Here is a 50,190-nt window from a genome sequence, read left to right on the forward strand (position 1 = left end):
AGCATCGTCACCGGAAGGATCGTTCAGCGCGGGAGGAGCTCCAACTGGAGGTTCGACATTATTGAATCCCCCAACCTGCTCCATGGGGGGCGCCGTATCGGGGCCACTCGCCGGGGGCGGTCCCTCAATCCCACCGGGCGGCGGCGCGAAGCCATCGGGCGGCGGCGCCATATTCGGAGCGCCAGCCGGCGGCGGCGCTTCGACGAAATTAGCGGCATCCATGGGCGCTTGTTCCTGCGGCACATCTCCAGACCCGCCAACGACCTGATCCAGGTCCTTGTCCGAAATTTCCGTCCCCATTGGCTTGCTCGACATTTTGCCTCTCCAAAGACTAGGGTGTTTCCCGTATCCTGTTTGTTCCTGTAACTCTAATATTGCGGCGCAATTGAAGCGTTGCGCGATATAGTAAAAAATCTCGTTGCGCTTGCCCACCGAGGCATAAGCTGTAAGTATGTTTGCACAAGGACACATATCGTTACAAACTCAAATTTGATAAATTTTTGATAACGTTATGGGGCTCGGGCATGTCGACCAATCAGTCTATCTTTCGGCAGGTAGCGCTGGAGCGACTCTCCACGCCGGAACAACTGGATCAGGTCATGCGGGTAACCTCGCCCCTGTCCTGGCTGATGGCCGGCTCGGTCGCCGTCCTGATCGTCACGGCGCTCATCTGGAGCCTGGTGGCAACAATTCCCGTCAAGGTTTCCGCCCAGGGGATCCTGATCAGCCCCGGCGGCGTGCTGACCGTCTCGTCCGAGCATGGCGGCCGGATCACCGAATTGCTTGTGCGCTCGGGGCAACGAGTTTCGGTCGGACAATTGGTCGCCCGGTTGGAGCAGCCCGACGTGCGGCAGGATCTGGACACAGCCAAGGCCGAACTGGGTGAATTGCACCGCCAGCGCCAACAGATCATCGAGTTCCAGGGCCGCGACAACAAGGTACAGATCGCCCTGCTGGCCCAGAAGAAGAAGGATATCCAGGAGACCTTGCGCCACCTGGGTGACCGCATCCACTGGCTGAGCGAGCGCGAGCGCAACGAGGCCGGACTTCTGGCCAAGCAGTACATCGATCGCAACCGCTACATCAACACCAAGATCGAATTGAACAGCGCCGTCGAGGCCCGCTCCAAGGCCGCCAACGAGTTGAAGCAGGTGGAACGCGACGAGACCACCCTGTCCATCGGCAAGGAGCGCGAATTGCTCGACAAGGAAATGCTGATCGGAGCCGCCAGCCGCAAGATCGAGGCGCTGGAAGAGCGTCTGGCCCGGCAATCGACGGTGATCAGCCCTTATTCCGGCGATATCGTCGAGTTCAAGGTCAACCAGGGCGAGGTGGTCGACAAAGGCAAGGCGCTGTTCAGCCTGTTGCCCGCCCGCAGCGAGAGCGCCGCCCAGGCCAAGGGGGGCGACCTCATCGCGGTGGTCTACGTCAATCCCAACGACGGCAAGAAGGTCCGTCCCGGCATGCCGGTGCAGGTGGCGCCCAGCACGGTCAAGCGCGAGGAATACGGCTTCATCATGGGCCACGTAAAGGCGGTGGCCGAGATTCCCTCCACCTCCGAGGGCATGATGCGCATCCTGAAGAACCAGCAGTTGGTAACATCGCTGTCGGGCGGCGGCGCCCCCTTCGAGGTGGTGGTGGAACTGGAGCGCGATCCGGCCACGCCCACCGGCTTCAAGTGGTCGTCATCCCGTGGCCCCGAGGCGGAAATCAACACCAGCACCCTGGCGGATTCGACGATCACGGTGCGCAGCATCCACCTCATCAGCCTCGCCATTCCCCCGCTGGAGGCCTTGCTCGACCGATGAACGCCACCTTGCGCCAGGCACTGAATGGTGTGCGCCGGCTGTGGCGCAAGGAGGAGGGAACGCGCGTGCGCACCCCCACCGTCCTGCAGATGGAGGTGGTGGAGTGCGGGGCCGCCTGCCTGGCCATGGTGCTGGGCTACCATGGGCGCTTCGTCCCGCTGGAGGAACTGCGCTACGCCTGCGGCGTGACCCGCGACGGGTCCAAGGCCAGCAACATCGTCAAGGCGGCACGCAATTTCGGATTGAAAGGCAAGGGCTTCAAGATGGAGCCCGAAGGCTTGCGCAAGCTGCCTTTGCCCCTGGTGGTATTCTGGAACTTCAACCACTTCATCGTGGTCGAGGGATTCGGCGAAGGCCGGGTTTTCCTCAACGACCCCGCCACCGGTCCCCGCGTGGTCTCGGACGTGGAATTCGACGAAAGCTTCACCGGCGTCGCCCTGGCCTTCGAGCCCGGCCCCGACTTCGCCCCCGGCGGCAGCCGCCCCGGCGCGGTGGGCAGCCTCAAATCCCGCCTGCCGGGGGTGCGCGCCGCCCTGGCCTATATCATCCTGATCAGCCTGGGCCTGTCGATCCCGTCACTGCTGATGCCGTCCTTTTCGCGGGTGTTCATCGACTACTACCTGATCCAGAAGCTGGAAACCTGGCTATGGCCGCTGCTGGGCGCCATGGTGGCCACCGCGCTTTTGCGCATGGCCATCACCTGGATTCAGCAGGAGCATCTGCTGAAGCTCCAAACCAAGCTGTCGGTGGAGGGCTCATCCCGGTTCATGTGGCATGTGCTGCGCCTGCCGGTGGGCTTCTTCGCCCAGCGCTTCGGCGGTGAGATCGGCACCCGCGTACAGATGAACGACCGGGTGGCCCAGCTGATTTCCGGCGATCTGGCCACGTCAGTGCTCAACATGCTGACCATGGTGATCTTCGCCCTGCTGATGTTTCAGTACAGCATCGTCCTGACCCTTCTGGGCATCGCCTTCGCCGTCGGCAATCTGGCGGCGCTGGCCCTGGTGTCGCGGCGCCTGTCCGACGCCAACCAGAAGCTGATGCTGGATCGCGGCAAGCTGACCGGCATCACCACCCAGAACATCGGCATCATCGACAGTTTCAAGGCGGCGGGGATGGAGGGGCTGTTCTTCTCGCGCATCGCCGCCTACCACGCCAAGGTGGTCACCGCCGAACAGGAACTGGCCCGGGCCCGGCTGTTCCTGTCCACGGTGCCGCTGCTGCTGGGCGGCATCGGCTCGGCCGCCATCCTGACGGTGGGCGGCATGGAGGTGATGGACGGCGCCTTGTCCATCGGCATGCTGATCGCCTTCCAGATGCTGATGGCCAATTTCCAGGCGCCGGTGACAAGCCTGGTGGCCCTGGGCGGCAGCCTGCAGGAGGCCGAGGGCAACATCAACCGCTTGGACGACGTTCTGCGCCATCGCCGCGATGCCGAATTCGACGGGAACGCGGATGCCGCCACCATGGATGGGGAAACGCGCCTGTCCGGCCGCATTGAGATTCGCGATCTGGTGTTCGGCTTCTCACCGCTCGACCCGCCGCTGGTGGAAGGCTTTTCCCTGACGCTGGAACCCGGCTCCCGCCTTGCCCTGGTCGGCGGGTCTGGATCAGGCAAGTCCACGGTGGGCAAGCTGCTGTCGGGGCTTTACCAGCCCTGGTCTGGCGAGATCCTGTTCGACGGACGGCAGCCCCAGGGCATCCCCCGCGACATCTTCCGCTCCTCCGTCGCCATCGTCGATCAGGACATCGCCCTATTCGAAGGCTCCATCCGCGACAATCTGTCCTTGTGGGACGAGACCATTCCCGACGAGCGCCTGGTGCGCGCCGCCAAGGATGCCGCCATCCACGACGTCATCGCGGCCCGGCCCAAGGGCTATGATTCCCATGTCTCGGAAGGGGGGCGGAACTTCTCCGGCGGCCAGCGGCAAAGGGTGGAGATCGCCCGCGCTTTGGCCGCGCTGCCGTCCGTCCTGATCCTGGACGAGGCCACCAGCGCGCTGGATGCCGCCACCGAGTTGGAAGTGGTGGAGAACCTGCGACGGCGGGGCTGCACCTGCATCATCATTGCCCACCGCCTGTCCACCATCCGCGACTGCGACGAGATCCTGGTCCTCGATCGCGGACGGATCGTCCAGCGCGGCACCCATGACCAGATGATCGGGACCGATGGCCCCTACAAGAAACTGATTGAAAGTTGATGGACGTGAACGTCGCCCCCAACGCACGCTCGGCCTGGAATGACGCCATGGCGATTCTGACGTCCATGGGACGGCGCGAGTCCCTGGTCTGCAACGGCATACTACCGCTGACCCTGGAGACGCGGCTATGGCTGGTGGAGGCGGGAACCATCGATGTCTTTGCCGTCGAGAAGGGCGAAGGCGACCGACTGGGGCGCCGCCATCATCTGCACACGGTCACGGGGCCAGGATTGCTGGCGGGGCTGGGCCAGGCCTCGGCCCATGCCGACGTGGAAATCCTGGCCGTCAGCCGGGGCGCGACGGCCACCGTCCTGGATGGCAGCACGTTGGCAGCCGCGCCGGCCTCGGCGGCGACCCAGCTGCCTCTGGCCTGGCTGCTGGATCGCTGGATCGAGGGCATGGGAACGGGACTGGTCCGCAATTTCGCCCCCCGCTCGGCCCACCCCCTTCCCTTGATCGCCGGAGCGAACGTGACGCCGACGGAAGGCTCGGTGGTGGCCGGACACAAGGGCGTGACCTGGGCTCATCTGGCGGCGGGAAGCGGGCGCTACATGGGGATCGCTGACATGGCGGCGGACGGAATCTCCATGATCCCGCTGTCGCCGGAGACCTGGCTGGCCCCGGTGGACGGATTGGCCGTGGCGGGCTATGGCAGCCCTGGCCTGCTCAGCACGTCGAACTGGTGGCGCCACGTCCAGACGTTCCATGACGCCTATCTGCTTTGCCTCGGCCTCAGCCTGGACAACCAGCGCAAGATGGAAGGCTGGCGGCTGGAAAAGCGGGCGGACAAGATCGCCGATGCCTTGGGCACCACCTTCGGCCGTTTCGCCCGCCTGGTGGGCGTCTCGACCGACACGACGGGCGGCGCTGGCCCCGACAATGCTCTGGCTTCGGCCTGTGCCATTGCCTGCCGCCCGCTCGGCATCACCATCGAGCAATCGCCGCAACTGATCCGCCGCCGGGGCGATGACCGGCCTTTGACGGTGGAGGAAGTGGCGCGGGCCGCCCGTATCCGTGCCCGGCATGTGGCCTTGCGCGGCGAGTGGTGGCGCGAGGATCTGGGGCCGCTGGTGGCCTTTTCCGGAGATGACGGCCGCCCCCTGGCCGTGGTCCCCGATCCCAAGAGCGGATATCGCCTGCATGATCCCGCCCAGGCCACGGAGGCCGATCTGGACGAGGCCACAGCCGTGTCCCTTTCCCCCATGGCCTGGACCTTCTACGCCCCGTTGCCAGACGGCCCGCTTTCGGCCATGGATCTGCTGCGACTCGGTCTCCGGCACCAGAAACGCGATGTCGCCGTGGCCCTTGCCGCCGGTGCCTTGGGCGGCTTCATGGGCATGATGCTGCCCATCGCCACCTCGTCGGTGTTCCAGACCATCATTCCCGGCCACCACACCAGCCAACTCATCCAGGTGGGACTTGCCCTGGTCATGGCGGCGGCAGCCTCCACCATCTTCAAGATCACCGGCGATGTCGCCCTGCTGCGCATCGAGGGACGCATCGCCGGCCATCTCCAGGCGGGGATCATCGACCGGCTGTTGCGCCTGCCGTCCAGCTTCTTCGCCGCCTATTCCACCGGCGACCTGGCCCAGCGGACGCTGACCGTGGAAATGGTCCGCAAGGCCATGACGGGCCTTGTCCTGTCGTCCTTCCTGGCGGGTGTGTTCTCCATCTTCAGCCTGGGCCTGCTGTTCTACTACCAGCCCATGACGGCGCTGGTGGCACTGCTGCTGTTGCTGCTCATGCTGGGCTTCTCGGTCTGGGTCGGCGCCCGGCAGCTGGCCACCCTGTTCGAGGGCGAAGCCCTGTCGGGCAACATCGTCAGTTTGGTGCTGCAGCTGATCTCCAGCATCCAGAAGCTGCGGGTGGCGGGTGCCGAGGACCGGGCCTTCGTGCTGTGGGGAAGGAATTTCGCCGAGCTTCGCACCCGCACCGCCAAGAGCCGCCGCATCGCCAACCTGCACGCCACGGTGATGGCGGGATGGGACATCCTGTCGCTCGCCGTGGTCTTCCTGGTGGTGAGCATCGCGGCGGGGGCCAAGCTGGAAACAGGGCAGTTCCTGGCCTTCATCGCCGCCTTCACCCTGTTCATGGGCTCGCTCACCCAGGTCTCGCGGGCGGTGATCCAGTGCTTCAACGTCAAGCCGATGATCGACCGCACCAAGCCTTTGCTGGAAGCGGTGCCGGAAGTAGATGCCACCAAGGAGGACCCGGGCCGTCTGTCCGGTGACATCGAGGTCAACAACGTCTATTTCCGCTATGACCACGAAAGCCCCCGGGTGCTCAACGGCCTGACCCTGCAAGTGCGTCCCGGCGAGTTCATCGCCCTGGTTGGGCCGTCGGGCTGCGGCAAATCCACCTTGATGAAGCTGCTGCTGGGTTTCGAACGACCCGAAGCCGGCGGCATCTTCCTCGACGGCCACGATTTGCGCACCCTGGACGTCCAGGCGGTGCGCCGACAGGTGGGCGTCGTGCTGCAAGCGGGCCGGGTAATGCCCGGCTCCATCTACGAGAACATCAAGGGCGCCGCCGACGCCACCGTGGACGATTGCTGGGAAGCGGCCCGCATGGCCGGGTTGGAGGACGATATCCGCGCCATGCCCATGGGCATGCACACCATGCTGACCGAAGGCTCCGCCGCCCTGTCGGGCGGACAGGTGCAGCGCATGCTGATCGCCCGCGCCGTGGTGTCCAAGCCGCGCCTACTGCTCTTCGACGAGGCGACCAGCGCGCTGGACAACCGCACCCAGGCCATCGTCACCGAAAGCCTGTCCAAGCTGTCGGTGACCCGCATCGCCATCGCCCATCGCCTCAGCACGGTGAAGGACGCCGACCGCATCTACGTGCTGAAGGACGGCCGGGTGATCGAGGCCGGCAATTACGACGATCTGATGGCGAAGAATGGATTATTCAGCGAACTGGCCCGCCGCCAACTGACCTGAGACACGAGGGGAGATGCGTCATGCGCAAGGTTCTGTTCATTCTGGGCCAACTCAGCGACGACGATGTGGAATGGCTGTCCAAGACCGGCAGCCGCGACCGAATCCAGAGGGGCAAGGTGCTGATCGAGGAGGGGCATTCCATCGATTCCATGTACATCCTGCTGGACGGCAAGATGACGGTGTCGCTGAAAGGCATCGGCAACGTGGCCACCTTGTCCTCGGGCGAGATCATGGGCGAGATGTCGCTGGTGGACTCGCGCCCCCCATCGGCCTCGATCACGGCCGAAAGCGACTGCCTGGTGCTGCGCATTCCCCGGAGTACCCTGACCGCGCGGTTGGAAAGCGACGTCGGCTTCGCCGCTCGCTTCTACAAAGCCATCGCCACCTTCCTGTCCGACCGCCTGCGCGGCACCGTCCAGCGCCTGGGCTACGGCGACACCGGCGCCAGCCTGGACGAGGACACCGAACTGGACGGTGAACTCGACCTCAACGTGCTGGACAACGTCCACCTGGCCGGTGCCCGGTTCGAGCGGATGCTCAAGACATTGCTGGGGAAGTGAGGGGTGCCGGGCGGTCGAACGACGGTGCGGATTCCCGACATTTCCGACCGCCCCGAATTTCCACCAACCCATTGAATTCACGCCACAATACAGAACAGACCCGCGCCGCCATGGTCTGCACGGTGCATTGACGGCAACGCATTGATTTCATTTAATAAAATTGCAAACGCCGAAAACTCGTCCAATAAGCGGGCGTCACCGAGGGCGAATTTCGATCCATTCGAACCCGCCCATCGAGGGCGAGGCCGGCCGGGTCTTCAAGGGGAATGCGCGGGCTGGAGGATCGGCCCGGCGGCCCGGTGCTCCGCCGCAATGCAATTCCGGCCTTCGCTCTTTGCCCGGTAAAGCTGGGCGTCGACCATGGACAGCAGTTCCTTGGCGGTGTGGCCCAGGCGACACTTGACGGTCAGAACTCCCAGGCTGACGGTCACGTGGTCGGCGGCCGAGGAGGCGCGGTGCGGGATGCGAAGGCCGGTCACGCCGACGCGGATACGTTCGGCCAGCGCCATGGCGCCGAGGTGGTCGGTTTCGGGCAGGACGATGCAGAATTCCTCTCCGCCATAGCGGGCGGCGTGGTCGGACGAGCGGTTGACGATCCCCCGGATGGCGCTGCCGATCTGCCGCAGGCAATCGTCGCCGGCGACATGGCCATAGGTGTCGTTGAAGGCCTTGAAATGGTCGACATCCAGCAGGATCAGCGACAGCAGGCCCTGCGACCGGCGCAGCCGCCGCAATTCGGTGTCGAGCACCTCGTCCAGCCGCCGGCGGTTCTCGAGCCCGGTGAGGCTGTCGACCTCGGCCAGGATGGTCAGGCCGTCGCGGGCCTTCTTCAACTCGATCTGATTGCGGATGCGCATCCGGATGATCGGCGCCGAAATGGGCTTGGAGACATAATCGGCGGCTCCAGCCTCCAATCCCCGTCTCTCGGCATCCTCATCGCCCAGGGAGGTGATGAAGATCACCGGAACATGGGCGGTGGCGATGTTGGCCTTGAGATGGGCGCAGACCTCGTAGCCGTCCATTCCCGGCATCATGATGTCGAGCAGGATCAGGTCGGGATTGGCGCTGCGGGCCAGCTCAAGCGCCCTGGCGCCGTCCGGGGCCACGACGGTCTCGTACTCCGCCCCGAGAATCTCGCGCAGCATCAGGACGTTCAGGGGATCGTCATCGATGATGAGGATCGTGGTGTCCCGGGCGCCGGCATTGACGGGCGCCGGGCATCGCTCGGCTTCCGCCGCGACGACCGAGGCAGCGCTGGCCAGGGCGGGCCGCAAGGCCGCCTCAAGGCCGGCGATTTCCTCGTCCACGTCGCGGCAACCGGGATGAATGGCCGCTTCCAGCTCCCCGGCGGCGGCGGCGAGCGCCGGTGCCTCCAGCGCGCCGGCCACGCCGCGAAGCGAGTGGGCCAGGCGCCGCGCCTCGTCGCGGCGTCCACTGCCGAGCAGGCGGCGGATCTCGGTCGCCGCCTGGGAGTGGTGCCGGTGAAAGCCGACGATCATGTCCCGTAGCAGCGCCCGGTTGCCATCGACGCGCCGGAGCGCCGCGGACAGGTCAAACGGCGGCAGCTCGGCGGGCAGATCCGGGCCACCCGCCGGCGGAACCGGCCGGCTGGTGGTCGACGGCGAGACCCGCAGACGGGATTTCAAAACCTCGTGGAGGGCAAAGGCGTCGATCGGCTTGGTGATGACCTCGTCCATGCCGGATTCCCGGCATGCCCTGGCATCCTCGTCGCCTGTCAGGGCGGTCAGCCCGATGATCGGCAAATAATCGCCACCGATCCCTTTTCGGATCAGGCGGGTGGCCTCCAGGCCGCCCATCTCGGGCATGTCGACGTCCATCAGGATCGCGTCGAAGTTCTTCTCCCCGCCCAGGACGGCCGCCACCGCCAGCCGGCCGTTCCCGGCGACGGCGACGCTGAGGCCCATGGCCCGCAGCAGCGTGTCGGCCACCTTCTGATTGATGGGATCGTCCTCGACCACCAGGATATGGGCCGGCACCATGTCGAGATCGGGAGACCCGGCGGCGGGCGGAACGGGGGCCGCCTCCGAGGCTTGGCCGGGATATTCGAAGGGCGCCTCGAACCAGAAGACGCTGCCCTCGCCCTCGTGGCTGTCCATGCCGATCCGCCCGCCCATGGCGTCGGCGATCTTCTTGCAGATGGCCAGGCCGAGCCCGGTCCCGCCGAACCGGCGGGTGATGGAGGCGTCCGCCTGGGCATAGGCGGTGAACAGGCTGGGCCTGGCCTCGGCCGGAACACCGATTCCCGTGTCGGCGACCGAGAAGTGGAGAAGGACGTCGTCGGCGTTCCGCCGCACGACGGTGACCGTCACGCTGATGCTGCCGTGCTCGGTGAACTTGATGGCGTTGCCGACCAGATTGAGCAGAACCTGACGCAGCCGGGTCGGGTCTCCCTTCAGGCGGCGCGGCACGGTCTCGCCGGCCTGTATGGACAGGGTCAGGCCCTTTTCCTCGGCGCGCGACGCCATCAGCGAGGTGATGCTCGAGCCCAGGCGCCAGAGGTCGAATTCCACCCGCTCAAGCTCCAGCCGCCCCGAATCCAGTTTGGAGAAGCTGAGAGTGTCGTCGACGATGGTCAGCAACGCCTGACTGGAATAGTGGATGGTCTCGACCCAATCGCTCTGGTCGGCGTCGAGGTGGCTGCGCCGCAGCGGCTGCAGCATGCCGATGATCCCGTTGAGCGGCGTGCGGATCTCGTGACTCATCATGGCCAGCAATTCGGACTTTGCGCGCGCGTTCTGCTCCGCCTCGACCTTGGCCTGCCTCAGGGCGTCATCGACCCGGCGGCGTTCGGTGATGTCGCGGATGATCCCGATAAACAGCCGCCCCTGCGGGCCGGACCATGTGGATACGGTCAGTTCGATGGGAAATTCGCTGCCGTCGGCGCGCAAGGCGTACAATTCCCGGGTCTTGCCCCCGAACGGCGATTCGCTGCCCCGGCACAGCCGGGCGACGCCGGCATCGTGACCCGTCCGGTATCGTTCGGGGATGATCGTGTGCAGCGGCCGCCCGATCATCGACGCCTCGTCATGGCCGAAAATAGCCTCGGCTCCCCGGTTCCAAGACAGGATCATGCTGTTCTGGTCGATGGTCACCACGGCATCGGCCGCCACGGCGGTCAGGGAGGCGAAGCGGGCCCCCCCGTTATCGCCCCGCCGGCGCGAGCGCAGCCACAGGACCATGACCCCTCCGGCGGCGAGCAGGGCCGACAGCAGGGCGGTGATCATGATCTCGCCCGGGCCACCCATGGCTAGCCTCCGATCCCGGTGGGGGGATGCTCGGCGCTTCCCTGGTTGGCCAGCAATCCGAACGCCTGCGGCCCGGCCAGGGCCGGAGCGATGGCATATCCCTGGATGATGTCGCACCCGGCCAATTCCAGGGCCTCGACCTGCTCGACGTTTTCCACGCCTTCGGCGACGACGGTCATGCCCAGGCCGTGGCCCAGCCGGATGATGGCGTCGACCAGGATGCAGCTGTCGAGGGCCGCCGGCATGTCGTCGATGAAGCTTTTGTCGATCTTGACGGTGGAGGCGCTGAACCGCTTCAGATAGGCCAGGGACGAATAGCCGGTTCCGAAGTCGTCGATGGCGATGCCGATCCCCATGGCGGTCAGGGCGTCGATCACCCCCCGGAGCGTCGGCTCCATCATCACGCTTTCGGTGATTTCCAGCTCCAGCCGGGCGGGCGGCAATCCGGTCTCCGCCAGAACCCCGGACACCATCCCGACGAAATCGCCCCCGAGGCTCAATTGATGCGGAGAGACGTTGACGGCGATGGAGGCGGCATGGCCGCCGGCGGCCCAGCCGACGGCCGCGCGGCATGAGGCGGCCAGCATGGCCTCGCCCAGGGCCAGGATGAGGCCGGCCTCCTCGGCGGCCGGAATGAAGCGGATGGGGGCGATCATCCCCCAATCGGGGTCCGGCCAGCGGGCCAGGGCTTCGAACCCGGTGATCCGCTTGCGGAAAATGTCGAATTTCGGCTGAAAGAACGGAACGATGCGGCCGTCCTCGATGGCCCGGGGCAGCGCCCGGGCCAGTTGATCGTCGCCGGGAACCGGCCAGTCGTCCCCATCCGCCCGGAACGGCCCGAACTGGGCCGCGGGAGAACAGGCGGTCGCCTCGAAGGAAGGGTAGAGGTCGAGATCCTCGCTGCTGATCCGCTGCCCCAGGGCCCCCAGAACCGAAAGGGTCTCGGCGACGAAACGGCCGGGATCGGCGCTGATGGCCTGGGGGCCGGGCCAGGTCCGGCGATAGGTGTCGAATTCGGCCTTCATGCCCCCCATTTCGCTCTGGAAGCGATCGGCGACGGCCTGAAGGTGGGGCACCGGCCAGCCGCGCAGCTTGGGATAAAGCAGGCGGTCTTCCAGCGCCAGGTGGATGGAAAACTTGCCGAACAGTTCACGCAGGATGGTGGCCACCGCTCCCGGATCACGCTCGACCCGCGTCACCTCCAGCATTCCGTGGATCCGCTCCATCATCTCCCGCATCTGGTGATGATGACGCCGGAAGCTGTCGGTGGCGGCGGGAGTGGAACGGGATAGGGGCATCGAGGGGCCGACTCCAGGAAACGAACCGGGGATCACCGGCCGGCAAGTAAGCGGTCAACGGACTGAGTGCCGAGGCAGGCGATGATCGACACCCGGGCTTCATGGTGTCGAACACCCTTCTTCCTGACATTGACGTTGGTTAGCCGACTAAAGTACTTGGGTAATTTTCCCACCTGCGACAGCCGATCCAGCCCATATGCCTTTGTATAAAAAACTCAACAAACGGCATTATAAAATCTAATGCTATATTTTAATAGGTCTGCGATACGTATTAATATCGATGTTTTTCAATCAGATAGATAAAAGCCCCCTGGCCTTTCGCAGCAATTCCCTACGATCAACATGGTTGACTTCCGCGCTCTGGTTTGGTTCGCTACAAACATGCATACGCCATGCATCTATAGAGATCTACGAATGGAGGGCTAAATGTCTAAGCTTCATACTCTGCTTTTGTCGGCTGTCGCTGTCATCGGCCTCGCCGCTCCCACCATGGCAACCCAGAAATCGCCGCAATCCCTGTCGGTGAGCACGTCGACCATGGCAATCGGCAATCCCCACCCCGCTTCCGAGGCTCACGCCGCCAATAACGCCCGCATCGAGGAACGGCGCCGCGCGGACGTGGCCGACTGGCAGACCCTGCTCGGCAGCCAGCAGCCGTTCCCGGCCATGGGAGTGGGCGGACATCCCCGCTGAGGCTGGCCGGGGGGCGCCTCTTTCGCCGAGAAACACGCAATTTGGTACCGATTTACCTGACTAGGAGCGCAAAATGGTTCAGCACGTTGCCTGGGTGATCACCCTGATCGCCATGGGGGCGGTTGCCCTCAGCTTCCTTTGGGTCGCGGCCAGAGCGGGCGAGTTCGCCGAATATCCCGGCATCGTCGAAAGAGCCTATCGCCTCCGTAAGGTGCTGTTCGTGGTCTTGCTGGTGGTATCGGGCGGTGTCAGCGTCCTCACGCTGGGGGAACTGCCCTATGCCACCGCCTCCTACGGGACGCCCCACGAGGGAACGTTCCGGCCGGCCCAGGTGGTCGAGGCGGTGGGAAGCCGCTGGCAATGGGAGCTTTCACCCGGACAGATCGTCGCCGGCCGACCGGTCCAGTTCCGGGTCACGTCCACCGACGTGACCCACGGCTTCGGCATCTACGACGACGCGATGCATCTGCTGGCCCAGACCCAGGCCATGCCGGGATACACCAACGTCCTGACCTACACCTTCCAGCGGCCGGGAACCTATCACCTGCTCTGCCTCGAATATTGCGGCGTCGCCCATCACGGAATGATGGGCGAATTCACCGTCACCAGCCACTGAAGGAAACCGGCGATGATCATCCAATCGAATCTTGTTCCGACCCGGGGCGCCCGGCAGGCGGTCGCCGCCTATCTGGTGGTGTTCGGCGCGGTGCTCCTGCTGATGATGGTGCTGGGACTGCTCATGCGCCTCAACCAGGGCGGGCTGGTGACCCTGCCCGCCGAGTTCTTCTACCAGAGCATGACCGTGCACGGCACCGGCATGGTCGGGGTCGCCGGCGTCGGAGGTGCCGCCGTGCTGTGGTATTTCCTCGGCCGCCATGTCCGCCTGACCACCTGGGTGTTCGTCCTTAACCTGCTCACCTTCGTGGTCGGGGCGGGCATGATCATGGCCGCCGACTTCATCGGTGGCTTCGCCGCCGCCTGGACCTTCCTGTTCCCCCTGCCGGCCAAGGCCGGAGGGCAGTGGGAGCCGTGGGCCGCGGCGGTCCATCTGGGCGGCCTGCTGCTGATCGGCACCGGCTTCCTGCTGTTCCATCTGGACACCGTGCGGGCCATTCTCGGCCGCTACGGCAGCCTGACCCGGGCGCTCGGCTGGCCCAGCCTGTTCGGCAGCGATCCCGAGCCGCCGCCGCCGACCGTGGTGGCCAGCACCATGGTGGCCATCGCCAATACCCTGGGACTGGTGTTCGGCGCCTCGGTGCTGGTGATCAGCCTGGTGAACCTGATGGTGCCGCAATTCGCCATCGACGCCATGGTCGCCAAGAACATGATCTACTTCTTCGGCCACGTGTTCATCAACGCCACCATCTATATGGCGGTGATCGCCGTGTATGAGCTGCTGCCGGAATATACCGGGCGGCCGTGGAAGCCCAACCGGCCGTTCCTGGCGGCCTGGACCATGTCCACCATCCTGGTGCTGGCGGCCTATCCCCACCACCTGCTGATGGATTTCGGCATGCCGCGCTGGCTGCTGATCCTCGGGCAGATCCTCTCCTATGTCAGCGGCCTGCCGATCCTGGTGGTCACCGCCTTCGGAGCCCTGATGATCGTCTACCGTTCGGGGCTGCGCTGGGACCTGCCGGCGGGCTTGCTGTTCATCGGCGTCTTCGGCTGGGCGGCCGGGGTGATTCCCGCCATCATCGACGCCACCATCATCGTCAACTCGGTGATGCACAACACCCTGTGGGTTCCCGGACATTTCCACAGCTACCTGCTGCTGGGGCAGGTGGGCATGCTGCTGGGCTTCGCCTCCTGGCTGGGCCGGGCCGCCGGGGCGCGGATGCCGAGCCGCTTCGGCATCGCCGCCTTCTGGATCTTCGTGGCGGGAGGCATCGGCCTGACCCAGTCGTTCCTGTATTCCGGCCATGCCAGCGTGCCGCGCCGCTTCGCCGAGTACCTGCCGGAATGGATCGGCCAGGCCCGCATCGGCGCCCTGTCGGCGGCGCTGGTGATCCTGGGGACCACCATGCTGATGGCTCGGCTGGTGGCCGGAAGCGGCCCGGCCGGCGGGGCCCGCTGACATGGCCCGCAGCCTGGCGGCCGCCATGGCGGTGATCATCGTCGCCGTGGCGGCGTTCTGGTCGGCGACCGAGGGCTTCCGGGTCTTCACCACCGAGGGGGCTCGGCGTCTGGACGTGGCGCGATCGCCGCGCCCCCTTCCGGCGGTCGTCCTGGAGGATCAGGACGGCCGCCGGGTCGGCCCCGAATGGCTGCGGGGCCGGGTGGTGCTGGTCGAGTTCGTCTACACCCGCTGCCCCACCCTGTGCTCGACCCTGGGCGAGGTGTTCGGCCGCCTGTCCCAGGCCCTGCCCGGCGTGGCGCTGCTCAGCATCAGCTTCGACATGGAGCACGACGGGCGGGCCGAGCTGAAGGACTACGCCCTTCGTCACGGCGCCGACGGCGACCGCTGGCGGGTGGTCCGCCCGACCAGCGGCGGCGACCTGCGGGAATTGCTGGATACCGCCGGTGTGGTGGTGATCCCCGATTCATGGGGTGGCTATCAGCACAATGCCGCGGTCCATCTGGTGGATGACCGGGGGCGGCTGGTCCGCGTCCTCGATTTCGAGCCGCTGTCCGCCCTGATCGACGAGGTGACGCCATGGCTGGCCTCCTGACGCCGTCCACCCGCCGGAGCCGGATCGTCCTGGGGGCGGGATTGCTGGGCCTGCTGGCCCTGCCGCCCCTGCGCGAGGCCATGGAGAGCGATATGGCCCGGCACATGCTGGTGCAGATTCCCCTGCTGGCCCTGTGCGGCTGGTTGTGCGCCCCCTCCCCCGCCACCGGCCGAAACCTAGCGGGGGCCTGGGACCGTCACGGCATCGTCGGCATCCTGACCGCCAATCTGGTGGCGGCCTATTGGATGCTGCCGCGCACCCTGGACAACACCATCGCCTCGGCCGCCTTCGAAGCCGCCAAGTTCATCTCGCTGCCCTTGCTGGTGGGAGTGCCGCTCCGCCGCTGCTGGTCCCGCCTGCCCATGCTCGGCCAGGGCTTCGTCGTCGCCAACGCCGTCTCCATGCTGGGCATCGTCGGCTGGCTGTACCTGGCCGCTCCCGTCCGGGTTTGCGTCTACTACCTGGTCGATCAGCAGGAAGTCGTCGGGCGCGCCCTGCTCTATCTGGCCGGCGCCATCACCCTGGCGGTGTTGGTGCGGGCCTTTGTCGGCACCGCCCAATCATCGGTCCCGTTCCATCATATGGCGTCGCCGCAGCGACACCCGCACTTCGATCATCAAGGCAGGGGGAGCCGCCAATGACCAAATCCGCGCCCATCGCCAGCACCCTGGCGCAGGCTATCCGATGCCAGCAATCCGGACGGCTGTCCGAGGCCGAACGGCTTTACCGCGCCATCCTCCGGGTCAGGCCCGATCATCCCGAGGCCAACCACAATCTCGGATTGCTGTCGCTGGGGGCCGGGCGGCCGGAACAGGCGCTGCCCTATCTGCGCGCCGCCCTCGAGGCGCAGCCTTCCGATCCCCGGTTCCTGGCGCTGGTCGCCTGGGCAGACGCCAGCATGCGAGGCGGTGCGGCATATGCCGCCGCCGTCGCCCTGCACGCCGCCGGACGGCTGGAAGAGGCCGTCGCGGAATACCGCCGGACCTTGGATCTCAATCCCGATCTGGAGGATGCCCTCGCCAACCAGGGCGTGGCCCTCTACGGCCTCGGCCGGCTGGAGCAGGCGGGAGACTGTTATTGCCGGCTGCTGGAGATCCGCCCTGGCAACGCCATGGCGGCCAACAATCTCGGCAATATCCTGCGTCAATCGGGGCGGCTGGACGAGGCGGAGACCGTCTGCCGCCACGCCGTGGAGATCATGCCCGACCTCGCGGCGGGGCATTACAACCTGGGACTGGTCCTGGCCGGATTGGGGCGCCTGCCGGAAGCCATGGCCAGTCATCGCCGGGCGGCAAAGGCCGCCCCGGACCTCGCCGAAGCCCACTACGCCCTCGCCGACACGCTTTACAAGCTGGGCCGGCGGGAGGAGGCCGTCGAGGCGTGGCGCCGGGTCCTCGAGCTCAAGCCGGGCCTTGCCGAGGCCCACCTCAATCTCGGCATCACGCTTCTGGAACTGGGCCGTGCGGCCGAGGCTTTGGGGTGCTGCCTGTCCGCCATGGCCGCCGACGAGACCCGGGCATCCCGGATGCTGTTCGTCAATTGCATCAGGGGCCTTCGTCCGACCCGCGACGACGGCCGGGTTCGGGCTCTCCTGGTGCGCGCCCTGTCCGAGCCATGGGGCATGCCGGCCGAGCTGATCCCCGTCGCCGTCGCCATGATCCGGCTGGCCCCCGGAATCGAGGATTGCATCCTCGGCGCGAGGAAAGCCCGGTCCCGCCGGCCATCCCTGTCGGAATTGCTCCCTCCCTCCGCTATCGCGGCGGCGTCCTGTGATGCTCTCCTGCACGCGGCCCTGGTGACGGCGCCGATCCAGGACCTGGACTTCGAGCGCTTCCTGACCTCGGCCCGCCACGCCCTGCTGGCCGCCGTCGAGGGAACCGCCCCGGAGCGAAAGCAGGCCGGCGACCTCCTGGCCTTCCACTGTGCCCTGGCCCAGCAATGCTTCATCACCGAATACATCCACGATTGTGCCGTGGATGAGCTCGAGGCGGCCGCCGCCCTGCGCGGCCGGCTGGTGGCGGCGCTGGACAACGATGCCGCCATTCCGGTGCAGTGGCTGCCGGCCGTGGCGAGCTATTTCCCGCTCCACACGCTGCCGGACGCCCAGCGCCTGCTGGACAGGACATGGCCCGGGGAGGCGCGGGCGATGCTGGTCTCCCAGGTGGAGGAGCCACTGGCCGAATTCGGATACCGCCCGACCATTTCCCGCCTGACGCCCATCGACGACGAGGTGTCGTTGCAGGTGGCGGCGCTGTACGAGGCCAATCCCTATCCCCGCTGGGTCAAGGTCTCGGTGATCGACGAACCCCGCTCCATCGACGACGTGCTGCGCCGGACCTTTCCCCTGGCGCGGTTCGATCCCCTGGACACGGGGGACGGCGTCGATGTCCTGGTGGCCGGCTGCGGCACCGGACAGCACCCCATCTGTACGGCCCAGACCTATCCGGCGGCCCGGTTGCTGGCCATCGACCTCAGCGTGTCCAGCCTTTGCTATGCCAAGCGGAAGGCCGCCGAACTCGGCCTGGACGCCATCGAGTTCGCCCAGGCCGACATCACCCGGCTGTCGGGTCTCGACCGGCGGTTCGACGTGATCGAGGCGGTGGGAGTGCTGCACCATCTGGCCGATCCCATGGAGGGATGGCGGACGTTGCTGGGGTTGTTGCGGCCGGGCGGCGCGATGCGGATCGGCCTGTACAGCGAGCTGGCCCGTCGGGACGTGGTGCGGGCGCGCGACTTCATCGCCGCCGGAGGATACGGATCAAGCCCGGAGGAAATCCGGCGTTGCCGCCAAGACTTGATCGAGGCCGGCGACGGCGCCGATTTCGCGTCCCTCGCGGGCTTCAGCGATTTCTTCGGCACCAGTCCCTGCCGGGACCTTCTGTTTCATGTTCAGGAACACCGCCTGACCCTGGAGGCCATCAAACGCTTTCTCGACGCCAACGGCCTGCGCTTCATGGGCTTCGTCGTGGAAAGGCCGGTGCTCGACAGCTACCGCCGGCGCTTTCCCGATGATCCGGCGGCCACCGACCTGCGGCAATGGCAGGTTCTCGAGATCGAGAATCCCGACATCTTCCGCAGCATGTACCAGTTCTGGGTTCAGAGAATCGGGACCTGAGCAGGCAACCCTGCCCGGCATGACGCCGGGAAGGGCTGTTTGGCCTAGGTTCTGTACCCATAAACAGGATTCCCATTGAGGCCGGGTTGTGATTCAAACTCCCAAACGGAAGGGAGTTTGTTCATGGCCCGCTTCGATCTTTCGGACAAGGAATGGGACCTCATCTTGCCGCTGCTGCCCAACAAGCCGCGCGGCGTTGCCCGGACGGATGACCGTCGTGTCTTGAACGGCATCTTTTACATTCTGCGAACTGGCTCGCCATGGCGTGATCTTCCCGAGCGTTATGGCCCGTACACGACGGCGTATAGGGGCCGTCCCAATTCCTTGGTGCGGCGCAGCTCATCCAGCACGGCGCGCTTGTTGGCCTTGTTGCTGTGCAATTCCAGGCAAACGGCGCCCAGTCCGATGGCGTCGAGGCGACGCTTCACCACGTCCAGCGCCGCCATCTTCTCCGCGACGAACAGCACCTTGCGCCCGCCGGCCACCGCACCGGCGATCAGATTGGCGATGGTCTGGGACTTGCCGGTGCCGGGCGGCCCCTGGATCACCAGATTGCGCCCGCGGCGCACCTCCTCGATGGCCAGGGTCTGGGAGCTGTCGGCATCCATGACGTGGATTTGGGCCGAGGGCGGCACATGAGGATCGATCTTGTCGTCCTCGCCGATCAGCCCCTCCTCGGGCTCGAAGGATAGCGGCAAGGCCGACGGATATCAATAAGGCGGGAATTTCAGATGGGCACTACGCCCTTAATAAGGGCTTTTCGGCAAAAGCCATCTCCCAGACCCGTCCAAAACCATCCGATTTTATTGAAGCGAAAAACGCTATTTCCTAACGTTTCCGGCTGCTACAAATTTTCGCCACCTCATTGGCTTCACGAAAGAATCCCCCAGTCTCCCGCACCGCCATGGTCTGCACGGTGCATTGAAGTCAATGCGCTGATTTCATTGGATAAAACTATAAACGTCTAAAACTTATCCAAAACTCGTCCAATAAGCGGGCGTCATACTCATGCCACTCTGGACCCTCGCCGTCGGCAGTTTCGTGCGTCAGGCTGACATAGAGATATTCGAGCCCGACCGGCGGCATCAGAAGGCTTCCTCCCAGTTCCGTGACAGGCGCATCGCGCAATTGATCAACCCGACCATGGAATAGGTCTGAGGGAAGTTGCCCCACAACTCGCCATTGCGAGGGTCAATGTCCTCGGACAGAAGCCCTAGCGGATTGCGACGCCCCAGAACGGTCTCGAACAGGGCGCGGGCCTCGTCCCGCCGTCCCAGCGCGGCCAGTGCGTCGATGTACCAGAAGACACAGATGAGAAAGGCGGTGGCCGGACGGCCGAAGTCGTCCTCGGCCACATAGCGATAGAGGAAGTCGCCGGTCCGCAGATTGGCCGCGACGGCATCGACCGTGGCTGCGAAGCGCGGATCGTCGGTGGCCAGGAAATCCACTTCATGGAGCAGCAGCAAGGTCGCGTCCAACTCGTCGCCACCGAAGGTCGAGACGAAGCAGCCCCGTTTATCGCTCCAGGCTCGCTCGCAAATTATGGCGTGTAGGCGATCTGCCTCCCGGCGCCAATAGATGGCACGGTCGGTCTGGCCGATCTGGCGCGCGATCTTGGCCAGACGGTCGCAGGCGGCCCAGCACATCACGGACGAGAAGGTGTGAACCGACGCGATGGTGCGCAGTTCCCACGGCCCGGCATCGGGCTTGTCGAACACGGCGACGGCCCGATTGCCCAGGCGCTCCAACTGCTCGAACAGGGCCATATTGCCGGGATGGGCGAGGCGTCGGTCGAAGAAGGCATGGGTCGAGGCCAGGACCACGCTGCCATAGACGTCATTCTGAATCTGCACATGCGCCTGATTGCCCACCCGGACCGGGCCGAAGCCGCGATACCCCATCAGATGGGGAATGGCGACCTCGTCGATGGAGGTGTCGCGGGTGATGCCGTAGACCGGCCGCAACTCACCGTCCTGGGCTTCCTCGACGATGTCGTTGATGAAGCGCAGATAGTCCTCCATGGTCCGGGTGACGCCCAGACGGTTCAGGGCGTGAATGACGAAATAGGCGTCGCGCAGCCAGCAGAAGCGGTAATCCCAATTCCGCTCGGTCTCCGGGGCTTCCGGAATAGAGGTGGTGAGCGCCGCGACGATGGCTCCGGTTTCTTCGAAATTACACAGCTTCAGAGTGATGGCGGCGCGGATCACCGCGTCTTGCCACTCGAACGGAATCGACAGCGAGCGGACCCAGCTGCGCCAATGGTCGAGTGTTCGCTCGAACAGATCGCGCGCCGTGGTTTCAACACCGGCCTGAAGGCTTTCGTCGCTGCCCAGCAGCAGGTCGATGGGGCGATCCAGGACGAAGGGCCGCTCCTCGGTGATGTAGGAGACCGGGGCGTTGGTGGTCAGGCGAAGGGTCTGGGCCGGCGAGACATAGCGAAGATGGTTGCTGCCCCTGGTCAGTTGCGGCTTCAGTCCGCCGTTCTCAAAACCGGGCCGCAGCCGCACCAGCACGCGCGGGCGGCCTTGAACCGCCTTGATCCGCCGAATGATCATCGGCGGGCGGAAGATGCGCTCGTAGAGGGCGAAGCGGGGCGCGAAATCCACCACCTCGGCTATGCCGCCATGATGGTCGTAGAGGGTGGTGCGCAGGATGGCCGAATTGGGCAGATAGGCCTGCTCCGAATGAAGCTGGTCGACCAGCTCGACGGAGAACTTGCCCTGTGACGCCGTGTCGTTGAGCAGGGCGTGGAATACCGCGTCGCCGTCAATGCGGGGGAAGCACCCCCAGACGATAGCCGCTTGGGCGTCCACCAGGGCCGCGATATTGCAATTGCCAATGACGCCGAGATCAAGGGTGCTCATGGTCTTGGTCTCCTCCCAATGCGTTATTGAGCCCGTATAGCCAATGGCGCATGGCCAAGGGATCGGGAAAGCAGAAATGGGCCTTGCTCACGGGGCTGTCGCCCACATGAATGGAATGCCCGCCCATCCCGTTGACGGCCGTGAAGCCGCTTTCATCGGTCACATCGTCGCCGGCAAAGACCGGCCGCCGGCCGGCATAGGGCGGGACCCGCATGAAGCGTTCAATGGCCGAGCCTTTGCTGTTTCCGGCGGGAATGATCTCCATCACTGATTTTCCCTCCAGCAGGCCGAAGCGGCGCGGGTCCGTTGCGACGGCAGCTTCGGCCAGGGCGCGGACGGCGGCCCCCTGCTCGGGAGCGGCACGGAAATGCAGGGCAAGGGACACGCTTTTGCGCTCCAGCACGACGCCGGGAAGCCTGCGCCTGGCGGCCTCGATCCCGGCGACCAGGCCATCGGACCAGGACGGCTGAGGGGTGAATGTCTGGCCGCCAAGGCGCCATTCCGTGCCGTGGCAGCCCACGGCATCCCATAGGCCGGGAAAGAGTCTGTCGATACTATCGAGAGAACGGCCGCTGACCAGGGCCAGAGCCCCCCCCAAGGCGCGGGCCAGGGAGTCCAGCAATTGCGGCAAGCCCTTGGGGATGATCACCCCATCGGGGGTCGGCGCCAAGTCGAGCAAGGTGCCGTCGATATCCATGAACAAGGCCCAGTTGGTCCGGTCAGCCAAGGGAGGGGAACCCGTGCGCATCATGAATCCCCCGCCTTGATGGCGCTTCGGGTCATCGCCTCGATGCTATATTCGATGTTGCGGCGCTTGCGCATGCGGGCGGCATCCAACAGCATCCGCCCGGCCCAGAAGTAGATGTTGTGCTCGCTGACCATCTCGCGCATCAGGCGCATGCGTTCGCGGCGCTGCTCGGCGGGCATGGAAAGCCCCATATGCAGAGCCTCCCCCATGGACCTGATGTCATAGGGATTGACGATCAAGGCTTCCTGTAACTCGCGGGAGGCCCCCGCGAAAGTGGACAGCACCAGGACTCCGTCCTCGTCGTCGCGAGAGGCGACGAATTCCTTGGCCACCAGATTCATGCCGTCATGCAGGCTGGACACCAGGCAGACATCGGCGGCGCGGAACAGGGTGAACACGTCCTCGGGCTCGTGATGCTTGGGCACCAGGATGATGGGGACCCAACCGTTGCGGCCGAAGCGTTCGTTGACGGCGGCCGCGGCCGTTTCCGCCTCGACCTGGGTCTCGCGGTAGGCCGCAAGGCGTGAACGGGTGGGCGCGGCGACCTGAAGCAGCGTGAAGCGCCCGATCCATTCGGGATGAGCCTCCAGCAAGCTTCCCACCGCATGGAAACGGTCGGCGATGCCCTTGGTGTAATCGAACCGCTCGACACCCACGGCCAATTTCGTGCCGATCGGTATGCCGTATTTCCGCCGCACGCTCTCGCAGCATTCATCGGCTGGCGGTTGACTTGCCAGGGCGGTGGGCGGCCATTCGATGGAAATGGGATAGGGCCGCACCAGCGTGGTACTGTTTCCGGCGCGAACGGTACTGTGCTCGCGGTCGATATGGCTTTCCAGGAAACGATCCACCGAATCCAGGAAGTTGATACAGTGGAACTGGGTGTGGAAACCCAGGATGGACGATCCAAGCAGTCCCGACAGGATCTCTTCCTTCCAGGGACAGATGCTGAAGACCTCGGGATTGGGCCAGGGGATATGCCAGAAGGTGATGATGGTCGCCTCGGGCAGACGCTCGCGCACCATCTTGGGCAACAGAGCGAAGTGGTAATCCTGGACCAGGACCACCGGATTGGGGGTACGGGCTTCGGCGATGATGGCGTCGGCGAATTTCCGGTTGACCGCCACGTACTGCTCCCAGTCCGAAGCCCGGAACGTGGGGCGGACGAAGGCGATGTGGCACAGAGGCCACATCCCTTCATTGGCGAACCCGTAGTAATAGCCGTCCTGCTCCTCGTCCGATAGCCACAGGCGGCGAAGCGTGTAGGCGGGAGCCTCCGGCGGCACCTGGAGATGGTCGTTCTCGTCCACCATGGACTGATCGGCCGAGCCGCTGCCATGGGCGATCCAGGTGCCGCCGCAGGCCCGCATGATCGGCTCCAGCGCCGTCACCAGTCCGCTGGCCGGGCGCTGCAGCATCACCTTGCCGTCCTCGAGGTTATGGATGTAGGGCTCGCGGTTGGAAATAACCATGACCTCGGCCCCAGGCAGTTCGTCGCGCAAGACGCTGCGTAGGCTGTCGGGCCCCCAATCCAACCGGATGGCTTCCGCCAGGACGCGCGGCGCATCGAGATTCCGCAGGATCTTGCGCATCTCGCGCACCAGCGGTTCCACGTCGGGAGAAAGTGCGGAATCGTCCCTGCCGTCGCTTCCCCCCGCCAGTCCCTTGCGCACTGCCTTGATCCAGCCGCGCAGGGTCAGGCGGGCGACCACCACGGTCACCCCCGCCGCTCCCAATCCCAGCAAGGCGAGAAAGCCCGCGAGATAGAGCTCGGCGCTGTCGCTGCGGCGTTCGATGAAGCGCAGGTCGTGGAGAATGACCAGACGACCGAGATAGGTATTGTCGGCGGCCAGGGCGAAGGTGGCGACCAGAACCGGTCCGCCGTCGATGTGCTGGACGGTGAAGGCGTGGTCCAAGGCGGGCGCCGGAGGACAGGCCAGGGCTTTCGGCCATGCCGTGGACCGCTGGGTCAAGTGCCCGTCGGGCGTGCACAGGCCCAGGGCCAGCAGGCGCTCGTCCTGGGTGATGTGCTTGAACAGGGCGTCGATCTTGCGGTCGGCCTTGGCCAGAACCAGCCCCGTCACAGATTCCTGAATTGAGTTGAACACCAGCTGCGAGCGCATCTCCACATCGGTCCGGAACCAGCGTTCCACCAGCGAACCAACCAGTGGGGCGCCCCCCCAGGCGATGCCACCCAGAACCAGCAAGAGCGGGAGGACGAACCGGATTGCCATTCGCATGGATGTTCTCCTCTATGGTCCGGCGGCAGGGCATGTTTCCGCAGAACAGGGGGTTACATCGGTCACTGCGACCAGTTCCCACAGGCTGCCTTGGGTCTTGTTCAATCTCTCCCGGCTCATCGCGGCAAAGGTCAGCATGCCGGAAAGGCGAACCCGCTCGCCCACCAATGCGACAGGCGCCCCGTCCGCGTCCATTCGACCTTCCACCAGTCTGGCTGGCACCGTCGCCACGACAGCGTGACGAAAGCTGAAGCGCCCCTTTAGGGACGTCGGCTTCTTGGGAAGCAATCGGAGCCGGTAGCTGCGCTCGACCCGGGCTCCGCATCGCGATACCGTCGGACGGACCGAAATTGCGCGGATGAGATATCCCTCGGTCACGATGACGGAGCCCTCAACCTTCGGGTTGGGCTTGTTCGCCAGCGCCTGAATATCCTTCAACGCCATGGCGCGGGGTTGAACATTCGCTTGGGGGGCCGTCGAAGGAGGGCAGGCCGCTTCTTTCGCCGACGCTCCACCGGTCGCCATCATCACCGAGACGGCCAGGACGCTCATAGCGATGCGCCTTGCAACCCGGCGATCTCCCACTCGGTCTCTCTGCCACATCGTCATGAATTCCAGCCACATGGCGCCCTCCGCTACCGCTGGGGTATGACGAAAATCCGACCGGAACGGCTCACGTCGGGGTGCCGAGCTAACGGGGAGGCGGCAGGGGCTACTTCGTCGGCCCGTGCCCTCTCAGTATTCCGATGGCTTTCCGGATGGTCCTGGCAGCTCAAATGCATGCCTGCCTCCTTCTATCAATCTTTCTGAACGCTGTTATTTGAAAGATCGATTGTGGCGAGATGATGGTGATCCCCGGCAGACGGGATGGGCTGGAGGTCTTGATAGACTCCCATAAATTCTCCCTCCCCCCGTAACCTTTGCACAGCCGTCGGCGAAACCGGGACAGACGCCCCCTTGGACAAGCGATCCCTGTCCTCGGGAAACTCGGGGAGAGCCGCCGTGCCGCCGATGTCGATTGAAAAATCCCGGTTGATGATGGCTGCCGCCACTCTTTTCGCCCTGCCCTTGGCAGTCGAAGCCAGGCACTCCTACGACGCCAAGGCCTTCACCGACATGGTGAGCAAGGGGCTATGAATGCCGCCAACCTCTCTTTCGGCGTCGAGGCCGGTTCGCTGTCGCGCTGCGTGCTCCCGCTGCGGCCCATCCCGCTGGGCGGCCTTCTGATCCATTCCGGACTCGACAAGGTGGTTGAGACCCGGCTCGCCGACACCATGCCGCCTTGGCTGGTGAACCTGACCGCGCGGTTCTAACGCGTTTGGTCTTTAATCATGGAGACTCGCATGCTCACGTCTATTCGAACCCTCGCCTTCACCGTCGCCGTCGGCAGCTTCGTGGCCCTGGGCAGCGCCGGGGCCTATGCCCAGGCCGCGAACCCTTGCGCAGCCAAGAAGGCCATGGACGACAAGGCCATGATGGACAAGAAACCCGCCAACCCTTGCGCCGCCAAGCCTGCCAACCCTTGTGCCGCCAAGAAGATGTAGGTTTGGGTCGCTGGCCGGCCGGGCCTTGTCCTGGCCGACCGGCTTTCGCCCGAGGAGGCGATCTTGAGCGCAATATCCTCCAAGCGATGGATGGTGGTCCTGGCCGGTCTGGCCTTGGCCGTCGTTGCCATTCCGCCCAGCCGGGGCGCCGGTCACCGGGTTAAGCTGACCGGCGAGGTGATCGATTCCTGGTGCCAGACCACCGGCATCATGGTTGCCCTGGGCACCGCCCACCACCAATGCGCCATTTGGTGCGCCGTCGGCGGTATTCCCGTGGGCCTGCGGACCAGTGATGGAACCCTCTACACCATCCTCAGGGTCGACAAGGACAAGGCGAACGTGGCCAACCCGCGCCTTCTCCGGCTTCAGACCCATGAGGTTTCGGTGGAAGGCGATCTTATCGAGCGTGACGGCCTGCGCTATCTGCTGATCGACCAGGTGATGGACGATCACGGCATCATCAATCAGACCCATGCCGATAGCGGTATCCAGCCGTTCGGGGAGTAACTCCCATGCGCAAGCTCTTGCTCATTCTTCCCCTGCTGATCGCCAGCCCCGGCTGGGCGGCGGAATCCTGGGGCCTCCCGGGTGAGGAGGCGGCCAGCTTCGACGGCAAGGTGGTCGATGTCCAATGCGTGCTGACCAAGGATTGCCCCAAGGATTGCGGCGCCGGCCGTCGCCAGCTTGGCCTGCTGAAAAAGGATGGCGCCCTGATCCTGGCCATGAAGAATGCCGATCCCTTCGCCGGTGCCACCCGCGACCTGCTGCCCTTCTGCGGTAAGTCGATCACGGTGGATGGGCTATTCACAAGCAATGAGGGGGTGCGCGCCTTTGCCCTGCAGCGGGTCAAGCCCCCCGGCGGTGAGTGGATCGCCGCCAACGGTTTCGTCCGCGATTGGGCCAAGGCCCATAAGCTCAAGCCCGATTCCCCGCAAGCCGAAGAATGGTTCCGCCACGATCAAACCGTCGCAGGGCGCATCAAGGCCGAAGGCAAGCTCGGCCTGGGGCCGGGTCAATGAAGGATGTTCGCGGCTGGGTCACGGTATTCTGCACTCTTTTGCTCACCTTTGGCGCCCAAGCCGAGGAGTACTGGTCGCGGCCGCTCAAGCCTCAAGGCAAGGCTCCGGCGGCGTGGTCCGAACTGGAATCGTCATTGGACCCGCAATCCTGCGGCGCCTGCCACCCCGACAAGTTGGCGGAATGGAGCGGATCGCTGCACGCCAAGGCCTTCTCCCCCGGTCTGGTCGGCCAGTTGCTGACCTTCTCGAGGGAAGACACCCAAGAATGCCTCAACTGCCATGCGCCCCTGGCCGAGCAGGCGGCGGCCTTCGAGGCCGCCCGCAAGAAGGGCAAGGGCCATCTGCCCGAGGCCCAGGGGCTGGCGGCGGCAGGCAATTCCTGCGGAGGCTGCCACCTGCGCGGTCATCAACGCTTCGGCCCACCGCAGCGGGGGACCGGGGCGGTGGGCCGCATCGCTGGAGACCTGCCCCATGGCGGCTTTACCGGCAGCACCTCTTTCCAGAGTCCTGAATTCTGTGCCGCCTGCCACCAGTTCCCTGCCGATCAGGCCATCAACGGCAAGCCGCTGGAAAACACCGTCGAGGAATGGCGGTCCAGCCCCCAGGCCGCCGCGGGCCAGACCTGCCAGTCCTGCCACATGCCCGACCGCAAACATCTGTGGCGCGGCATCCACGACCCCGCCACCACCGCAGCCGGATTGACGCCCAGAATCTCCGCCGACCGTGATAAGGCCCGCTTCGCCGTGACTTCGACGGGCGTGGGACATGCCTTTCCCACCTACGTGACACCCAAGGTCATCCTGCACGCCATCTTGCTCGATGAGGCGGGCAAGCCGAAGCAAGGCTCGGAAGTGACCTACGTCATCCAGCGCCGGGTCGAGCACGACGGGGCCGATTGGCACGAAATTTCCGACACCCGATTGCTGCCGGGACAGACCGCATCGGTGGAAATTACCTGGAAGGACGCCGAGCGGGCGCGTGTCTGGCTGGAGGTGCGGCCGGACGAGTTCTACCACGCGGTCACCTATGCCCAACTGCGCCGCGACCTGCCGCAAGGCGGCGCGGCGGCCCGGTTGATCGCCGAGGCCGATACCCGCACCCGATCCACCGTCTACAGCCTGTTCACCAGCGAAATCGGGCGCCCTACCGCGTCAGGAGATCACCCATGAACAGGCCTCCCAGGAAATCGCCCGCAGCGTCGATCAGGCCGCCCAGCGGACCGGCGATGTGTCGGAAAACATTGAAACGGTGCGCGACGCCAACGGACTTGCCCGGCAGACATGGGAAGTGAAGACCAAGGTGGAGGCGTTCCTCGCCGCCATGCGGCAAGCCTAGCGCAGGGGGATCGTCGCGGCGCCCAGAATCCGTCCCAGGCCCGGCCCCTGGACCAGCACGGCGACAGTGCTGGCGCTGTCCGGAAGCGCCGACAGATCGAAGCGGATGGCCTTGGGCGTTCCGTCCCAACGCCCCAGGGGATGAACAGCGCGGACGATGGAGGTGTCCTTCAGAATCCGACCGGCATTCTCGCCCCGCGTCACCCTGGTCTCAGTCTCGCCGCTATAAGCGACCAGGGAGACCTCGGCCGGCGCCCCCGCCCCCAGTTCGATGGTCAGGGTACCGTCGGCCCGCGACAGGTGGACGGGCATTCCGTCGCGCGTGGCGTCCAGCGCCGCCAGCACGGCGGGGCGGTCGAAGCCCACCACGTCGGTGGTACCGTTGATCACCATCTGGGGGGTATAGAGGGTCTTGAGGCCCATGGCCGCCACATAGGCGTTCTGACGTGCCGTGGCGGACTTCAGGCTGAACGGATCCTTCCAGCCGAGACGGTCCCAATAGTCGATGTGATAGGCCAGAGTGATGATTCCCGGCCGTTTGGCCAATTCACCCAGCAGGCGATCGGCCGGCGGGCAGGAACTGCACCCTTGCGAGGTGAAAAGCTCGACCACTACCGGCATGGGCTCCGCCCCGGCGGCGGCGCCCAGCAGCAGCGGGCCGGCAAGGCCAAGCGCCACGCCAATGATGTGCGCATTCCGTCCCATGGCGCCCTCCCGATCAGCTTGTGCTGATCCCTATTCGTCGGGAGAGGGGAAAAGGTTTCCCGCTGCCTCCGACAGTCGCGGGCCGAGCCGCGGCCGGGAAGCGCAGCGAGCGGGAAAGGGACTGTAACCTGTGCCCCCTTCGCGGCGAATTCCCATCAGGCTCCCGCTGAATACAAAGGCCTGTTCCGCCATGGATATTGCGGCCAATCCCCCATTCGAGGCATTGTCGGGTTTGATTGAAAGCAAGGGTGGCCAAGCCGTGACCAGCGGCGAGCAGAGGGAGCCCGGCACCGCTTGGGGTGCCCTGATGGCGGCCGCCCAGGATGGCGACGGTGCCGCCTATGGCCGCTTGCTGGCCGAAATCACCCCGATGCTGCGTCGGATTGTTCGGCGCCGGTGGGGCGATACGGATTGCGAGGATATCGTTCAGGAGGTTCTGATCTCGCTTCATCGCGTCCGTCATACCTATGACCCGCAACGGCCATTCATGCCCTGGTTGATGGCCATCGCCCAGTTCCGTGTCGCCGATGCCGCCCGCAAATCAGCGCGCCGGAACATCCACGAGCGGCCGGAATGGAGCTTCGAGTTCGGGCTGCCCGATGTGGCGGCCGATGAACCCGACGAGCCACAGGGCGACCCTCAGCTCCTGCGCCGCGCCATCGCCAACCTGCCCGAAGGCCAGCGTCGCGCCGTCGAACTGCTGAAGTTGGAGGAACGCTCGTTGAAGGAGGCGGCGGTAGAAACCGGCATGAGTGTCGGCGCGTTGAAGGTGGCGGTTCATCGTGGGCTCAAGGCCCTGCGCGCCGCCATGACAGGAAAGGAGCGATGATGCGGACCGACGACCTGATCCTTTCCCTGAGCCAAGACGCGCGGCCGGTCCGGCGTTTGCCCCCGCCAACCCGGCGGGCGCTGGGTTGGTTCGCCCTGGCGGTTCCGGTGGTAGCGGCCATCGCCTTGACCTTGGGATTGCGGGCCGATCTGGGATTGCGCATGGCCGAACCGGCCTTCGTGATCCAGCTGATCGCCTGTGGCCTGACCGCATTCTGCGCCGCCATCGCCGGCCTCGCGCTGACCGTTCCGGGAACGCCCAAGGTCTGGGCGCTGCTGCCGATCCCGCCCATGCTGGTGTGGCTGGGCGGATTCGGCCGCCAATGCTTCCTGGAATGGCTGTCCCCGCAATCGGGGGAACTGCTGAACGGCCCCCACCTCCACTGCCTGCCGGACATCGCGGTGATCACCGCCATTCCCACGGTGGTCCTGCTGTTGATGCTGCGGCGCGGTGCCTGCTTCGAGCCCCGGCTGCCGGTGATGCTGGGCGGGCTGGCGGCGGCGGCCCTGGCCCATGGCGGGCTGTCGCTGGCCCATCCCGAGGATTCCGGATTGCTGGTCCTGATCTTTCAGTTCATTGCCGTCGGGCTTCTGGCGCTGGTGGTTGGAACAAAGCCGATGGGTATGACGCGTGGGTCGGAATAAATCGGGTGGAATGGCTCTTTTCCGGCCTCCCCTGCCGCGCCTCGACTTTTTGTCCGATGAATGTTCCAGAGCAGGTCAAACGACCAGCGGCTCCTTTGTAAAATTACCCGCTAACTATTTAATTCCATTGGCGCAGATCGCTACGTTTCGCACCGTCTCTACAGCCTGCCCATTGGATCCAACCAATTGATTTTCCAGTTGAAATCCTGGCGCATCCCAGGCTCCATGGTCTGCACGGTGCATTGACGGCAACCATCTGACTTCATTGAATAAAATTATAACCGTCCAAAACTTATCCAAGACTCGTCCAATAAGCGGGCGTTACCCGAGGCGAATTTCGATCCATTCGGACCCGCGAACATCGCGGTAGGGCGGCGTCTTGCCCGCCGGCCAAGTCAAGCATCGCCATCGTCAGGGGCCGGCGGCGCGGTCCATCCAATGCCTGAAATCGTCGGCGGCCAGCGGTCGGCTGAAGAAAAAGCCTTGGCAGGAATCGCAGCCCCTGCCGGTCAGGAAATCCAATTGCTCCGGGGTTTCGACACCTTCGGCCAGAACGGAAAGCTTCAGGTTCTTGGCCATGGCGATAATCGTCGACGTAATTTCGGCGGCGCCCTCGTCGTGGGGGATGTCTCGGACAAAACTTTGGTCGATCTTCAGCTTATCCAGGGGAAAACGGCGAAGATAGGCGAGTGAGGAATACCCGGTTCCAAAATCGTCGATCGACAAATGCACGCCTTGGTCCTTGAGGGCCGCCATTTGAATTCCGGCCTCATCCCCGCGCGCCATGATGGTTGTTTCGGTCAGTTCCAGCTCAAGACGGCATGGCGGCAGCCCACTTTCGCTCAGGATGTCGCGAATGCGCTCTTGCAGGTAGGAAAGTCGGAATTGCTGCGCGGAGAGATTGACCGCCACCTTGTCCAGGCGCAGCCCAAGATCAAGCCAGGATTTCATCTGGGTGCAGGCCTCCTGCAGCACCCAGTCGCCCAAGGCGACGATAAGCCCCGTCTCCTCGGCCAGGGGGATGAAGTGATAGGGAGAAATAATCTCCCGTCCCGGCGGCTGCCACCTCACCAGGGCCTCGACCCCTTCCACCCGGCCGCCGGTCAACGAGATCAGCGGTTGGTAGTGCAATACGAATTCGCGCAGGTCCAGCGCCCGTCTCAGACCGGCCTCCATCTCCAGACGCCGGTTGGCCTTCTCGGTCAGGGACCGGGTGTAGAAGCGATAGCCGTTACGGCCTTCCTGTTTCGCCTGATGCACCGCCGTATCCGCATTCTGGATCAGTTGGTCGGCGCCCTCGCCATCATCGGGAAAGAGGCTGACGCCGACACTGGCCCTGAGGCTGACCTCGTGACTATCGTTCAGGCGATAAGGGGTGCCGACGACGTCGATCATCGCCTGGGCGATACTGGCGGCATCCTCCGCCTGCGCAACGGTCTCCACCACCATCACGAACTCGTCTCCCCCCAAACGGGCCAGGGTATCGGCCTCTCCCATCTGGTCCCGCAGCCGGTGGCCGATCACCTGCAGCACCTCGTCGCCGGCATCATGGCCCAGGCTGTCGTTGACCACCTTGAAGTGATCCAGGTCGAGAAACAGCACCGCGCACCGGCGGCCGTCCCGCCGCGACCGGTCAAGGGCATGTTCCAGTCGCAATTGCAGCAGAACCCGGTTGGGAAGACCGGTCAGGGGGTCGTGATGGGCGAGATGCTGCAGCTTGGCTTCGGAATGCTTGAGCCGGGAAAGATCGGTGAAGACCCCCACATAATTGATCGGTTCTCCCTTCTCGTCGCCGACCGAGGTGATGCCCAGCCAGGCGGGGAAGGCATCCCCTCCCCGGCGCCGGAACGATACTTCGCCCTGCCAGGCTCCATTTTCCCGGACTGCCTGCCATATGGCCTGATGAAAGGCCCGATCGTCCTGGTTCGCCAGCAGGAAATCCATCCCCCGCGACAGGACTTCGCCCTCGGGGTATTCCGAAATGGTGGAGAAGGCCGGGTTAACGGCAAGAATGCCCCCGCCGAGGCCGATCACGAAGACCGCCTCCAGGGTCGAGGTGAAAACCGCCGCCGCCTGACGCAGGCTGGTCTCGGCTTCCTTGGCCTCGGTAATGTCGATATGCGTGCCGACCAGTCGTTCGGGCCGTCCCTGCGCATCCCGGGTCAGAAAGGCCGGGGCCCGGATGTAACGGTCGCCGCCGCCCTTGTGGCGCATCCGGAATTGGAGTTCGATCCGGTCATCCCCGCCCTTGAGGAATTCGCCCATCCGCGCCTGGGTCGGCAGGCGGTCGTCGGGGTGGAGCAGGTTGACCCAGGTGAAGGGAGAGGCCTCCAATTCGCCCTCCCCGTAGCCGAGCATGCCTTTCCAGCGGGGAGAGAAATAGACCTGGTTGGATTTCAGGTTCCAGTCCCATAGCCCATCATTGGCACCGCGCATGGCCAGTTGGAAGCGCTCCTCGCTGAGGCGCAGGCCTTCCTCGGCAAGACGCAGGGCCTCGCGCTCGGCGGCTTCGGCCAAGGCCCGGCGGACCGAAGGCACCAGCCGGGTCAGATTGTCCTTCAAAACGAAATCCCAGGTGCCGATCTTGAGGAGTTCGACCGCCTCCTCCTCGCCGACGCTTCCCGAAACGAGGAGAACCGGCAGGTTGGGAAAGCGGCCCCGGATATGGGCCAGGTTCTCGTGAAAATCGAGCCCGGGAACATTGTAGTCGGAGAGGACAAGGTCCCACTTTCCCCGCTCCAGGGCGGCGGCGATCTCGACGGCATTGACCGCCCAGCTGCATCGGGCCGCAAGCCCGTTACGGTGCAGATGGCGCTCCACCATCAGGAAGTCGGCCCTCACATCCTCGATAATCAAAATATTGATCGACGTTTCCATGGGATCGTCACTTCACAGGAGGTTCGTTGGTCAGCAACCAGTACACGCCGAGACGGGCTGCGGTTTCGGCGAATTCGGTGAAATCCAGGGGCTTGCGAACGAAGCTGTTGGCTCCCTCCTCATAACCGGTCAGCCGATCCTTCTCCTCGTCCGACGAAGTCAGCAGCACGATCGGCAGCAGACCGGTGCGACTGTCGGCGCGCAATCGCCTGAGAACGTCCAGCCCGTTGATCCGCGGCAGGTTGATGTCGAGCAGAATCACGGCGGGATCGCTTGCCGGGCGCCCGGCGAATTCAGCCTCGCGGAAAAGATAGTCGAGGGCCTGCTGCCCATCCCGGACGACATCGACCGTGTTGGCCAGATTGATCTTGCGCAGGGCCCGCATGATCAACATCTCGTCCTGGCGGTTGTCCTCAACCAGGAGAATCGACTTGCCGACCATTCCAATCTCCTTCGCTGTCGTCCCCATCCGGCCCGGCCTCGGGCAAGGTGAAGCGGAAGACCGCCCCCTTCCCCGGCGACGCAACGGCCTGAATGGTTCCGCCATGACGGCGGATGATCCGCTGGACGGTGGCCAGCCCGATTCCGATGCCGGGGAATTCATCCTGGCGGTGCAGGCGGGAAAACGGCTTGAACAGCTTTTCGGCATGCTTGGGATCAAAGCCGGCCCCGTTGTCGGCGACGCAGAACACCGGACCGGTGCCGTCATTCTCGACATAGAGCGAAATTACCGCCTCTTCGGTGTTGGACGTGTATTTCCAGGCATTGCCCAGCAGATTGCGCATGACGACGTCGATCATCCTGGAATCCCCCCGGGTGGCCAGCCCACCAGCGATCCGCCACGTCACCCGGCGTCTGTATCTTGGCTTGGCGCGGGAATGTTCGTCCCGGATGGCCCGCGCCAGCGCGGACAGGTCCACACGATCACGCCGCAATTCACCACGGGTGCTTCGGGCCAGTTGAAGCAGGCCATCGATCAGTTCGGCCATGTGCTTGCCGCCCCGGACGATCTCGTCGAGGTAATTGCGGGCCTCACCCTCCAGCGAATCGCCGAAATCCTCCACCAGGGCCTGGCTGAACCCGGTCATGGCACGCAAGGGGGCGCGAAGATCGTGGGATACGGCGTAGGAAAAGCTTTCCAGTTCCTCATTGGCGGCCTGTAACTGGCTGGTTCGCTCACGGACCCGCTGCTCCAGGCCGGCGTTGAGGCGCAGAACGTCGTTTTCAGCCTCCTTGCGACGCTGAATGTCTTCGACCACCACGATGAAATAATAGGGAGCGCCGAGCGCATTGCGGACCAATGACACGGTCAGGCTGAGCCATATGATCCGCGCCCCGTTTCCCATACCGCGCTTCTCGACGGTGTAGGTCTGGATATGCCCCTCAATCAGGGAGCGGGCCTCGGCCACATCCAAATCCACGTCGTCGGGATGAGTGACATCACGGAGGGCGCACGACAGCAGGTCCAGTTGGTCGAGGCCAAGAATGGAGCAAAGCCTGGCGTTGACCCGCAGGAAATGGCCATTGGGAGCAAGGAGGGCGATGCCGACCGCCGCCTGCTCGAATGTCGCCCGGAATCGAACTTCATTTTCGCGCAGCACCGCCAACTTCTTCCAGCGCTCATCGATTAGCCGCCCGGCCCGGGCGAGAAGTTCCTCCAGCAAGAATGGCTTGTAAACGTAATCCTGCACGGCGTCGCGCAGCAGCTTGATCCGCAATTCATCATCGGCCTTGGCGGTCAGCATGATGATGGGAACGTCCTCCATGCCAGGTTGGGCACGCAGGGCCACGACCATTTCATCACCGTTCATCCGCGGCATCATGACGTCGCTGATGACGAGGTCCGGGCGCACCTCCAGGGCCATCTCCAACCCGTCCTGGCCGTCGCAGGCCACGGCAACCCGGTAATGGGATGCCAGGGCCTCGGCCAGGAAGACCCGCATGTCGGGATTGTCTTCGACAACCAGGACCAGGGGCGCACCGATCAGGACCTTGGAATGCGGCGCCGCCGGTTGCGGTTGAAGGTCCACCGCCTGGGGAAGGAGGTTGGGGTCCATGGGCACGGAGGCGGAGGAAACGACCTCCGCTCCGGCTGGAGCCATAAGCGGCAGGGTGACCGTGAACAGGGCCCCACCGCCAGGGGAATCGGAAACGACGACACTTCCGCCGTGAAGACGGCAGAATTCCAGGACAATCGCCAGCCCCAATCCGGTGCCGCCGGACCGGCGCTCACCCTGCCGGAAGCGTTCAAAGATGGTATCGTGCAGTGCCGCTGGAACGCCGGGGCCGTTGTCTTGAACCTGGATGACGGCACACCCCGACCGTTCCTGCAGCGAAACGGCGACGCTGCCGCCATCGGGAGTATGGCGGAAGGCATTGGCCAACAGATTGAGCAGGATACGCTCAACCATCTCCTGGTCGACCTGGGCCGGCAATTCGCTTAGCCCCCGAACCCCGTACTGAATACGCCGCCCCTCGGCCAGCGATTCGAAATGAGAAGCGATCAGGCGGATTTCCCGGGCCAGATCAACCTGGACGTAATGGATCAGCATCCGTCCCGCTTCGAGCTTGGAAATATCCAGCAGGTTGCTGACATGGCGGTAAAGCAGGCGGGCGTTGCGATGGATACCGTCCAGGTCTCGCCGCGCGGGATCGGCAAGGTTGGGATCGGCCGTTCTCCGGGCAACCAGGCCGAGGATCAAGGCCAGCGGGGTGCGCAATTCGTGACTGACATTGGCGAAGAACTGGGATTTCAACTCGTCCAGTTCCCTGGTTTTTTCATAAAGCCGGGCCAGTTCCCCATTGGCTTGCTTGAGCTTGAAATTGATGTCGGCCACTTCCCGGGCACGGGCATAAATCTCGGCCTCCATCTGCCCCGAACGTTCGCGAAGGCTCTCGGCGAGTTTCGTCCGTTCGGCCTCGCGCTGCTGGAGTTGGACGAAGTCCGTCACATCCTCGACACGGTGAATGATATGCGTCAGGGTCCCACCCGGCTCCACGATAGGTGAGTTGATCGGGCTCCAGTAGCGGACTTCGAAGCCTCCCCCCTCCGCCTCGGGTTTGCGGATATCGTATTTCTGGACCGCCATCGTATCGACAGCCCGCGTCTCCAGGACCCGCTCCAGCGAGGCTTTCAGATTGCGGACGCCATCGGCATTGGCATCATCCGGATTATCCGGAAAGATATCGAAAATCTTGCGGCCGACGATATCCTGGCGCCTGGTCATGGTGGCCAGGGCATAGGCATCACTGACCGCCACGATACGAAGGTCGGGATCAAGGGCGAGATACAGGCCGGGGATCGCTTCGAACAGGGCGCGGAAATCCGGTCCCTGTCCGGCGGGCGGCGCCCTGTCTGACGCTGACGGAGGTGATGGTTTGGTCGCCACCCCAACCCCCAAAATAGAGATGCCCCAAGGGGGCAACCCGACTTCCGGTGAATCCTCCAACCATCATGACTCAATCGCAGCACAACCGAAAAGAATAAAATTTATACGACACTATACCTAGTGTATTTACCCTGCGCTGTCTAATCTCACCCTTAATGATCAAGGATGAGCCTCCATGACACCTTCCCGCTCAGACACCAAATGCCGCACGCGCAATCTCCGTTGGAAGGAATGTCCGCCCACTCATCGGAAAGGAAGGATTCGATCCAGCGCTGGCGCCACGACATTCCCACGCCAGGAGGGCCCGGCTTTTCGACATTTCCAGCCGCAGCAGATTTCCGGCACTACATTGAATTAGCGGAAAAGTTCGTGATTTTCCCACATCTCCATGGCCTGCAGGGCATATTGACGGCAGGGCGTTGACCGGTTCCGATTACAGGAACATGCCATCAAGATCGTCCTCGGCATCCTTGGCCTTCGATTGCATCGCCTTTGCCGCCGAATCGTCCTTGGCGAAGGCCTGATGGATGAAGCGTTCGGCGTCCATGGTGTAACAGGGCTGCATCAGGCGGTGGATGTCCTTGTGGAGCGCCTCGTCGAGGTCGGTTTCGGCGGCGAGGCCGGCGGCGATCGCCGATAATCGGGCCACGCCATCCTTGGCGACCGCTCCCACCCGATGATGAATTTCAATTCCGGCTGCGGTCTCGGTCAGGGCCGTTGAAACGCCGCCGGCATCGGCCCGCAACTCCGCCAGGGCGTCGGACATGGACACGCCCACGCGCGACAGCGCCGCCATGGACTCGGCCATGACCGCCACGGGATCGCCCGCCTCGCCGCCGTCGCCCTCGGCCGCGGCGACGGCCAGATCGTCGGCAAGGCCGAGGACCACCTTCAGCAGTTCGGCGATGGAGTGCGAACAATCCTCTGTCCGCTTGCTGCAGGCGCGCAACTCGTGGGCCACGACGCCCAGCGCCCGCCCGTCATTGCCGAGGCGGCCGCATTTCAAGGTGGCGTTGAGCCCCATCACCCGCATGTCGGCGTCGATGGACTGGATGGCGGCGAGATCGGCGGCCATGGCGCGAAAGCCGCTGGAAACCGCCCCGACCACCGACCCGGCCCGGCTGCGGGCCTCGGCATAGGCGGTGAGCAGTTCGCTGGCCCGCCGGATGTCGCTTTCGATCTCGGCCACGAACAATCCCCCGCCGCCGCCGCCGCCGAAGGCGTCTTCCGCCTCGGCGAGGATTTCCGCGGCCTCCCCGGCCAGGGCGGACAGGTTGCGGGCCAATCCCTCGACCTCGCCCCGGTAATCGCCGGCCCCGCCGTCCAACTGGGCCGCCTGGAGGTGAAGAACCCCACCGACCATCAGCGCCCGGCGTTCCTCCCCGATTTCATCGCCCAGCCACTGGCAACCGGGTTCGGTGACGGGCTCGCCGGCCGCCAAGGAGACCATGGCCCGCAGCGCGGTGCGCACGTGTTCGATTCGCTGGCAGACGCTGTCGTTGATCTGAAGCTCTGCCACCGTCGCGCCGATCCGCTGGGCGATACGCCTGGACTTGTCCGCCACCGAATCGGCGGTGTGGGCGACGCGATGGCGGCGCTCGGCCAGAACGGAAAGGCTGGCATCGATGCGGGCACGCACCGCCTCCAGTTCCTTGGCCTCGTTACGCTCGAAATCGGCCTCGGCCTGCCGTGCCGAGGCCACCGCGCCCCGAACCGTGCCGAGACGGCCCCCGGCCTGCTCGATGGATGTGGCGGCCAGGTTTCCCAACCGGCCGATCTCCTTGGTGAAGACCGAGAAATCAACCCCCGCCGCCGTCACCAGGGCAGCCTGGATCTTGCCGTTGATGGCCAGCGCCCCCACTTCGCCGATGATCCGCTGCAACTGGTCGAGCCGCGTGGCCACCTCGGTGGCGCCCTCCTCCAGCTGGAGCAGGATCGAACCGGACCGGTTCGCCTCTCCTCCCGACATCCGGCTGATGCCCTGGACGGCCCGTTCCAGGCCGGAGACGGCATCATGCGCCTCCGGGCTGTGCAGTTGCTCCGCCAATCCGGCAAGATTGCCGCCCAGCCGGGCGAACACCTCCACCGCATGCCCCAGACTGTTGCCGAGCCGCAGGAAATCCTGGTCGGCCGACCCGGTCAGGCGGCCGAGGGCCGCATCCAGATCGGCCAGGGCGGCGCGGATGCGCTGCGCCTCGGCGGGAGCGACGGCGCCGGGAGGGGTCAGCATGGTTCACCCGAGGTCTGTGGCGCACGGTCCGGCATGGCGATCAGGGCGGTTTCGTCGCCGCTGAACAGGTAGCCGATATCGAGGACGATGACGAAGGCGTCGCCACGCCGCCCGACCGCCTTGATGAACTGCGAGTTCCAGCGGATGCCGATATTGGGCGCCGCCTCCATGGGATGATCGGCGAGGCCGGTGACCTCGTAGACCCGATCCGCCACCAGGCCCATGACCACGTTCCGCCCCCCGGTCGCCACATCGAGAACGATGATGCGGGTGCTGGGCGTGGGCGGGGCCGCCGGCAAGCCCAGCTTCACCCGCAGATCGACCACCGGCACGGTGCAGCGGCGGACATCGATCATCCCCATCAGGTAGGGCGGCGCGTTGGGAATGCGGGAGATGGGGCAGAGGTCGAGGATTTCATGCACCCTCTCGACCTCCACCGCGAAGATCTCCTTGTCGATGCCGAGGGTGACGTACTGGGCGGCCCTGTCCGATGTGGCGATTTGGCTCATGGTCCGGTCCTTCCTGTCGAAGCCCTTGCCTCAGTAGCGCTGAAACTCGGCATCCTCGGCATCCATTTCGATGATCGTGCCGCTGCCCGCCCCTTTCTTGGCGGCCGGCTCGGTCTTGGCGGCGGGGCGCGCCGCCGGTTTGGCCTTGCCGGCCGGCATATGGGCGATCTGGGCATGCCGGGCGACGGGCTTGGCCGCCGCCGGCTTGGCCGTGCTCTGGGTGGTCCGGAAATAGTCGATGGTGTTCTGGAGCTGCTCGGCCTGGGAGGCCAGTTCCACCGAGGTCGAGGACATTTCCTCGGCGCCGGCGGCGTTCTGCTGGGTTACCTTGTCCAATTGCTGGATGGCCAGATTGACCTGATTGGCGCCCACATCCTGTTCGCGGCAGGCCGCCGTGATCTCCTCCACCAATTCGGCGGTCCGCTTGATGTCCGGCACCAGCTTGCTCAGCATCTGGCCGGCGTCCTGGGCGACCTTGACCGTTTCGGTGGATAGGGCGTTGATCTCGCCGGCCGCCGCCTGGCTGCGCTCGGCCAGCTTGCGGACCTCGGAGGCCACCACGGCGAAACCACGGCCGTGCTCGCCGGCCCGGGCCGCCTCCACCGCCGCGTTCAACGCCAGAAGGTCGGTCTGGCGGGCGATTTCCTGGACGATGCCGATCTTCTCGGCGATGGTCTGCATGGCGCTGACCGCCCGCCCCACCGCCTCGCCCGAGGCCTGGGCGTCCTTGGCCGACTGACGGGCGATCTTCTCGGTCTGGCTGGCATTGTCGGCGGTCTGCTTGATGTTGGCCGCCATCTCCTCCATGGACGAGGCGGCCTGTTCGGTGGCCGAGGCCTGCTCGGTGGCGCCCTGGCTCAGTTCCTCGGCGCCCGAGGACAATTGCTCGCTGCCGGCCGCCACGTTCTGGACGGCGTTGACGGTTTCGCCCACCACGCTGCTCAGCTTTTCGACCATGGTCTTCAAGGCGATGCCCAGGGCGTCCTCGTCGCATAGGGGGGTGACCGTGACGGTCAGGTCCCCCCCGGCCAACTGATCGGCGATGCCGGCGATGTCGCGCTGGTTCTCGTTGACGGTGTGCAGCGCGCGGGCCATCTCGCCGATCTCGTCCTTGCGGGTCTGCCCTTCGATGACGGTGCTCATGCGCCGCTCGGCGACCGCCCCCAGGGCCTTGACCATGGTGGCGATGGAAACGGTGATGGAGCGCACGATCATCACCGCCAGGGCGATGGCGGCCAGCAGGCCGATGGCCACGGCGGAGAGATTCTGGATGCGGGTGCTGGTGAAGGTTTCGCCGCCCTTCTCGTACTCGGACTTGGCCACCCGCTCCTGCAGGGCGAGGTTATCGCGCAAATTCTTGTTCAGAACGATGACCGTCTGACGCATCTCGCCGGTCATGATGGCCGAGACCTGCGCCCTGTTGTCCGCATTGGCGGACAGCAGGGCGACAACGTTGTCGACCCCCTTGTTGTAGCTGTCCAGGCTCTTCTGGATGCGCTCGGCGATCTCCTTTTCCTCCGGAGCGAGATAGGTGGAGAGATAGTCCGACCACTCCTTGGCGATCTCATGCCTAAGCTCGGCAACCCTGGAGACACTGTTCCGCCGTTCCTCGGGAGTCGCGGCCATGATGCTTTCCAGCAATCTGCCGCGGACGCGGCCGATGTTGTCGATAATCTTGGCCAGTTGCACCAGGCAAACCGCCCGATCCTCGTAGACGGTCTTGAGCGAGGCGTGCATCAAGCCCATACCCCGGTCGCCCAGATAGGTGATGATGGCCATGGGCAGGATCATGACGACGAGCAGGATCGTCAACCGGGCATTGATCTTCATGTTGGCGAACATTGTCAGTCTCCTGTTCAGGACCCGTGGAGCCGGTCCTCGCGAGCAGGCTCGGAGGCAAAGACCCGGTCGATATCAAGGATGATGAGGAAACCGCCGTTGCGGCGGCCGATCCCCCGAATAAATTCCGGCGGCCAGCGCATGCCGACCTTGGGCGTGGATTCGATGGACTGCATGTTGATCTCGGCGACCTCGTAGACCTTGTCGGCCAGCAGGCCGACCATGGTCAGCTCGCCATCCAGGGTGGCCTCGATCACCACGATGCGGGTATCGATGGTGCGGGGTTCCACCGTCATGCCGAGACGCACCCTGAGATCCACCAGCGGCACCACCTTGCCGCGCACGTTGATCAGCCCGGTGGCGTAGCGGGGCGCATTGGGAACGGTGGTGATCGGCACCAGGTCGAGAATCTCGCGGACGATGGTGGCCTCCAGGGCGAACGCCTCCCCGGACAAGGCCAGGGTGAGAATCTCGACCGGACGGGAGAGTGTGTGGACATTTCCCATCTTTAGGACGCCTTCTTCTGGGACTCGGAGGCTTGGCCGAAATCGATCAGGCGCGGCACGTCGATGATCAGCGCCACGGTGCCGTCACCGAGAATGGTCGCCCCGGAGAAGGTCTGGACCGTGCTGTGGATCTTGGACAGCGACTTGATGACCGTCTGGTAGTCGCCGATGATCTGATCCACCACCAGCCCCACCCGGGCGTCGCCGGTCGAGACGATCACCACCTTCTGATAGGGCTCGGGATCGGTGACGACGTTGAACAGTGCCTTGAGCCGCAGGAACGGCACGGTCTCGTCGCGGATGTTGAGGAAGTCGCGGCCGGAAGCGCGCCGGTCGTCCTCGGCGCTCAACTCGACGCATTCCTCCACCGCCGACAGCGGGATGACGTAACGCCCCTCGCCGACCCGGACCAGCAACCCGTCGATGATGGCCAGGGTCAGCGGCAGCCGCAGCGTCATGGTGGAGCCGGAGCCCAGGGTGCTGTCGATGTCGATGGTGCCGCGCAACTGGTCGATGGCGCGCTTGACCACATCCATGCCGACGCCACGCCCCGACACGCTGGTGACCTTGGCGGCGGTGGAGAAACCCGGCTGCAGGATCAACTGGAAGATCTCCGGCTCGCTCAGTTCGGCACCGGGCGGGATCAGGCCGTTCTCCTCGGCCTTGGCGCGGACCCGCACGGGGTCGATGCCGGCGCCGTCGTCGGTGATCTTGATCAGCACCTGGGCGCCGGAATGGATGGCAGACAGGTGGATGGTGCCCTGGCGCGGCTTGCCCTTGGATTCCCGGATATCGGGGGCCTCGACGCCATGGTCGAGGCTGTTGCGGATCAGGTGGACCAGGGGATCGTGCAGGCGTTCGATCACCGTCTTGTCCAACTCGGTCTCCTCGCCCGAGGTGGTCAGGGCGATCTCCTTGCCCAATTCCTTCGACAGATCGCGCACCAGCCGGCGGAAGCGGCCGAACAGCGAGCCGATGGGGACCATGCGGATGCCCATGGTGGTATCGCGCAGTTCCGACGACAGCCGTTCGATCTCCTCGACCAGCGACTTCAGATGGGGGTCGTTGCCGGCATTGGCCAATTGCCGCAGGCGGGCCTGGGCGATGACCAGTTCGCCGACCTGATCCATCAATTCGTCGAGACGGCTGGCCTGCACCCGGATGTCGGCGGCATCCGCCTTGGCGACCTTCTCGACCTCGCCTTTCAGATGCTTCTGCTCGGCCAGGGCGGCCGCGACCTTGTCGGTGCTGACCAGCCCCTCCTTGACCAGCATGGCCCCCAGCCGGGGCTGCTGGTCGAGGGCCTTGTCCAGGGCATCGGCCGAGACCGCATGGCGTTCCACCAGGATTTCCCCCAGGCGCTTGGCCTCGGGCTCGACCACCTCGACGGAAAGCTCCATGTCGTCGATGACGAACATGAAAACATCGTCGATGGCCGAGCGCGGCTGGTCGGTGGACAACAGGCCGTCCCAAGCCAGATAGCAGCCGCTGGGGTCCATCTCCTCCAGCATGGGAATGCCGTCGGTGTCGGTCACCATGGTGCAGTCGCCCAGTTCGCGCAGCTCCTTCAGCAGCAGCAGCGGATTGGCGCCCATGGCCATGGCGTTCCGGGCAAGCCTGAAATGCAGGCGGTAGGTGGTGCGCTCGGGCGGCGGTTCGGGTGGATGGGCGTCGTTGCTCGACACGCTCACCACCGGCCCGATCCCGATGATTCCGGCCAATTGGGCGAGAAGGGCCTCGCTGCGCCCCGGCGGCGCGGCCTCGGGCTGTTCGATCAGGACGCGCATGTGGTCCTTGGCGGCCAAAGCCACCTCGACCAGTTCCTTGGTCGCGGCGAGCTTGCCCTTGCGGACCAGATCGAAGGCGTTTTCCACATGGTGGGTGAACGCCGAGGCGGCGTCGAAGCCGAACATCGCCCCCGACCCCTTGATGGTGTGCAAGGCCCGGAACGCCGTGTCGATCAGATCCTTGTCCGAAGGATCGGCCTCGATGTCGAGCAGGGTGGTTTCCAACTGCTCGAACAACTCCCTCGCCTCGGCGCGGAATGTTTCGACCGGGTCGATGGCGGTGGACATCAGGCGGTCCTCCCCTCGAGCCAGAATTGGGCCCGGGAGCCATCCTGGGCGCCGCAGATGGTCAAGATCTCCAGCAGCGCGCCGCCGGCCGGGGCACTGAGGCTCAGAACCTTGCCGGCGGCTTCGGCACTCTTGCAGGCGGCGAGGATCAACTGGATGAAGGCGACATCCACCTCGGTAAGGCCGGAGCAATCCACCTCGATACGGTCGGACGACTCCAGGGCCTGCTTCAGTTGCCGGGCGATGTCATCGGCCTGGCGGATGGTGGCGGCGCCGGTAAAGCCGATGACGACGGTGGGTGCGCGTGCCATGCCCAACCTCCTTGGGGACATCTATGAACAACAGGGTAGGCGCTTGGTCGGTATATTGAGGAGGAGGAGGAACGGCTAAGCCATCGCGGCAAAGGTATATTTGCCGCCCCCGTTCAGCACCTCGGCGAAGGCGGCGGCGGAGACCGGGCGGGTGAACAGGTAGCCTTGGGCGAAATCACAGCCGCTCCGGCGCAGGAATTCCAGCTGCGCATGGGTTTCGACGCCTTCGGCGACGACCTCCAGGTCGAGGCTGTGGGCCATGGCGATGATGGCCTGGGTCAGGGCCTTGTCCTGGCCGCGCTCGGTCACCTTGGAGATGAAGGAGCGGTCGATCTTCAGCACATCGAAGGGAAACGAGGTCAGGTAGCTCATGGATGAATAGCCGGTCCCGAAATCGTCGATGGAGAAGCGCAACCCCATGTCCTTCAGGTCGTTGAGCAGGGTCAGGGTATGGGGCGACTGGTCGAGCAGCAGGCGCTCGGTCACCTCGATCTCCACCAGTCCGGCGGCGACACCCTGGCCGGCCAGGGCCCGGGCGATGACCTCCAGCAGGGCGCGGTCGGCCAGCTGGCGCGACGATACGTTGACGGCCACCCGTATGGGCGGCAGCCCCTGTCCGGCCCACCGGGCGATGTCGCGGCAGACGGTCTCGACCACCCAGGCGCCGATGGGGACGATCAGGCCGGTTTCCTCGGCGATGGGAATGAACAGATCGGGCGCCACCGGGCCCAGATCCGGATTGGTCCAGCGCAGCAGAGCCTCGGCCGCCAGGATGTGTCCGCTGGCCACCTCCACCAACGGATGGTAGTGCACCTGAAATTCGCCCCGCTCCAGGGCGTGGCGCAGGCTGGCCTCGATGGCCAGGCGCTTGCGGGCGCTGGCGTCCAGTTCGGGGGTGAAGAACCGCCAGTTGCCCCGCCCTTCCGTCTCGGCGACCGGCATGGCGGCGGTGGCGCTGCGCAGCAAGTCCTGGGCGGTGCTCCCGTTCTCGGGAAAGAGGGCGATGCCGATACTGGCGGAGATGAAGATTTCGGCGTCGCCGACCTGGAACGGCGCCTCCAGCCTGGCGCAGATCCGCGCCGCCACCGCCTGTGGCGCGTGGGCTTCCCCCAGATCGGTCAGCACCATGACGAACTCGTCGTTGCCGACCCGCGCCACGGTATCGGCCTGACGCTGCTCGATCCGCAGGCGCTGGGCGACCTGGCGCAGGATTTCATCGCCGGCATCATGGCCCATGGTGTCGTTGACCGCCTTGAAACGGTCGAGGTCCACCAGCATCACCGCCACCTGGTCGCTGTTGCGGCCGGCCAGGGCGATGGCCTGGCCGAGGCGGTCAAGCACCAGCATGCGGTTGGGCAGGCCGGTCAGCGAATCGTAATTGGCCTGCCATTCCAGCCGCGCCTCGTATTCCTTGCGCAGCGTGATGTCTTCCTTGATGGCCACGAAGTTGGTGATCGCGCCGGTTTCATCCCGGATCGGCGAGATCAGCGCCTGCTCCCACAACATGCTGCCGTCCTTGCGGCGGTTCTGGAAGGTGCCGCGCCACTCGTTGCCCCCGGTGATGGTGTCCCACAATTCCCGATACATTTCCGGCGTCGAATAGCCCGACTTGAGCAGGCTGGGTCTTTGGCCGATCACCTCCTCCGGGCGATAGCCGGTGGTTTCGGTGAACTTGGGATTGACGTATTCGATGATGCCGTCACTGTCGGTGATCACCACGGAAGCCGGGCTCTGGCGGACCACCATGGAGGTCTTGCGGACCTCTTCGGTCAGCCACAGCGAGACCTCGGCCAGGGTCTTGTGCGCCCGGCACGAGGCCAGCAGGTTGCGCATCCTGGCCGCGAATTCCACATGGTCGATGGGCTTGGCCAGAAAGTCGGTGGCGCCGATCTGCAAGGCCATGTAGCGGACATCCACGTCCTCGGTGGAGGTAACCATCACCACCGGGATGGCCGCCCGGCCCCGGTCGTTGCGAAAGGCTTCGATGATGGCCAGACCGTCGGGCGCCGGCATCTCGTAATCGACGATCAGCAGGTCGATGTCGTTGGCCAGACACCACCGCAACGCCTCGGCCGAATTGGTGAAGCCGATGGGCTCGCAGCCTTCGATGGTCTGCAGCAACTGGAGCATCAGCGCCACGGCGCTGGCGCTGTCGTCGATGACCACCGCCCGCTGGTTCGTGCTGGGGAGGCGGAGGGAATTCATGGCGTGTCCGCCCTGCGGATTTCGGCGGCCAGCAACCCAAGCGGCACCACCTTTTCGGCGGCGCCCCGGTCGATGGCCTCCTTGGGCATGCCGAAGACGACGCAGGTCTCCTCGTTCTGGGCGATGGTCAGCGCGCCGGCGTTGCGCATCTCCAGTAGGCCGTTGGCGCCGTCGTCGCCCATGCCGGTCATGATGATGCCCACCGCGTTGCCGCCGGCGAACTGGGCGGCGGAGCGGAACAGCACGTCCACCGAGGGGCGGTGGCGCGATACCAGGGGGCCGTCCTTGACGCTGACGTGATAGCGGGCGCCGCTGCGCTGGAGCATGGCGTGGCGGTTGCCCGGCGCGATCAGCACGTGGCCGCGCAGGACCGGGTCGCCGTCGGCGGCCTCCTTGACCGTCACCTGACACAAGCTGTCGAGACGCCGCGCGAAGGCGGCGGTGAACAGTTCCGGCATGTGCTGGACCACGACGATGCCGGGGCAGTCCATGGGCAGGGCGACCAGCACCTCGCGCAGGGATTCGGTCCCGCCGGTGGAGGCCCCGATGCACACCACCTTTTCGGTGGTGCGCGCCATGGCCCGGTTGCCGGGGGGCGGCATCATGACGTCGGCGGACAGCTTCTTGGCCGATCCCAGGACGTGGCCGCCGCGATCCACATGCCGGGCGGGCAGTTTCTGCAGGCGGGCCTGGGCCGCCGCCTTGACCGCATCGCAGATCGCCTCGGCGGATTCCCGCAGGAATTCGCGGGTTCCCATCTTGGGCTTGAGGATGACGTCCACGGCCCCGGCTTCCAGGGCCTGCATCAGCGTGTCGGAGCCCTCCTCGGGCAGCGACGAGCAGATCACCACCGGAATCGGGCGCTGGCTCATGATCTTGCGCAGGAAGGTAATGCCGTCCATGCGCGGCATCTCGATGTCCAGGGTGATGACGTCCGGGGTTTCGTGGGCGATCTCGCGGGCGGCGGCATAGGGATCTGTGGCGGTCGCCATGACCTCGATGGCCGGGTCACGGCTCAGGATGTCGGCCAGGGTCTGGCGGACGCTTGCGGAATCATCGACGATCAAAACCTTGATCTTCTGCATATCACGTCCGCCTGAAGATGGAGTGTCCCAGAGGCTCCAGCGGCACCACCATTCCGGTGATGCTGTCGGTGTGGCCCAATATGAGGTAGCCCCCGGGGCGCAGATGCGACGTCAGCTGCCGCACCACGGCCTCCTGCGTCTCCCGGTCGAAATAGATCAGAAGGTTGCGGCAGAAGATCACATCCATGTCGCGCTCGACCGGATAGCGGTCTTCGACCAGATTGATACGGGCGAAGCGGACGAGACTGCGGATTTCCGGCGCCATCCGGACCAGCTTGTTGGCCGGATTGCTGGAGCGCAGCAGATAGCGCTGGCGCATGGACACCGGCACCGGCTCGACCATTTCCTCGGGAAAGACCGCCCGCGCGGCGGTGGCCAGCACCTCGGTGGAAATATCGCTGGCCAGGATCGAGAACCGCCACTCGGGCTCGGCGCAGGCGAAGTCGCTCAGCACCATGGCCAGGGTGTAGGGCTCGGCCCCGATGGAGCAGGCCGCGCTCCAGAACCGGGCGACGTGGCCGGTTCCGGCCAGCTCCGGCAACGCGACCCGGGTGAGGAAGTTGAAATGGGCCGGCTCGCGGAAGAAATCGGTCTTGTTGGTGGTGATGGCGTCGATCAGGTTGATCACCTCATCGTCGCAATCACCGCAATCGAACACCGCGGCGATGTAATCGGAGATGCTGCTGAGGCCGAGAGCCCGGACCCGGCGATACAGGCGCCCCTCGACCATGGTCTTCTTGGCGGCGGTCAGCTTGATGCCGGTGGCCGACAGAATGAAGGACGCGATCCGTTCGAAGTCGGCGTTGTCGATGCGACCAAGGCCTCCGTCGAATTCAGCCATCCGAGCCGCTCCACCTGTTCCCATCTCCCGCCTCCCGCGCGGAGGGTTAGCCGAGGACCTTCTTGACGATGGCCAGCAGCTGTTCCTGCTTGAACGGCTTGGTGATCCAGGCGGTGGCGCCGGATTGCTTGGCCTCGGCCTTCTTGCCCTCGTCGGACTCGGTGGTCAGGAAGACGATGGGAACCCCCTTGTAGGCCGGGAGCTTGCGCAATTCCTTGATCAGCGACAGCCCATCCATGTTGGGCATGTTGAGGTCGGTCACCACCATGTGGATCTCGGCCGATCCGGCCTTGGCGAGGGCGTCCTTGCCGTCGCAGGCCTCAAGAATGTCGTATCCCGCGCCGGAAAGGGTCAGCTTGACCATTTGCCGCACGCTGGCGGAATCATCGACGCTGAGAATTGTCTTCGCCATGGGGGCCTCCAGATTGGGTTGATCCAGGGTAGCCAAACTCATGGGCGAAAGGTGAGGCCGCGAACGGGTACCGGCGGGCGGCAAAGGTATATCAGCCGAGGACGTGTCCCTGGGCCATCAGCGTCGCGGCCTGAGCCCGGTTCTTGGCGCCCAGTTTCCTGTAGATGCGGGTGAGCTGGACCTTGACGGTGACCTCCCGCAGGTTGAGCAGGCGGGCGATTTCCTTGTTGGACTTGCCCTCCACCACCATGGCCATGATGGTTTTCTCGCGTTCGGCGAATTCCACATCCCCCCCACCGGTCTCGCCGGACGGCGGCGGCGGCGGCTGGCACGGCGTGCCGAACATTTCGGCCGGCAGATAGGACCCCCCTGCCAGGATCACGTTCAAAGCCGAGGAAAAAACCTTGCTGTCCAGGGTCTTGGGCAGGAAGCCCCGGGCCCCGGCGCCGATACAGGCGCTGACTTCCGACGCCAGGGCCACCCCGGACATCACCACCACCGGCATTCCCCGGGATCGGGCCACGATGGTCTGGACGCCGCTCTGGCCATTCATCCCCGGCATGGAATAGTCGATCAGCAGGAGGTCGAATCCCCGAGGCCCGTTCAGAATCGTCAAGGCATCCCCAAGGGTGGCGGCGACCTCGGTCGTCCCCCCGGGGAACAGCCGCTCGACCTGTTCGCGGACGGCACTCAGATAAAGAGGGTGATCATCGGCGATAAGGACATGCATGCAGGAGCCCCACGCGGATCAGATGTATAATTCTGCATCATCCCGGTTCCTTGCACAATAACAGTAACACCCATGGACGCCGAGGCCAAAAGATGCCCGCAATATACCTTTGCGGCCCTCCGTAGCCATTCGCCGCATGGCGCAGACCTGCCGGCCTGCCGCAGGATTATGACGGAATATGTGTCCTGAACAGGCGGCGCCAATGGCCAGGATCATCGTTGCGGACGACGAACCCACCCACCTGGAACTGGTCTCGACCATTCTTGAACGGGCCGGCCATGAGGTCGTGGCGGTAACCGACGGCAAGGCGTGCCTCAACCGGCTTCAGGACGGCGATATCGACCTGGTGGTGACCGACGTCTTCATGCCCGCCCTGGACGGCTTCCAGTTGATGGCGGCGATTCGGGACCGGAACACCCATCTTCCGGTCATCGGCATGACCGGAGGCATGAGGGGGCATGTCATTCCATTTACTGATATCATGGCCCGGCTGGGGGCACGGTCGGTTCTGACCAAGCCGTTTTCCAGGGAAGAATTGCTCGCGGCGGTTCAATCGGCGATGGGAGACGCTGGGGAGGCGTGATGGGGCGGCTGACGCGCATCTCTCTGGTGCTTCTGGCCCTCTTCTGGGGGCTTGGCGCTCATCCGGCGAGAGCGGCAAAGAGCCCGCTTACGGAAAAGAACATCCTTGTTCTTTTC

The 50,190-nt window shown here is 65.0% G+C and carries 41 protein-coding genes and 3 pseudogenes; 20 read left to right on the forward strand and 24 right to left on the reverse strand.

What is annotated here, in order from left to right; all coding sequences use genetic code 11:
- A pseudogene (locus H261_RS26050) lies at positions 1-315 on the reverse strand (hypothetical protein); the annotation flags it as partial.
- Between the two features lie 209 nt (positions 316-524).
- Between H261_RS26050 and H261_RS12635 the strand changes: the two are divergent.
- From H261_RS12635 to H261_RS12650, 4 genes are read left to right on the forward strand one after another with little or no spacing between them, the layout of a single operon-like run.
- Entirely contained in the window at positions 525-1,808 is a 1,284-nt protein-coding gene (locus tag H261_RS12635) for an NHLP bacteriocin system secretion protein (protein WP_081608930.1), read from the forward strand.
- A complete protein-coding gene (locus tag H261_RS12640) occupies positions 1,805-4,009 on the forward strand; it encodes an NHLP family bacteriocin export ABC transporter peptidase/permease/ATPase subunit (protein ID WP_008618045.1) in 2,205 nt (734 codons plus the stop codon). Before H261_RS12635 ends, H261_RS12640 begins: the two co-directional genes overlap by 4 nt.
- Before the next feature lie 47 nt (positions 4,010-4,056).
- A complete protein-coding gene (locus H261_RS12645) occupies positions 4,057-6,951 on the forward strand; it encodes an NHLP bacteriocin export ABC transporter permease/ATPase subunit (protein ID WP_161625030.1) in 2,895 nt (964 codons plus the stop codon).
- Positions 6,952-6,971: 20 nt separating this feature from the next.
- Positions 6,972-7,511, forward strand: coding sequence for a cyclic nucleotide-binding domain-containing protein (locus H261_RS12650; protein WP_008618047.1), 540 nt, complete (start codon positions 6,972-6,974; stop codon positions 7,509-7,511).
- A 257-nt stretch (positions 7,512-7,768) separates the two neighbouring features.
- On the opposite strand, the gene H261_RS23380 is transcribed toward H261_RS12650, so the two are convergent.
- Positions 7,769-10,777, reverse strand: coding sequence for a response regulator (locus tag H261_RS23380; RefSeq protein WP_008618048.1), 3,009 nt, complete (start codon positions 10,775-10,777; stop codon positions 7,769-7,771).
- Positions 10,778-10,779: 2 nt separating this feature from the next.
- A complete protein-coding gene (locus H261_RS12660) occupies positions 10,780-12,075 on the reverse strand; it encodes an EAL domain-containing protein (RefSeq protein ID WP_008618050.1) in 1,296 nt (431 codons plus the stop codon).
- A gap of 426 nt (positions 12,076-12,501) precedes the next feature.
- On the opposite strand from H261_RS12660, the gene H261_RS12665 reads away from it, so the two are divergent.
- The 7 genes and pseudogenes from H261_RS12665 to H261_RS23890 all read left to right on the forward strand — a co-directional run.
- Entirely contained in the window at positions 12,502-12,768 is a 267-nt protein-coding gene (locus H261_RS12665) for a hypothetical protein (RefSeq protein ID WP_152426851.1), read from the forward strand.
- Between the two features lie 73 nt (positions 12,769-12,841).
- Positions 12,842-13,384, forward strand: a complete 543-nt coding sequence (locus H261_RS12670) for a cupredoxin domain-containing protein (protein ID WP_008618052.1) — start codon at positions 12,842-12,844, stop codon at positions 13,382-13,384.
- A 12-nt stretch (positions 13,385-13,396) separates the two neighbouring features.
- A complete protein-coding gene (locus tag H261_RS12675; protein ID WP_008618055.1) occupies positions 13,397-14,845 on the forward strand; it encodes a cbb3-type cytochrome c oxidase subunit I in 1,449 nt (482 codons plus the stop codon).
- A gap of 1 nt (position 14,846) precedes the next feature.
- Positions 14,847-15,440, forward strand: a complete 594-nt coding sequence (locus tag H261_RS12680; RefSeq protein ID WP_008618058.1) for an SCO family protein — start codon at positions 14,847-14,849, stop codon at positions 15,438-15,440.
- A complete protein-coding gene (locus H261_RS12685) occupies positions 15,425-16,081 on the forward strand; it encodes a hypothetical protein (RefSeq protein ID WP_008618068.1) in 657 nt (218 codons plus the stop codon). Before H261_RS12680 ends, H261_RS12685 begins: the two co-directional genes overlap by 16 nt.
- Complete coding sequence (locus tag H261_RS12690; protein ID WP_008618069.1) at positions 16,078-18,555, forward strand: tetratricopeptide repeat protein; 2,478 nt, start codon at positions 16,078-16,080, stop codon at positions 18,553-18,555. Before H261_RS12685 ends, H261_RS12690 begins: the two co-directional genes overlap by 4 nt.
- Before the next feature lie 123 nt (positions 18,556-18,678).
- Positions 18,679-18,861, forward strand: a pseudogene (locus H261_RS23890) (transposase); the annotation flags it as partial.
- Here H261_RS23890 and H261_RS12695 read toward each other — a convergent pair.
- From H261_RS12695 to H261_RS12715, 5 genes are all read right to left on the reverse strand, one after another.
- Positions 18,837-19,253 carry an AAA domain-containing protein gene (locus H261_RS12695; RefSeq protein ID WP_008618071.1) on the reverse strand — a complete coding sequence of 139 codons (417 nt, stop codon included), beginning with the start codon at positions 19,251-19,253 and terminating at the stop codon, positions 18,837-18,839. The pseudogene H261_RS23890 and the gene H261_RS12695 sit on opposite strands and share 25 nt — an antisense overlap.
- A gap of 387 nt (positions 19,254-19,640) precedes the next feature.
- Entirely contained in the window at positions 19,641-21,419 is a 1,779-nt protein-coding gene (locus tag H261_RS12700) for a glycoside hydrolase family 15 protein (RefSeq protein WP_008618072.1), read from the reverse strand.
- The gene (gene otsB / locus H261_RS12705; RefSeq protein ID WP_040476398.1) at positions 21,406-22,170 is read right to left on the reverse strand and encodes a trehalose-phosphatase; all 765 of its coding nucleotides are present in this window, start codon (positions 22,168-22,170) and stop codon (positions 21,406-21,408) included. Before otsB ends, H261_RS12700 begins: the two co-directional genes overlap by 14 nt.
- Positions 22,167-24,407: an alpha,alpha-trehalose-phosphate synthase (UDP-forming) gene (locus tag H261_RS12710; protein ID WP_040476400.1), complete on the reverse strand. Its 2,241-nt coding sequence runs from the start codon at positions 24,405-24,407 to the stop codon at positions 22,167-22,169. The genes otsB and H261_RS12710 overlap by 4 nt, the downstream gene beginning before the upstream one ends.
- Before the next feature lie 12 nt (positions 24,408-24,419).
- Positions 24,420-25,031 (reverse strand): hypothetical protein, encoded by a 612-nt coding sequence (locus tag H261_RS12715; protein WP_008618078.1) that lies wholly within the window; start codon positions 25,029-25,031, stop codon positions 24,420-24,422.
- 378 nt (positions 25,032-25,409) lie between these two features.
- On the opposite strand from H261_RS12715, the gene H261_RS26525 reads away from it, so the two are divergent.
- The 6 genes from H261_RS26525 to H261_RS12740 all read left to right on the forward strand — a co-directional run bounded on the left by H261_RS26525 (position 25,410) and on the right by H261_RS12740 (position 28,139).
- Complete coding sequence (locus H261_RS26525) at positions 25,410-25,544, forward strand: hypothetical protein (protein ID WP_268743960.1); 135 nt, start codon at positions 25,410-25,412, stop codon at positions 25,542-25,544.
- Positions 25,541-25,720 carry a hypothetical protein gene (locus tag H261_RS12720; protein WP_040476402.1) on the forward strand — a complete coding sequence of 60 codons (180 nt, stop codon included), beginning with the start codon at positions 25,541-25,543 and terminating at the stop codon, positions 25,718-25,720. The genes H261_RS26525 and H261_RS12720 overlap by 4 nt, the downstream gene beginning before the upstream one ends.
- A gap of 30 nt (positions 25,721-25,750) precedes the next feature.
- A complete protein-coding gene (locus H261_RS12725) occupies positions 25,751-25,951 on the forward strand; it encodes a hypothetical protein (RefSeq protein ID WP_008618079.1) in 201 nt (66 codons plus the stop codon).
- 63 nt (positions 25,952-26,014) lie between these two features.
- Positions 26,015-26,458 carry a hypothetical protein gene (locus tag H261_RS12730; protein WP_152426852.1) on the forward strand — a complete coding sequence of 148 codons (444 nt, stop codon included), beginning with the start codon at positions 26,015-26,017 and terminating at the stop codon, positions 26,456-26,458.
- A 5-nt stretch (positions 26,459-26,463) separates the two neighbouring features.
- Positions 26,464-26,970 (forward strand): hypothetical protein, encoded by a 507-nt coding sequence (locus H261_RS12735; protein WP_008618081.1) that lies wholly within the window; start codon positions 26,464-26,466, stop codon positions 26,968-26,970.
- Entirely contained in the window at positions 26,967-28,139 is a 1,173-nt protein-coding gene (locus H261_RS12740) for a multiheme c-type cytochrome (protein ID WP_161625031.1), read from the forward strand. The genes H261_RS12735 and H261_RS12740 overlap by 4 nt, the downstream gene beginning before the upstream one ends.
- Before the next feature lie 162 nt (positions 28,140-28,301).
- Here H261_RS12740 and H261_RS12745 read toward each other — a convergent pair whose 3' ends face one another.
- A complete protein-coding gene (locus tag H261_RS12745; protein WP_008618083.1) occupies positions 28,302-29,009 on the reverse strand; it encodes a DUF1223 domain-containing protein in 708 nt (235 codons plus the stop codon).
- Between the two features lie 190 nt (positions 29,010-29,199).
- Here H261_RS12745 and H261_RS12750 point away from each other — a divergent pair, with 190 nt between their 5' ends.
- Both H261_RS12750 and H261_RS12755 read left to right on the forward strand, forming a co-directional pair.
- Positions 29,200-29,838 (forward strand): sigma-70 family RNA polymerase sigma factor, encoded by a 639-nt coding sequence (locus H261_RS12750; protein ID WP_200860256.1) that lies wholly within the window; start codon positions 29,200-29,202, stop codon positions 29,836-29,838.
- The gene (locus H261_RS12755; protein WP_008618085.1) at positions 29,835-30,482 is read left to right on the forward strand and encodes an NrsF family protein; all 648 of its coding nucleotides are present in this window, start codon (positions 29,835-29,837) and stop codon (positions 30,480-30,482) included. The genes H261_RS12750 and H261_RS12755 overlap by 4 nt, the downstream gene beginning before the upstream one ends.
- Positions 30,483-30,893: 411 nt before the next feature.
- On the opposite strand, the gene H261_RS12760 is transcribed toward H261_RS12755, so the two are convergent.
- From H261_RS12760 to H261_RS12825, 15 genes and pseudogenes are all read right to left on the reverse strand, one after another.
- Entirely contained in the window at positions 30,894-32,999 is a 2,106-nt protein-coding gene (locus H261_RS12760; RefSeq protein WP_235062924.1) for a sensor domain-containing protein, read from the reverse strand.
- A gap of 33 nt (positions 33,000-33,032) precedes the next feature.
- Positions 33,033-33,359: pseudogene (locus H261_RS26730) on the reverse strand (response regulator); the annotation flags it as partial.
- Positions 33,360-33,366: 7 nt separating this feature from the next.
- The gene (locus H261_RS12765; protein WP_008618088.1) at positions 33,367-33,801 is read right to left on the reverse strand and encodes a response regulator; all 435 of its coding nucleotides are present in this window, start codon (positions 33,799-33,801) and stop codon (positions 33,367-33,369) included.
- The gene (locus tag H261_RS12770; RefSeq protein ID WP_081608932.1) at positions 33,773-36,748 is read right to left on the reverse strand and encodes an ATP-binding protein; all 2,976 of its coding nucleotides are present in this window, start codon (positions 36,746-36,748) and stop codon (positions 33,773-33,775) included. The genes H261_RS12765 and H261_RS12770 overlap by 29 nt, the downstream gene beginning before the upstream one ends.
- Positions 36,749-37,181: 433 nt before the next feature.
- Complete coding sequence (locus H261_RS12775; protein ID WP_008618093.1) at positions 37,182-38,978, reverse strand: hypothetical protein; 1,797 nt, start codon at positions 38,976-38,978, stop codon at positions 37,182-37,184.
- Complete coding sequence (locus H261_RS12780) at positions 38,972-39,487, reverse strand: chemotaxis protein CheW (RefSeq protein WP_008618095.1); 516 nt, start codon at positions 39,485-39,487, stop codon at positions 38,972-38,974. Before H261_RS12780 ends, H261_RS12775 begins: the two co-directional genes overlap by 7 nt.
- Before the next feature lie 30 nt (positions 39,488-39,517).
- On the reverse strand, positions 39,518-41,329 hold the full coding sequence (locus H261_RS12785; RefSeq protein WP_008618096.1) for a methyl-accepting chemotaxis protein: 1,812 nt from the start codon (positions 41,327-41,329) through the stop codon (positions 39,518-39,520).
- Between the two features lie 14 nt (positions 41,330-41,343).
- Positions 41,344-41,832, reverse strand: coding sequence for a chemotaxis protein CheW (locus tag H261_RS12790; protein ID WP_008618097.1), 489 nt, complete (start codon positions 41,830-41,832; stop codon positions 41,344-41,346).
- Between the two features lie 2 nt (positions 41,833-41,834).
- On the reverse strand, positions 41,835-43,907 hold the full coding sequence (locus tag H261_RS12795; RefSeq protein ID WP_008618098.1) for a chemotaxis protein CheA: 2,073 nt from the start codon (positions 43,905-43,907) through the stop codon (positions 41,835-41,837).
- On the reverse strand, positions 43,907-44,218 hold the full coding sequence (locus H261_RS12800; protein ID WP_008618099.1) for an STAS domain-containing protein: 312 nt from the start codon (positions 44,216-44,218) through the stop codon (positions 43,907-43,909). Before H261_RS12800 ends, H261_RS12795 begins: the two co-directional genes overlap by 1 nt.
- A 75-nt stretch (positions 44,219-44,293) precedes the next feature.
- A complete protein-coding gene (locus H261_RS12805) occupies positions 44,294-46,423 on the reverse strand; it encodes a two-component system response regulator (protein WP_008618100.1) in 2,130 nt (709 codons plus the stop codon).
- Positions 46,420-47,508, reverse strand: a complete 1,089-nt coding sequence (locus H261_RS12810) for a protein-glutamate methylesterase/protein-glutamine glutaminase (RefSeq protein ID WP_008618101.1) — start codon at positions 47,506-47,508, stop codon at positions 46,420-46,422. The genes H261_RS12805 and H261_RS12810 overlap by 4 nt, the downstream gene beginning before the upstream one ends.
- Position 47,509: 1 nt before the next feature.
- Positions 47,510-48,349, reverse strand: coding sequence for a CheR family methyltransferase (locus tag H261_RS12815; RefSeq protein ID WP_008618102.1), 840 nt, complete (start codon positions 48,347-48,349; stop codon positions 47,510-47,512).
- 46 nt (positions 48,350-48,395) lie between these two features.
- Complete coding sequence (locus H261_RS12820) at positions 48,396-48,761, reverse strand: response regulator (RefSeq protein WP_008618103.1); 366 nt, start codon at positions 48,759-48,761, stop codon at positions 48,396-48,398.
- Between the two features lie 91 nt (positions 48,762-48,852).
- Entirely contained in the window at positions 48,853-49,491 is a 639-nt protein-coding gene (locus tag H261_RS12825; protein ID WP_008618105.1) for a response regulator transcription factor, read from the reverse strand.
- A gap of 202 nt (positions 49,492-49,693) precedes the next feature.
- Between H261_RS12825 and H261_RS12830 the strand changes: the two genes are divergently transcribed.
- Positions 49,694-50,074 (forward strand): response regulator, encoded by a 381-nt coding sequence (locus tag H261_RS12830; protein WP_008618108.1) that lies wholly within the window; start codon positions 49,694-49,696, stop codon positions 50,072-50,074.
- The last annotated feature ends 116 nt before the right edge of the window (positions 50,075-50,190 follow it).

Origin of the sequence: Paramagnetospirillum caucaseum (assembly GCF_000342045.1) — a bacterium.
In the GTDB taxonomy this organism is placed as follows: Bacteria; Pseudomonadota; Alphaproteobacteria; order Rhodospirillales; family Magnetospirillaceae; genus Phaeospirillum; species Phaeospirillum caucaseum.

Excerpts from the sequence above, each read along its gene's own strand:
- H261_RS12635 (WP_081608930.1), top strand. The coding sequence starts at position 525 with ATGTCGACCAATCAGTCTATCTTTCGGCAGGTAGCGCTGGAGCGACTC.
- H261_RS12640 (WP_008618045.1), top strand. The coding sequence starts at position 1,805 with ATGAACGCCACCTTGCGCCAGGCACTGAATGGTGTGCGCCGGCTGTGG.
- H261_RS12645 (WP_161625030.1), top strand. The coding sequence starts at position 4,057 with ATGGCGATTCTGACGTCCATGGGACGGCGCGAGTCCCTGGTCTGCAAC.
- H261_RS12650 (WP_008618047.1), top strand. The coding sequence starts at position 6,972 with ATGCGCAAGGTTCTGTTCATTCTGGGCCAACTCAGCGACGACGATGTG.
- H261_RS23380 (WP_008618048.1), bottom strand. The coding sequence starts at position 10,777 with ATGGGTGGCCCGGGCGAGATCATGATCACCGCCCTGCTGTCGGCCCTG.
- H261_RS12660 (WP_008618050.1), bottom strand. The coding sequence starts at position 12,075 with ATGCCCCTATCCCGTTCCACTCCCGCCGCCACCGACAGCTTCCGGCGT.
- H261_RS12665 (WP_152426851.1), top strand. The coding sequence starts at position 12,502 with ATGTCTAAGCTTCATACTCTGCTTTTGTCGGCTGTCGCTGTCATCGGC.
- H261_RS12670 (WP_008618052.1), top strand. The coding sequence starts at position 12,842 with ATGGTTCAGCACGTTGCCTGGGTGATCACCCTGATCGCCATGGGGGCG.
- H261_RS12675 (WP_008618055.1), top strand. The coding sequence starts at position 13,397 with ATGATCATCCAATCGAATCTTGTTCCGACCCGGGGCGCCCGGCAGGCG.
- H261_RS12680 (WP_008618058.1), top strand. The coding sequence starts at position 14,847 with ATGGCCCGCAGCCTGGCGGCCGCCATGGCGGTGATCATCGTCGCCGTG.
- H261_RS12685 (WP_008618068.1), top strand. The coding sequence starts at position 15,425 with ATGGCTGGCCTCCTGACGCCGTCCACCCGCCGGAGCCGGATCGTCCTG.
- H261_RS12690 (WP_008618069.1), top strand. The coding sequence starts at position 16,078 with ATGACCAAATCCGCGCCCATCGCCAGCACCCTGGCGCAGGCTATCCGA.
- H261_RS12700 (WP_008618072.1), bottom strand. The coding sequence starts at position 21,419 with ATGAGCACCCTTGATCTCGGCGTCATTGGCAATTGCAATATCGCGGCC.
- otsB (WP_040476398.1), bottom strand. The coding sequence starts at position 22,170 with ATGATGCGCACGGGTTCCCCTCCCTTGGCTGACCGGACCAACTGGGCC.
- H261_RS12710 (WP_040476400.1), bottom strand. The coding sequence starts at position 24,407 with ATGCGAATGGCAATCCGGTTCGTCCTCCCGCTCTTGCTGGTTCTGGGT.
- H261_RS12715 (WP_008618078.1), bottom strand. The coding sequence starts at position 25,031 with ATGTGGCTGGAATTCATGACGATGTGGCAGAGAGACCGAGTGGGAGAT.
- H261_RS12720 (WP_040476402.1), top strand. The coding sequence starts at position 25,541 with ATGAATGCCGCCAACCTCTCTTTCGGCGTCGAGGCCGGTTCGCTGTCG.
- H261_RS12725 (WP_008618079.1), top strand. The coding sequence starts at position 25,751 with ATGCTCACGTCTATTCGAACCCTCGCCTTCACCGTCGCCGTCGGCAGC.
- H261_RS12735 (WP_008618081.1), top strand. The coding sequence starts at position 26,464 with ATGCGCAAGCTCTTGCTCATTCTTCCCCTGCTGATCGCCAGCCCCGGC.
- H261_RS12740 (WP_161625031.1), top strand. The coding sequence starts at position 26,967 with ATGAAGGATGTTCGCGGCTGGGTCACGGTATTCTGCACTCTTTTGCTC.
- H261_RS12745 (WP_008618083.1), bottom strand. The coding sequence starts at position 29,009 with ATGGGACGGAATGCGCACATCATTGGCGTGGCGCTTGGCCTTGCCGGC.
- H261_RS12750 (WP_200860256.1), top strand. The coding sequence starts at position 29,200 with ATGGATATTGCGGCCAATCCCCCATTCGAGGCATTGTCGGGTTTGATT.
- H261_RS12755 (WP_008618085.1), top strand. The coding sequence starts at position 29,835 with ATGATGCGGACCGACGACCTGATCCTTTCCCTGAGCCAAGACGCGCGG.
- H261_RS12765 (WP_008618088.1), bottom strand. The coding sequence starts at position 33,801 with ATGGTCGGCAAGTCGATTCTCCTGGTTGAGGACAACCGCCAGGACGAG.
- H261_RS12775 (WP_008618093.1), bottom strand. The coding sequence starts at position 38,978 with ATGCTGACCCCTCCCGGCGCCGTCGCTCCCGCCGAGGCGCAGCGCATC.
- H261_RS12780 (WP_008618095.1), bottom strand. The coding sequence starts at position 39,487 with ATGAGCCAAATCGCCACATCGGACAGGGCCGCCCAGTACGTCACCCTC.
- H261_RS12785 (WP_008618096.1), bottom strand. The coding sequence starts at position 41,329 with ATGTTCGCCAACATGAAGATCAATGCCCGGTTGACGATCCTGCTCGTC.
- H261_RS12790 (WP_008618097.1), bottom strand. The coding sequence starts at position 41,832 with ATGGGAAATGTCCACACACTCTCCCGTCCGGTCGAGATTCTCACCCTG.
- H261_RS12795 (WP_008618098.1), bottom strand. The coding sequence starts at position 43,907 with ATGTCCACCGCCATCGACCCGGTCGAAACATTCCGCGCCGAGGCGAGG.
- H261_RS12800 (WP_008618099.1), bottom strand. The coding sequence starts at position 44,218 with ATGGCACGCGCACCCACCGTCGTCATCGGCTTTACCGGCGCCGCCACC.
- H261_RS12805 (WP_008618100.1), bottom strand. The coding sequence starts at position 46,423 with ATGAATTCCCTCCGCCTCCCCAGCACGAACCAGCGGGCGGTGGTCATC.
- H261_RS12810 (WP_008618101.1), bottom strand. The coding sequence starts at position 47,508 with ATGCAGAAGATCAAGGTTTTGATCGTCGATGATTCCGCAAGCGTCCGC.
- H261_RS12815 (WP_008618102.1), bottom strand. The coding sequence starts at position 48,349 with ATGGCTGAATTCGACGGAGGCCTTGGTCGCATCGACAACGCCGACTTC.
- H261_RS12820 (WP_008618103.1), bottom strand. The coding sequence starts at position 48,761 with ATGGCGAAGACAATTCTCAGCGTCGATGATTCCGCCAGCGTGCGGCAA.
- H261_RS12825 (WP_008618105.1), bottom strand. The coding sequence starts at position 49,491 with ATGCATGTCCTTATCGCCGATGATCACCCTCTTTATCTGAGTGCCGTC.
- H261_RS12830 (WP_008618108.1), top strand. The coding sequence starts at position 49,694 with ATGGCCAGGATCATCGTTGCGGACGACGAACCCACCCACCTGGAACTG.